The organism is Streptomyces sp. NPDC055254 (assembly GCF_053606025.1).
The window spans coordinates 56,934-112,756 of record NZ_JBSGQV010000008.1 but is presented as its reverse complement, the minus strand read 5'-3'; the positions used below and the strand labels follow the sequence as shown (position 1 = coordinate 112,756).

The window sequence follows — 55,823 nt, the reverse complement described above, 5'->3', positions numbered from 1 at the left end:
CTCCTGCGGGAGATCGATCCCAGCTCCTGAGTGACACGGGACCGTAACGCCGTCAAGAATGCGGGGAGACGCCCCCCGGGACCCCCGGGGCCGGTGTCCGTGTTGTGGGGTGGGCCGGTCATGCGCCAAGGGCGGTCGGCCCTGGGAAAGGGCCGAGGAGAACCAGGTGACCACGTATGACGACCGAGCGAGCCTCGCGGATCTGACCAGCACGGCGGAGCGGGTCCGGCACTCGGTCGAGAGCGTGATCGAGGGCAAGCCCGAGGTCGTCCGCCTCGCGCTGACCGTGCTGCTCGCCGAGGGGCACCTGCTGATCGAGGACGTCCCCGGCGTCGGCAAGACCATGCTCGCCAAAACGCTCGCCAAGTCCATCGACTGCTCGGTGCAGCGGATCCAGTTCACCCCGGACCTGCTCCCCTCCGACATCACCGGCGTCAGCATCTACGACCAGCAGCGCCGCGAGTTCGAGTTCAAGCCGGGCGCGATCTTCGCGCAGATCGTCATCGGCGACGAGATCAACCGCGCCTCGCCCAAGACCCAGTCCGCGCTGCTGGAGTCGATGGAGGAGCGCCAGGTCACCATCGACGGCACCACCTACACGCTGCCGAGCCCCTTCATGGTCGTCGCCACCCAGAACCCGGTGGAGATGGAGGGCACCTACCCGCTCCCCGAGGCCCAGCGCGACCGCTTCATGGCGCGCGTCTCCGTCGGGTACCCCAGCCCCGAGGCCGAGCTCCAGATGCTCGACGTGCACGGCGGGCTCTCCCCGCTGGACGACCTCACGGCCGTCGCGCACGCCAGCGACATCGTCAAGCTCATCGAGGCCGTCCGCGAGGTGTACGTGGCCGATCCCGTCCGGCGCTACGTCGTCGACCTGGTCTCCGCCACCCGCACCCACCCGGACCTGCGCCTGGGTGCCTCGCCCCGCGCCACCCTGCACCTGCTGCGCGCCGTGAAGGCCTCCGCCGCGCTCGCCGGCCGGGACTACGTCCTGCCCGACGACGTCCAGGCGCTGGCCGGACTGGTCCTCGCGCACCGGCTGCTGCCCACCGCGCAGGCGCAGCTGGCCCGGCGCACCGCCGAGCAGGTCGTCGGCGACATCCTCCAGCGCACCCCCGTACCGGCAGCGCACGCGCGCGGCGAGATGCCGCCCGGCGCGGGCATCCGGGGCTTCTGATGAGCGCCGGTGCCCCGCGCGGCGCCGGCGGCCCGGCGGACGGCGGCCACGAGGGGGGCGGGCTGCGCGCGTCGCTGTCCGGCCTGACCACCCGCGGCCGCTCCTTCCTCGCCGCCGGGATCGCCGCCGCGGCGTGCGCGTACGTACTGGGCCAGGGCGAACTGCTGCGGGTCGGCCTGCTGCTCGCCCTGCTGCCGCTGATCTGCGTCTGCGCCCTGCACCGCACCCGGCACCGGGTCGCCGGGAGCCGCCGGCTGACCCCCGACCGGGTACCCGCGGGCGGCGAGGCCCGGGTGCAGCTGCGGATGTCCAACACCTCCCGGCTGCCCACCGGCCTGCTGATGCTCCAGGACCGGGTGCCCTACGTGCTGGGCCCCCGGCCGCGCTTCGTACTGGACCGGGTCGAACCCGGCGGCCGCCGCGAGGTGTCCTACCGGGTCCGCTCCGACCTGCGCGGCCGCTACCCGCTGGGACCTCTCCAGCTGCGGCTGACCGACCCGTTCGGGCTGGTCGAGCTGACCCGTTCGTTCAGCACCTACGACACCCTCACGGTCGTCCCGCGCACCGAGCCCCTGCCGCCGGTGCGCCTGGCCGCCGAGGCCTCCGGGTACGGCGACGGCAGCCGCCGCTCGCTGGCCCTGGCCGGCGACGACGACGTGATCCCGCGCGGCTACCGGCGCGGCGACGACCTGCGCCGGGTGCACTGGCGCTCCACCGCGCGGTACGGCGAGCTGATGGTGCGCCGCGAGGAGCAGCCGCAGCGCAGCAAGGCCACCGTCCTGCTCGACACGCGGCGACTCGCCTTCGAGGGCGCGGGCCCCGACTCCGCCTTCGAGTGGGCCGTGTCCGGGGCCGCGTCCACCCTGCTGCACCTGCTGGAACAGGGCTTCTCGGTACGGCTGCTCACGGACACCGGCGACGCGGTCCCCGGCTCCGGCGGCGGTTTCGAGGGCCGTGGCTTCTCCGCCGGCGGGCAGGACTCCGCCGCCGCGGCCGGGCAGATGATGGACACCCTCGCGGTGATCGGGCACTCCGACGGCGCCGGGCTCTCACGGGCCTACGACGCGGTGCGCGGCGGTGGTTTCGCCGGGGCCGGCGGCGAGGGGCTCCTCATCGCCTTCTTCGGCGACCTGGACGACGTACAGACCGAGCTGGCGGCGCGGATGCGCCAGCGCACCGGGGGCGCGGTGGCCTTCGTACTGGACTCGGCGGCCTGGAGCGGGCAGCCCGCACAGGCACCGAACTCGCTGGAGGAGCGGCTGCGCCGGCTGCGCGACGCGGGCTGGACGGCCCTGGCCGCGCCGCCCGGGGCCGCCTTCGGCGAGGTGTGGCGCCAGGTCGGGACGGGTGCGCTCGGCGCGGGTACCTCCGGAGGGCGGGCATGAGCGGGCGGGCGAAACTGACGCTGTTCGCGGCACTGGCGACCCTGCTCACCGCGTGGTCGCTGACGCCGCTGGTGGAATCGGCGGCCTGGCTGCTCCAGGCGGCGCTGCTGCTGGCCGTGCAGAGCGCGGTCGGCGCCGGCGGGCGGCGGGTGCCGTTGGCGCGGCCGCTGACCGTGTCCGCGCAGGTGCTGGTGTCGCTGCTCGTTCTCGCGGTGCTCTTCGGCGGCAAGGCCGGCGTCGGCGGGACCGGGCTGCTCGACTACCTGATCACGGACTTCGGGGCGCTGTACCAGCAGGGCGTGCAGGACGTGAGCGAGTTCGCGACCCCGGCGCCGCTGACGGACGGCATCCGGCTGCTGCTGGTGTCCGGCGTGCTGCTGATCGGCCTGCTCGTGGACGTGCTGGCGGTGACGGCGAGGACGGCCGCCGCGGCCGGGCTGCCGCTGCTCGCGCTGTACTCGGTGGCCGCGGGCCTGTCGGGCGGCGGCGAAGCCTCCTGGTTCTCCTTCCTGCTGGCGGGCGCCGGCTACCTGTTGCTGCTGCTGTCCGAGGGCCGGGACCGGCTCGCGCAGTGGGGACGGGTCTTCGGCGCCGCCCCGCGCGAGGGCGTCTCGGCCGCCTCCGGCCTCGGCGGGGGCGCGGGCGTACGACCGACGGCCCCGGTGCGGACCGGGCGGCGGATCGGCGCGGTGGCCCTGGGACTGGCGCTGGCGGTGCCGGCCGTGCTGCCCTCCCTGAGCGGCGGGCTGCTGGGCGCCCAGGGCGACAGCGACGGGGGCGGCGACGGGCAGGGAGGGACGATCTCGGCGGTCAACCCGCTGGTCTCGCTGCAGAGCAGCCTGAACACGCAGGACAACCGGGTGGTGCTGAAGTACCGGACGAACAGCCCGCAGCAGAGCGAGCAGTACCTGCGCATCCTGGCCCTGGACGAGTTCAACGGCGTCAAGTGGGAGGCCTCCGGGCGGGCCCTGACCGATGTGCCGGAGCGGCTCCCGAACCCGCCCGGGCTCGGCAACCCCGTACGGCTGTCCTCGACCGAGGTGACGACGAGCGTCTCGGCCGCGGACGGCTACTCCCAGCGCTACCTGCCCATGCCGTACCCGGCCACCTCGGTGCAGATCGCGGGCAAGTGGCGCTACGAGCCGGCCGGCCGGACCCTGGTCGGGGACCAGTTGGGCCGGGACAGGTTCCAGAACGCCCAGGGCGCCATGTACACGGTGACCAGCCTGCTGCTCAGGCCGACGGCGCAGCAGCTCGCGAGCGCCCCGGAGCCGGACCAGGAGGTCCGCACGGAGTACACGAAGCTGCCCGACAACCTGCCGCCGGTGGTCGGCGAGACGGCCCGCCAGGTGACGCAGGGGTCGAAGGACGACTACACGCGGGCGGTGAAGCTCCAGGACTACTTCGCCGTGAACGGCGGCTTCCGCTACAACACGAAGACGGCCTCGGGCACGGGCCCGCAGGCGGTCGCCCGCTTCCTGGCCGACAAGGAGGGCTTCTGCGTCCACTTCGCGTTCTCGATGGCGTCGATGTCCCGCTCACTGGGCATCCCGGCGCGGGTGGCGGTGGGCTTCACCCCCGGTGAGAAGCAGTCGGACGGCAGTGTGAACGTCTCGATGCGGGACGCGCACGCCTGGCCGGAGCTGTACTTCGAGGGCGTGGGCTGGACCCGTTTCGAGCCGACGCCCCGGTCGGGTCTGAACGTGCCGGAGTACGCGCGTCCGCAGGCTCCCGCGGTCCGGCCGTCCGTGCCCGCGCCGCTCCCCTCGCAGAGCACGGCGCAGCCCTCGGCGGCTCCCACGCAGGCCGAGGACTGCCCGCCGGAGCTCAAGAAGCTGGGCGAGTGCGGCGGCCCGGTACTGAAGGAGGACGCCTCGGGCGCCGCCGGCGGGCCGTCGCTCCTGACGGTCCTCGGCTGGGCCGGGGCCGTGGTGGCGGTGCTGGGGATTCCCCTGCTGCCGGCGCTGTGGCGCGGCCGGCTCCGGGCCCGCCGCCTGGCGGGCGGGCGGGTCCCGGAGGCCTGGCGGGAGCTGGGCGACGCCGCGTGGGACGCCGGAGTGCTCCCGGACGACGCCTTGTCGCCGCGCCGGGCGGCCGGCCGTGTCGTGGTCCTGGGCCGGCTGGAGCCGGACGCGGCGGCCGCGGTGCACCGGGTCGCGAGCGCGGTGGAACGGGACCTGTACGCGCCGCCCGGCACCGGGAGCCCGTACCCGGAACTGGCCGACGACGTGCTGTTGGCCCGCGCGGGGCTGCTGGCGGGGCTGGGCCGCGTCGCGCGGCTGCGCGCCCTGCTGCTGCCGCGCTCGGCGGTGCGGGTCTCCTGGGCGGTGTCGGCCCGGTGGGCCGCCCTGTCGGCGGCGGTCTCGGCCCGGCTGGCCCCCGCCCGGGTCGCCGCCGCGCGCCTGCGGACGCGGCTGCCGCTGCGGGGCCGCGGCTGAGGCCGCGGCCGGTCCCCCGCGGGCCCGACGACGCGAAAACGCCGGTGCGGCGAGGCTCGATCCCCCCGAGCCCCGCCGCACCGGCGTCTTGCGTCACCGGATCCCCCGACCGGTGCCTCGGTCACCGGATCCCCCGACCGGTGCCTCGGTCACCGGGTCCCCCGTTCCCCCGCCCGGTCACGGCAGGAGACACCCGGTCCGCTCCGCGGCCCCGTGTCCGCGGTGCGGACCGGGTCTCCCGTCCGTTGCTCCCAGTCTGGCGTCCGCGCAGGTGGGAACCATCCGCGCACCTACTCATCTCCGCCTCTAGGTACGGATACTCAGCCGGCGCGGCTGCCCCACCAGTTGTACGGGCCGCCACCGCCGAACGGCACCGCCGACCGGGGCAATCAGCGGTTTCCGCTGACCCGGCCCCGCAGCAGCAGCGACAGCGCGGAGTGCACGTCGTCGAGGGACCGCTCGCTCTGGAAGGACTGCCAGTCCAGGGCGGCCACGAGCACCATGCCGACCATCGCGGCCGCGGTCAGCGGGACGTCGATCTCCGCGCTGAGCTCGCCGCGCTCGACGCCCTCCCGCAGCACCTTCTCCACGACGGCCACCGCCTCCTGCCGGACGACCATGAGCGTGGACTGCCACGCCCGGTTGGTCCGCCACAGCTCGGCGACGTACAGCTGGGTGAAGGCCGGGTACTTGTCGATGAAGACGAGCCCCGCCCGGATCATCGCGTCGAGCGCCTCGACCCGGCTGCCGCCACGGGCCTCCGTCGCCTCCGCCGAGGCCCGCAGGGAGACCGTCAGCAGCCCCACGCCGTGCCGCAGGAGCTCCTCGAAGAGCTCGTTCTTGCTCGCGAAGTTGTAGTAGACGGTGCCCTTGGCGACGCCGGCCCGCTCCGCGATCTCGTCGACCGTGGTCGCGGAGAAGCCCTTTTCGGCGATGAGGGTGACGGCCGCCTCGTAGAGCTTCTGGCGGGTCGCCTGCCGTCGGGCGCCGCCGGTACCGGTGCTGCTGCGTTCCATGGCGCTGATTCTCACAGTCTTTGAAGAGGCCCGGCTCTTACAGGCTCAGTTCCGGGTGCAGCCGGTCCAACGTCCACACCTGCTTGCCGCGGGCGGCGAGCGCGGTGAGGGCGAGGGCGCCCGCGGTGAAGGCCAGCAGGACCGCGCCGCCCTGCCAGACGGGGGTGAGGTCGCCGCCGGTGATGAGCCGGCGCAGGCTCTCCACCACGTAGGACATCGGCAGGTACGGGTGGACGGCGTTGAAGAAGTCGGGACTGGTCTGTACGGGGTACGTGCCGCCCGCGGAGGTCAGCTGGAGCATCAGCACGGCGAGCACCAGGATCCGGCCGGCGGCGCCGAACTTGGCGTTGAGCCACTGGACGATCGCCGCGAAGCAGCCGGTGACCAGAACCAGGAAACCGACGGTGAGGGCCGGGCGGGCCATCTCCAGGCCGAGGCCCCAGTGCAGTACGGCCATCAGCAGCCCCACCTGCGCGGCGCCGAGGCCCGCCACCGGCAGCCAGCCGGCGAGGGCGATCCGCCAGGGCGAGGCACCGGCGGCCAGGGCCCGCCGGTTCATCGGGGCGATCAGCATGTAGGCGACCATCGCGCCGACCCACAGGGAGAGCGGGATGAAGTACGGGGCGAAGCCGGTGCCGTAGTTGGGCGCCTTGTGCAGGGACTGGTTGGCGAGGCGCACCGGGTCGGCCATGACCTCGGTACGTGAGTCGCGCTGCTGCGCGTCGTAGTCCGGGATCTTGCCCGCGCCCTCGTGCAGGCCGCCGGCGAGCTCGCCGCTGCCGTCGACGAGCTTGTACATGCCGCCGTCGAGGCGGTGCGCGCCGTCGCCGAGCTTGCCGACACCCGCGTTGATCCCGGCGGAGCCGCTGGAGGCGGAGCCGAGCCCCTTGTGGAGCTGGGCCATCCCGGTGGCGACCTGGTGGGCGCCGGTGTTGAGGGCGTTGACCTTGGTGACGGCGGCGTCGAGGTCGGCGGTGAGGGCGGGGGCCCGGTCGACGACGTCGCGGGCCTGCTTCTCCAGGTCGCCGAGCTGCTTCTTGAGGGTGGTGAGGTCTCCGTTCGCGCCCTTGACCAGGGTGCTGACGTCGCCGGTGAGCTCGGCGGCCTCGGCCGCGTCGTCCTTGACCCGCTTCAGGTCGGGGCAGGAGGCCAGGTGCGGCTCGACGCCGGGGGTGACGCAGTGCCGGGTGTAGTACGCGTCCGCGCCGGTGGCGGCCCGCTTGGCGGCGGTGGCGGCGCCCGGGGCCTTCTGCGCGATCGTGTCGAAGTGGTTGTTGACGGTCTTGGCGGTGTCGGCGACCAGTTCGGCGGTGGCGGCGAGCTGCTTGGGGTCCTTGAGGAAGGGGCGGGCCTTGTCGGCGGCGCCGTTGACCTTGTCGGCGAGCTGCTGGGTGCCGTCGGCGATGTCGCGCGTGCCGGTCTTCAGCTTGCCGGCCGCCGTGTCGAGCTTCTGCAGCCCGCCGGTGAGCTCGCCGGTCTTCTCCTTGGCCGTGTCGAGGCCGTCGGCGAGGTCCTTGGCGCCCTGCTGGGCCTTGTCGGCGCCCTGCTTGAGGCGGTCGGCGCCGTCCGCGGCCTCGGCGGTCTTGTCGTGCAGGTCGGAGAAGTTGACGAAGATCTTGTCGAGGAAGCCCCGGGAGGCGTTGGTGGAGGCCGCGGAGCGGACCTCGGCGAAGACGGTCCGGGAGATCGAGCCGACGATGTAGTTGTTGGCGTCGTTGGTGCGGACCTGGAGGGCCCCGGTGGTCGGGTCCTCGCCGGAGCTGGAGGCGATCTTCTCGCTGAAGTCCGCGGGCATGGTGAGGGTCAGGTAGTACGCGCCCTCCTCCAGTCCCTTCGCCGCCTTCTCGGCGCTCACCTCGTGCCACTCGAAGGTCTTGCTGTCGTGCAGCTTCCGGGTGATCTCCCCGCCGGCGTCGATGCGCTCGCCGTCCACGGTGGTGCCGCGGTCGGCGTTGACGAGGGCGACGGGCACCCGGTCGAGCCTGCTGTACGGGTCCCAGAAGGACCAGAGGTACAGGGCTCCGTAGAGCAGCGGCAGGAGGAGCAGCGCGACGAGAGCGGCCCGGGGCAGTTTCCCCCGCCCGAACCGCTTCAGCTCAAGCGCGGCCAGCTTCGGCGAGCGCATCGTCCGCCCCCTTCGTGTCGTCGTCGGCGTCGTCGTTGTGGTCGGTGTCGTCGTTGTGGTCGGTGTCGTCGGTGGCGGCGGTCTCGCTGTCGCCGCTGTCGCCGCTGTCGCCGCTGTCGGCCTCGGCGTCGGTGGTCTCGGCGTCGGTGGTCTCGGCGTCGGAACTGGCGGTGTCGTCAGCCGTGTCGTCGTCGGCGTCATCGGCCGTGTCGTCGTCGGCCGGTTCGGCCGCGACCGTGCGCAGGACCGTCACGTCGTCCGGTGCCTCGCTGCACACCGCGAGGACGGTGATGCCCTTCGCGGCGATCGAGCGGAGCAGCGCCCAGGCCTCGGCGCGTTCGGCGTCGGAGAGCTTGAGGTCCAGGTCGTCGAGGGCGAGCAGCGAGGGCGAGCCCAGCAGCGCGATGGCCACGGACAGCCGTACGGCCTCCAGCCGTTCCAGGTCCCGCACGGAGGTGCGGCCACCCTTGGGCAGCGCGGCCAGGTCCAGCCCGGCGGCGGCCAGGGCGGCGTCGATCCGGGCCGAGGCGGCTGCGCGCCGCTCGGCGCGGGGGCGCAGCAGTGCCCGCAGCGGGGCCTCGTAGCGGCGCTGGAGCAGGGCTCCCTCGCGCAGCTGCTCGGCGACCGTGAGGGACTGGTCGAGCTCGTTGACCCCGGAGATCGGGCCGACGGCCGCGCTCCGGCGGACCGCCGCCATCTTGCGGGGCAGTCGGTGGGGCCCGATCTCGGCGTGCCCCTCGGTGGCCTTCATCCGACCGGTGAGGGCCAGGAGCAGGCAGGTGCGGCCGCTGCCGGAGGGGCCTTCGACCGCGATGAGCGAGCCGGGCGCCGCGTCGATGCCCACACCGCGGAACACCCAGCCGCGCGGTCCCTTGAGTCCGAAGTCCTCGGCTTTGACGGCCGCACCGTGCGGGCTGTCCACGCCGTCCCCCTTCTTTTGAACTGACCGGTCAGTTCAAAAACTAGCATCCGCACCGGCACCAGGTGCGCAGCGGGGGTGTCGGTTCTCGGCTGACCTGGCGAATGCGCACGTGACCTGTCGATGGTCGTGGCGAGTTCGCATCCGATCTGGCGAGGATCTGGCGGATCCGCCGTGCTCTGCCGACCGCGCCGTGTAGGGAGAGGTATGACGCAGATAGCTGATCCTCAGTCCTTCGACCGGTTCGCTCTCGACTACGACCGCTTCGTGAGCCTGCTGCCAGGCCAGAACACCGCTTGGCTGGCCGGTCTGGGCCTGAGGGGCGGGCGGGCTCTGGATGCCGGGTGTGGTCCTGGGCACGCCGCAGAGTTTCTGGCGGACGGCTTCACGGAGGTCGTTGGGCTGGATCTGAGCGGTCCGCTGATCGATATCGCGCAGGCCAAGCGGGCACGCCCCAACGTGCGGTACGTGGTGAAGGACTTGTTCGACCTGGACGACGAGGACGGGTTCGATCTGGTCTACAGCCACACGATGCTGCACCACCTTGAGGACTACCGCGCAGGCTTGGAGCGCTTGAGGAGTCTGGTGCGGCCCGGCGGCAGCGTGGCGCTGATCGACAACGTGTGTGACCTCTACCCCACGCCGCCGCGAAAGGCGTACACGTGGCCCGCTGTGTGGGGCTTTCCCGGGGAGGTTCGCCGTGTGGGGCTTCGCGACGCATGGTTCCAGCTGCGGTTCTGGCACAACCGACGGTGGCTCGCGCACTTGCTGAGTGACCGGTACTTGTCCCGTGAGCAGTTCCGGGACCTTTACGGGAGCGTCTTCCCGGGGGCCCGGTTCGATGATCTGGGTTTCGCGTTGGCGATGGCATGGACGGCCCCGCCGCGCGGAGGCGAACTGCGGTGACCAGGGTGTCGATCGTCTCCGGTGCAGCGCCGGCCCGGGTCGAGGGCTTCGAGGTGAGCTACATGGCAGCGGATGGGGTGGAACGCCGGGTGCCGTTGGCCAGGGCCGCGCGGGTGCGGTTCGAGGACGGGCGGCCGGTTCGTGAGTTCCCTTCGTATCGAGGGCAGCGGAACTATCCGGGTCTGTACTGGTCGGCGACCGCGGGTACGCACGTCGGCCATGAGTCGTGGTTGGAGCGCGACCACGCGATGCTGTTGGACTTCGATCCGCAGGTGTCCGCGCTGGTCTCTCAGCCGTTGTGGTTGTTCTGGGAGAACGCGCGGGGCAAGGCGGTCTCGCACGCGCCGGACTACTTCGTACGCCGGGCCGACGGGTCGGTGCTGCTGGTGGACTCCCGGCCGGAGGAGAGGCGGCCGGCGCGCGATCTGGAGAAGTTCGCGGCGACCGAGCGGCCTGCGCGGAGATCGGTTGGGGCTATGCCCTGTGGGGCGAGCTGGACCCGGTGGAGTCCGGGAACCTGCGCTGGTTGGCCGGCTACCGCCACCCGCGCTGCTTCAACGCCGAAGTCGCCGGGCGGCTGGGGGAGTTCTTCGCCGCCCCAGGGCTGCTGATGGAGGGCGCCGAGAGTGCAGGCGATCCGATCGCGGTGCTGCCGGTGCTCTTCCACCTGATGTGGCGCCAGGACTGGTCTGCGACCTGTCGGTGGTGCTGGGTGACCGCACGGTGGTGCGGCTGGCCGGGGAGGACGAGGCATGAGGGCCCGCCCGCTGCTGAATGTCGGGGACCGTGTGGTCTTCGGCGGTCTGGAACACACGGTGGTGGCCATCGCCGGAACCACGGTGCGGCTCCTGTCCGCCGCTGGTGAGCCGTCCACCGTGCTGGTGGCCTACCTGTTCGCGGCGGCCGATTTCGAGGTGATCGGCTCGGCACCCGTGCCGCCACTGACCTCTCAGGGCCTGTTGGAGGGGCTGCCGAAGGAGGCCGCCGAAGCGGCCTGCCGGTGGGAACGACACCTGATCGAGGTGGAGACCGGGCTGGTGCCGGACGCCCCGGCCGGGGCTGTTCCGCGCCCGGAGTACGACCCGGCGTCCCGCTCGCTGGCCGCACGGGAGAAGGCGAAGACCGCTGAGCTGAAGGCGGCGGGGGTGCGGGCGGGCCTGCGCACGGTCCAGCGGATGCGCCGCCGCTACCGGGAACAGGGTCTGTGGGGTCTGGTCGACGGCCGGTACGCGCCACGGCCGAAGCCGACCGGGAATGTTGACTCCCGCCTGGTGGACGCCACTATCGCGGCGATCGAGGCCCAGACCAACACATCTACGGGCACCAAGGCCCGGATGCTGCGGCAGGTCGAACGGTTCGTGCATCAGGAGTACGGGACGGACGCGGTGGTGATGCCGTGCCGGGCGACGTTCTACCGGCTGGTCGACGCATTGTCGGCGGGCCGGCACACCTTCGGCTCGGCCGTCACCCGCCGCCAGACCGCCAACCGTCCGGCTGGGGTGTTCTCCGCGACGGTCGCGGCACGGCCGGGCGAACAGGTGCAGATCGACACCACGCCGCTGGACGTGATGGCCGTCATGGACGATGGCGTGCTGGGCCGCGCCGAGCTGACGATCGCCGTCGACATCGCGACCCGGACGATCTGCGCGGCGGTACTGCACCCGGCCGGGGCGAAGGCGGTGGACGCCGCGGCCTCCCGGGGCGTCGACGCCACCAAGGAATCCTCCGTCGCCGTGGTCCTGGCGGGCATCCTCCAGCGCGCAGAGGAGGGTCCCGGCCCCGATCGGCGGGCCACCGCCAAGGCCCGAGCCGCGACCGCCATGCCCCGCCGTCTCCCGATTCCCCTGCAAGCCCTGCCTGCCATCGAGGAGACGGACGACGAGGAAGAGCCCGTCACCGTCGATGCGGCGGCCGACGGGGAGATCGTCCCCTTCGGCCTCTACGACCCCTTCGCGGACGGGGGCGACCAGTGAGCCGGGACATCGACGGAATGCCGCCGCTGGCCAGCCTGGACGGCTGGCGCGCGTTCACAATCGAGAACCAACAGGGGGGAAGTTGTCCCGGTCACGACCGAGAAGTCCCAGGTCAGGGCGATTGTCAGTGGGGCCCCTCACGATGGGGGGAACGCATCGACAGGAGGTTCGTCATGGCCACACCGTCCCCGTCCCCTGTCCACCCCGTCCTGCGCAAGTCGTCGGCCCCACCGGCCGCCGTGGACCTGCTCGCCAAGGCCCGGGCCGGTCTGGCCGAGGCCGCCCGGCTGACCCGGGCCCACGAGCGGTACGCCACCGCGCACCTCGCCGCGCTGCGCACCGCCGCGGCCGTGCTCGCCGCGCGCGGCCGGCCGGAGCCGGCCAACCCGCGGCGGCGGCCCCGGATCCGCAGCGCCTGGGAGGTACTCCCGGAGATAGCGCCGGAGCTGGCGGAGTGGAGCGCGCTGTTCGCCTCCGGCGCCGCGCGCCGGGCGCGGGCCGAGGCGGGGATAGCGGGCGCGGCGAGCCCCCGCGACGCGGACGACCTGGTGCGGGCCGCCTCGATGTTCCTGCGCCTGGTGGAGCGGATGCTCGACGTGCGACCGCTCCCGCAGCCCTTGCCGCAGCCCCGCCCCGAGCCCACGGAGCGTCCCGACGCGGGGTGAGCTGCCCGGCGACGGAAGGCAATAGGGTGGGACACGGTCCGCCACCAGCGGACCCCCCGCCCTTACCGCGCCGAGGAGCCACCAGCCGTGTCGGACACTTCCCGCCCCCGTGCCTCCCTCCGCACCGCCGTGGTGTGGGAGGTCCTTGAGGAGGCCCTCGACCGCCGGGTGAAGGCGACCGGGCGGGATGTCCTGGACGTGCTCGACACCGGCGGCGGCACCGGCAAGTTCGCGGTGCCGGTCGCCCGCCTGGGCCACCGCGTCACCGTGGTCGACCCCAGCCCGAACGCGCTGTTCGGACTGGAGCGCCGGGTCGCCGAGGCCGGCGTGTCCGATCTGGTGCGCGGTGTCCAGGGTGACGCCCAGGGCCTGCTGGACGTCGTCGAGCGGGAGGCGTACGACGTGGTGCTGTGCCACGGCGTGCTGGAGTACGTGGACGACCCGGCCGAGGGCGTGGCCAACGCGGTGGCGGCGCTTCGCCCCGGGGGCACGCTCAGCCTGCTCGGCGCGGGCCTCGGCGGAGCCGTGCTCGCCCGCGCGCTGGCCGGGCACTTCACCGAGGCCCGTACCGCCCTCACCGACCCGGCCGGACGATGGGGCTCGGGTGACCCGGTGCCCCGCCGCTTCACCGCCGAACAGCTCTCCGAACTGGTCGGCGGGGCCGGCCTGACGGTCGGCTCGGTGCACGGCGTACGGATCTTCGCCGACCTGGTCCCGGGCGTCCTGGTGGACACGGAGCCGGGCGCGGTGGAGGCACTGCTGCGGCTGGAGGAGGCCGCGGCGGAGCTGCCCGCCTTCCACGCGGTCGCCACGCAGTTGCACGTGCTGGGCGAGAAGCGGGCCTGATCTGCGATCTTGGCCTGATGCGGTCGGCCGCACACCCTACGATCCGGCCCCGCGCCCCGTATGATCGGGGGCAGTGACCGGCATGCGCGACGGACCACCGGGGAATAACCGCCTCAGTGACCGCTCCCGCGGCGGTACGGTTCGAGCAGTGGTCGTGCAGGCTGCGCGGTGCGCAGGCTGTGCTTTTTTCACAACGTGGCGTAGAGGGCGGGTATCACGGGGGCGATTCCCCGCCTATCCTGAAGGGGACCCCTGGTCGCTACCCCCCGCGACCGACGGATGAGGAGGACTCCCGTGCCGCTCTCGGAGCACGAGCAGCGCATGCTCGAGCAGATGGAGCGAGCGCTGTACGCCGAAGATCCCAAGTTCGCGACAGCGCTTGAGGGAAGCGGACTGCGCACGTACACCCGGCGACGGGTCTACCAGGCAGTCGCAGGCATTCTGGTGGGTATTGCGCTCCTCATGACCGGCGTGATCGTTCCGAACGTACTCTGGGTCAGCGTGGTGGGATTCCTCGTCATGCTGGGCTGTACGGTCCTCGTGGTCACCGGTTGGCGCAAAGCACCCAAGCCCGGTGAGCAGCCCGTCTCCGGCAGTACCGGTGGTTCGACCCGCGGCCACAACCGGCAGCGTCGGTCGATGATGAACCGCATCGAGGATCGGTGGCAGCGCCGCCGTGACGACCAGGGGCAGTAGGCCCCGAGCACGATGTGAACAGGGGGATGGCCGCCGGGCGGCCGTCCCCTCGCCGTTCCCGCCCGCTCCGCGCCGGCGGCACGGTCCGCCGTGTCGGCCGTCTGCCGGATCCGCCGGTTCTGCGGCATGATGATCAGGTGAGTGTGCTCCCCCTGGTCTTCACCAGCGGCTGGGCCAGTGGGATCAACGCCTACGCCGTGATCCTCCTGCTCGGCGTCTTCGGCGCGACCGGCCTGACCGACGAGGTCCCCGCCTCGCTGCAACGCCCGGACGTGATGATCGTCGCGGGTGTGCTCTTCCTGTGCGAGGTCGTCGCCGACAAGATCCCCTACGTGGACTCGGTATGGGATTCGGTGCACACCGTGATCCGCCCGGTCTCGGGTGCCGTGGTCGGCGCCCTGCTGGCCGGGCAGAGCGGCTCCCTCTCCGACATCGCCGCCGGCGCGGTCGGCGGAACCACGGCGCTGGCCAGTCATTTCGTCAAGGCCGGCACCCGGATGGCGATCAACACCTCGCCCGAGCCCTTCACCAACATCGGCATGAGCATCGCCGAGGACCTGGGCGTGGCCGGCCTCCTCACCTTCGCCATGTTCAACCCGGAGGCCGCCGCGGTCATCGCGGCGGTCCTGCTGGCCGCCGGACTGGCCCTGATCATTTTCCTCTGGACCCGGATCCGCCGCTACCTGCGGCGCCGGGCCCGGCGCCGCGAGGAGAAGCGGATCGCCGCGGAGGTCCGTGCGGCGACCGGGGCCCCACCCCGCTGAGCCGGGCCCGCGCCGCTCGATAGGCTCAGCCGCATGGCACGAATTGCGGTGATCGGCGCCGGGATGGGCGCGATGGCGACGGCGGCCCGACTGGCCGTGGCAGGCCACCGGGTGACGGTGTACGAACGCGGGTCCACCTACGGCGGGTCCGTCGGCCGGTACGAGCGCGAGGGCTTCGCCTTCGACACCGGCCCCGGCCTGCTGCACCTGCCCGCCGTCTACCGCGACCTGTTCGTGAAGACCGGCAAGCGCCCCCTTGAGGACTGCGTCGAGACGGTCCAGGTGGATCCGGCGGTCCGGCACGTCCTGCCCGCCCGCGGCGCCGACGTCTGCCTCCCGGGCGCCTCCCGCGGCGGTGTCGCCGCCGCCCTCGACGAGGCCTTCGGTCCCGGCTCCGGGGAGCGCTGGAACGATGTGCTCGGCCGCGCCCGGGACACCTGGGACGCCACCCGCCGCCCGCTGCTGGAGGAGCCGCTGCCCGCCGACGGCCGGCGGGCCCTGGCCGCGGACCCGTATCCCGCGCTGCGCCGGAGCGGTCTGCTGCGCCGCCGGCCGCCGACCCTGGCCGAGGTGGCCGCCCGGGAGCTGGGCGGCGGGCTCGGCGAGCTCCTGACGGGCCTGGTGGGCGCGTACGGGATCGACCCCGCCACCGCCCCCGCCTCGGCGGCCGTCCTGCCGTACATGGAGCAGACCTTCGGCAGTTGGTACGTGCGCGGCGGGATGCGGGCCCTGGCCACGGCCGTGTACGAGCGCTGCCGGGAGCGGAAGGTGGAGTTCGTCTTCGGGGCGGAGGTCCGGGAGGTCCTGACGCGCGCCGGGCGGGCGGCCGGACTGCTGCTGGCCGACGGCGCCGAGGTGGCCGCCGACTCCGTCGTCTGCGGGATCGATCCCAGGTTGCTGCCGGCCGGGGCCCTGCCGTGGCTCCCGGACGCGGCTCCGGCCCGCGGGGCGGGGGTGCCCAGCCGGCTCACGCTCCTGCTGGCGCTGCGCGGGTCCCGGCCGGCCGGGACCGTCCACCGCACCCTGGTCCACTCCCCCGGCCGGGTCGTCACCGTCCTGCGGCCCGACGACCCCGGCACGCGGCCCGATGCCGACCACGAGGCGGTCACCGTGAGCGCCGTGTGCGATCCGGCGGGCGGCGCCGGGACCCCCGCGCCCGAAGAGCTGCTGGACCTGGCGGAGCGGGCCGTGCCCGGCCTGCGCGCGCGGCTGCGGTGGCACGAGGTGCGCACCCCGGCCGACGTGGAGGCCGCGACCGGTGCGGTGGGCGGCTCGGTGCCCCCGCCGGCCCTCGCCGGGGCCGGCGGCCGGCTGCTGTACCCCGCCAACACCACGGCCCTGCCGGGGCTCTACCTGGCGGGCGGCTGGGCGCACCCCGGCGGCGGGCTGGCGCACGCCGGAATGACCGGCGCCCTGGTGACGGGACTGATCGTGGAGGGCGCGGGCTTCCGCGGCTCGCAGTGACGGCGGCCCGGCGCCCGTCGGGGGCTCAGTACCGGTACTGCCCGTACTCGCCCGACGGGTTCTCCCCCGGGTAGCCGGGAGCGCTGGGGTAGGGGTACGGGTAGGGCTGCTGCTGGCCGTCGGGCTGCTCTTCCGCCGGGTAGGGCTGGGCCACGTCGCGCTGCTGCGGGACCCAGACGCCGCCGGGCGGGGTGTCCGTGGAGTACTGCTGCCCGTAGTCGGTGTAGGGCGTGTAGTCGTACGACTGCTGCGGCGGGACCCCGCCGACGGTGCCGATGTACGGGTCCGAGTAGGCGGCGTAGACCTGCTGGTCGCCCGCCGGGTACCCGCCGGAGTAGTCGTAGCCGCCCTGGGGCTGCGGGTCGTAGTAGGCGGCGTACTGGTGCGCGTCCTGCTCGGCCGTGGTGTACGGCGAGGCGAAGGCGGCGGTCGCGTCGGCCCCGGGGGCGGGCGCGAAGCTCTGTATCCCGTAGGAACCGGTGTCCTCGGGCACCGGCTCCGGGCGGTAGACGTCCTGGGCCTCCGCGGCCCGCCGGCGCCGTCCGGCGTCGCGTCCCCCGGTCTCCGGCGGGGTCTCGCCGGTCTCCTCCGGGCCGTACTCCAGCGCGGTCACGCGCAGCGCGGCCTCGGGCCGGGCGGTGCCCGCGGAGCGGCGGCGTCCGGACTTCCGTACGGGCTCACCGCCCCGGCGCAGTGCCCAACCGGCCACGAAGCCCTTGCGGAAGGAGAGCGTCACCAGGATCTGGCCCACGGCGAACGCTGCCGCGCCGGCGCCGATGACCGGCACCGACGGCAGCAGCACCCCGGCGACCACGCCGAGGAAACCGGTGAACGCGAGCAGGCGCCAGCGGAGCCGGGCCTTGTACTGCATCAGGACCTCGGCAAGCAGCCACAGCGCGACGAAGCCGAACGCGATGTAGAGGACCGTCATTCCCACGCATGGCCCCTCTCGGTACGGCCGCCCGCACGGGAACGGGGGGTGGCCGTCAGGCCCGCTGGTGCAGGCCCAGGTTCTCGTAGATTTCGAGAGTCGCCGTGGAATTGTTCAGCGTGATGAAGTGCAGCCCCGGGACACCCTCGGACAGCAGCCGCGCGCAGAACTCCGTGGCGAACTCGATGCCAATGGAGCGTACAGCGGCGGGATCGTCCTTGACGGCGAGCATGCGCTCTTTCACGTCCGCGGGGAAGAGCGCGTTGCTGAGTTGGGGCAACCGGTCGAGCTGTCTGACGGCCACAACAGGCATGACCTCGGGGATGATCGGGGTCTCGCAGCCCGCCTTCTCGACGCTGTCGCGCAGACGCAGATAATTCTCCGGATCGAAGAACATCTGCGTGATCGCATAGTCGGCGCCCGCACGACACTTGTCCACGAAGTGCCGGATGTCCGTATCCCAGTCCGTGGAGCGGGGGTGCATCTCGGGGAAGGCGGCGACGCCGACGCAGAAGTCGCCGGACTCCTTGACCAACCGGACCAGGTCGGCGGCGTAGTGGACGCCCTCGGGGTGGGGCACCCACTCGCCCATGGGGTCGCCCGGCGGGTCTCCGCGCACGACGAGCATGTTGCGGATGCCGGCGTCGGCGAACTGCCCGATGACGTTGCGCAGCTGGGCGATCGAGTGGTCGACGGCGGTGAGGTGCGCGACGGGGGTCAGGGTGGTGTCCGCGGCGATCTGCTGGGTGGCGCGTACGGTGCCGCCGCGGGTGGAGCCGCCGGCTCCGTAGGTCACGGAGACGAAGCTGGGGGCCACCGCCTCGACCCGGCGCAGCGCGTTCCAGAGGTTGCGCTCACCCTTCTCCGTCTTCGGCGCCCAGAACTCGAAGGAGTAGGAGCGGCCGGACGCGAGGAGGTCTCGGACCGTGTGTGCACGGTCCGACCAGGTGGAAGCGGTACCAAAGGCCATACGGGCAGGTTAGACGCGGCTCGGCGGTCCCCGAAGCACTGTCCGCCTTTTGGACAGGTTTTTGGACACCTGGGTGGCGCGGAATCGTCTAGGCGAGCCGGGCCCGGACGCGCTTCGCCAGTTCGGCGGCGACGGCGCCGGGGTCGGTGGCCTCGGTGAGCGCCCGTACGACGACCACGCGGGTGGCGCCGGCGTCGAGCACCTCGTCCAGGTTCGTCCGGTCGATGCCGCCGATGGCGAACCAGGGCCGGTCCTGCTCCAGGGAGGCCGCGTACCGGACGAGTCCGAGGCCGGGGGCGAAGCGGCCGGGCTTGGTGGGGGTGGGCCAGCAGGGCCCGGTGCAGAAGTAGTCCACGCCGGGCTCGGCGGCGGCGGCGTCGACCTCGGCCTCCGCGTGGCAGGAGCGGCCGATGACCACCCGCTCGCCGAGGACGGCGCGGGCGGCGGGGACGGGGATGTCGCCCTGGCCCAGGTGCAGGACGTCGGAGCGGATGGCGTGGGCGACGTCGGCGCGGTCGTTCACGGCCAGCAGCTTGCCGTGCCGGCGCGCGGCCTCGGCGAACACCTGGAGGTGTTCGAGCTCTTCGCCGGCTTCCATGCCCTTGTCGCGGAGCTGGACGATGTCCACTCCGCCGGCCAGGACGGCGTCGAGGAATTCGGAGAGGTCGCCCTGCCGCTTGCGGGCGTCCGTACAGAGGTAGAGCCGGGCGTCGGACAGCTGCATGGGTGTACCCCCCGTGATGGCGCGGTGCACGGGCCCTCGGGGCCCGTGCACCGCGGTGGAGCGGATTGCGGATCAGGTCACAGGGCGAGCGCCTGAGCGCGGCGCTTCACCTCCGTGCCGCGATTCTCGCTCAGCGCCTCGGCGGGGGTGCCGGGCAGGGAGGGGTCCGCCGTGAAGAGCCACTCCAGGATCTCCTCGTCGGAGAAGCCGTCGTCGCGCAGCACGGTCAGCAGGCCGACGAGGCCCTTGACGACCTTGTCGCCGTCGATGAAGGGGGCCGGTACCTGCAGGGCGCGGTTCTCGCCCCGGCGTACGGCGATCAGCTGCCCTTCCTTGACCATCTGGCGGACCCGGGTCACCTCGATGTGGAGCATCTCCGCGATGTCGGGGAGGTACAGCCAGTCGGGGACGAGGGAATCGATCTTTGCGTCAATCTCGGTCACAGGCACAAGCCTGCCATCTCGGCTCGGCGGCCGGTACCTGAGCGGCCCCGTCCGGGTCGCGGGGCCCCGGCGGGGCCGGGTCCGCCGGCCCCGCCGGACCGTCAGGCGGTGGCCGATTTCAGCGGGATCGCGGGGTCCGCCGCCTTCGCCGGGTCGAGGGGGACCGCCGTCTCGATGAGCTTGCGGCCCTGCGCCAGATCCCGGGGGCGGCCCACGGCCAGCACCGCCACGAGGGCCCCGTCGCGCAGCCAGCACACCGACCAGGCGGGACCGGCGGGATCGCCGCGCCACAGCAGGGTGTCGGCGCCCGCGTGGTGCCCGGCGTACTGCACGAAGCGCCCGAACTGCTCCGACCAGAAGTACGGCACGGGGTCGTAGGCGGCGGACGGCTCCCCCGCCAGGATGTTCGCGGCGACCGTTCGGGGGCCCTGGAGGGCGTTGTCCCAGTGGTGCACGAGCAGCCGGGCGCCGTAGCGCGCGGACGGGAAGGAGGCGCAGTCGCCCACCGCGTACACCCCGGGCAGGGAGGTCCGCAGCCAGGCGTCGGCGGTGATCGAGCCGTCGGCGCCCAGCTCCACGCCGCTCCCGCGGAGCCAGTCGGTGGCGGGGCGGGCGCCGATGCCGACCACCACCGCGCCGGCCTCCAGCGCGCGTCCGTCCGCGAGCAGGACCCGGCCCTCGTCGATCCCGGCGACCTTCACCCCGGTGAGGAGTTCGGCGCCGGCCTGCGCGTACCAGCGCGCCATCGGCGCGGCGACCTCGGCGGGCAGCGCCCCCGCCAGCACCCGGTCGGCCGCCTCCACCACGGTCACCGCGCAGCCCGCCTCCCGGGCGGCGGTCGCGAACTCGGCGCCGATCCAGCCCGCCCCGACGACCACCGCACGGGACGCCGCCGCCAGGACCGGTCGCAGCCGCGCGGCGTCGTCCAGCGTGCGCAGCAGGTGCACGCCGGGGACGCCCTCGGTGCCGGGGAGGGTCAGCGGCCGCGCGCCGGTGGCCAGGACGAGGACCCCGTACGGGACCGGGCCCGCCTCGGTGTCCAGTTCGCGGTCGTCGGCCCGCAGCCCGGTGACCTCCGTCCCGAGCCGGAGCCCGATGCCGAGCCCCTCGAAGTCCACGTCGAAGGCGGAGTCCTCGGCCTTGCCGAGCAGCACCGCCTTGGACAGCGGGGGGCGGTCGTAGGGCTGGTGGGGTTCGGCGCCCAGGAGGGTCACGGGGCCGGTGAATCCCTGCTCCCGCAGGGCGACCGCGGTCTGCACCCCGGCCATTCCGGCGCCGACGATCACGACGCCGTGCTGAGTCTGTTCCGTCTGCTCGCTCACGCCCGCCAGCCTAATCACCTGACGATTCGTCAGGAACAGGAGCCGCTTACCGGCGGTCCGCGCCGGGGTTAGTCTGGCTCCCGTACCTATCGCGGGAGTCCGGGCGCACCGGGCTGAGAGGGAGGCTGGACGGCCTCCGACCGTACGAACCTGATCCGGGTCATGCCGGCGAAGGGAGGGGCTGGACGCCCATGCACTCATCTCGAAGGACAGGGTCCGACGTCCTCGTCATCGGGGGCGGGATCATCGGACTCGTCACCGCGTGGCGGGCGGCCCGGCACGGGCTGCGCACCGTACTGGCCGACCCGGCCCCCGGCGGCGGCGCCGCCCAGGTCGCGGCCGGCATGCTCGCCCCCGTCACCGAACTGCACTACGGCGAGGAGGCCCTGCTGGGGCTCGGCGTCGCCTCCGCCGCCCGCTACCCGGAATTCGCCGCCGAGCTCGCCGACGCGAGCGGCGGCGTGGACATCGGCTACCGGGCCTGCGGCACCCTCGCCGTGGCCCTGGACTCCGACGACCGGCTCCACCTGCGCGAACTGCACGCCCTCCAGCGCCGCTGCGGCCTGGAGTCCGAGTGGCTCACCGGCCGCGAGTGCCGCCGCCTGGAGCCGATGCTGGCCCCGGGCGTACGTGGCGGCCTGCGCGTCGACGGCGACCACCAGGTGGACCCGCGCCGGCTCGCGGCCGCCCTGCTCGCCGCCTGCGAGCGGTCCGGCGTGACCATCCACCGGGCCACGGCGGAACGGCTGCTCGTCACCGCCGACCGCGCGGGCGGCGCCCTGCTCAACGACGGTACGGAGCTGCGCGCGGGCCAGGTGGTCCTGGCGGCCGGCTCCCTCAGCGGCCGACTGGCGGGCGTACCGCCGGAGGTGGCCGCCCCCGTACGGCCGGTCAAGGGCCAGGTGCTGCGGCTCACCGTGCCCCCGGCGTACGCGCCGTTCCTGTCCCGGACCGTACGGGCGGTGGTGCGCGGCAGCCACGTCTACCTGGTGCCGCGCGAGAACGGCGAACTCGTCGTCGGCGCCACCAGCGAGGAACTCGGCTGGGACACCACGGTCACGGCGGGCGGGGTCTACGAACTCCTGCGCGACGCGCACGAACTGGTCCCCGGCATCACCGAACTGCCGCTCACCGAGACCCGGGCCGGGCTGCGGCCGGGCTCGCCCGACAACGCCCCGCTGCTCGGCCCCACCGACCTGCCGGGCCTGCACCTGGCCACCGGGCACTACCGCAACGGGGTCCTGCTGACCCCGCTCACCGGCGACGTACTGGGCGAGCTGCTGACCACCGGCGAACTGCCGGAGATCGCGCGCCCCTTCACCCCCCGCCGGTTCTCCGCCGCACGTCAGGAGTCGTACGCATGACCATCTCCGTCAACGGCGAGCCGCGCGAGGTCGTGGCCGGCACCACCCTCGACGCGGTGGTCGCCACCCTGACCGCGGCGCCGTCGGGCGTCGCGGCCGCGCTCAACGAGACCGTGGTCCCGCGCGGGCAGTGGCCGGCCACGCCGGTCGGCGACGGCGACCGGGTCGAGGTCCTCACCGCGGTCCAGGGGGGCTGAGGCGTGGCCGACGACCTCTTCACCCTGGGTGACCGGACCTTCTCCTCCCGCCTGATCATGGGCACGGGCGGCGCCCCGAGCCTGGACGTGCTGGAACGCGCACTGGCCGCGTCCGGCACCGAGTTGACGACGGTGGCGATGCGCCGGCTGGACCCGGCGGTCCAGGGCTCCGTGCTGTCGGTCCTCTCGAAGCTGGACATCGCGGTCCTGCCGAACACGGCGGGCTGCTTCACCGCGGGCGAGGCCGTCCTGACGGCCCGGCTGGCGCGGGAGGCGCTCGGCACCGACTGGATCAAGCTGGAGGTGGTCGCGGACGAGCGCACCCTCCTGCCGGACGGCGTCGAGCTGCTCGACGCGGCGGAGACCCTGGTGGACGAGGGCTTCACGGTCCTCCCGTACACCAACGACGACCCGGTGCTCGCGCGGAAGCTGGAGGACGTGGGCTGCGCGGCGATCATGCCGCTGGGCTCGCCGATCGGTTCCGGCATGGGCATCCGCAACCCGCACAACTTCGAGCTGATCACGGAGCGGGCCGGGGTGCCGGTGATCATGGACGCGGGGGCCGGCACCGCGTCCGACGCGGCGCTGGCGATGGAACTGGGGTGCGCGGCGGTGCTGCTGGCCTCGGCGGTGACGCGGGCGCAGGAGCCGGTGCTGATGGCGGCGGCGATGCGGGACGCCGTGTCGGCCGGGCGCCTGGCGCGGCGGGCGGGGCGGATTCCGCAGCGGCGGTTCGCCGAAGCCTCGTCTCCTGCGGAGGGCCGCGCCGCCCTGGACCCGGAGCGCCCGGCCTTCTGACCGCCGCTCCCCGGGGCTCCGCCCCGGACCCCCACGGCGCTCCGCGCCCGCGCCTCGAACGCCCGCGGGGCTGAAAGGCTCGCCTCAAACGCCGGCGGGGCTGGAGTCGCGTCCGCGGCCCCGCCCCCGGGGGCTTCGCCCCGGACCCCCTACGGCGCTCCGCGCCCGCGCCTCAAACGCCGGCGAGGCTGAGGTCGCCCTCCGGGCAACCCGGCCCGGCCGGCCCATCCAGCCCCGGCGGGCACATCCAGCCCCGGCCGGCACACCCAGCCCCGCCGGCGTTTGAGGCGCGGGGTCCGGGGCCGAGCCCCGACCATCCAGCCCCGCCGGCGTTTTGAGGCGCGGGGACCGGGGCTGAGCCCCGATCGGTCAGCCCCGCCGGCGTTTGAGGCGCGGGGTCCGGGGCCGAGCCCCGATCGGTCAGCCCCGTGGCGGGACGGTATGCGTGCGGGTCCGGCGGAGCCCAGGGGTGGGGCGGACGTCACAGCTGCGCTGCAAGGGGCCCCGGGCCGGCCGGCCCGGCCCGCGGCCCTCGTAGAATCGGCGGGTGGATACGACCCTGGAAGACCCCCTCGTCGGGCGCGTGCTCGACGGCCGCTACCGCGTCGACGCCCGCATCGCGGCCGGCGGCATGGCCACGGTCTACCGGGCCCTCGACACCCGCCTCGACCGCGTCCTCGCGCTGAAGGTGATGCACCCGGCCCTCGCCGCCGACGGCGCCTTCGTCGACCGGTTCATCCGCGAGGCCAAGTCCGTGGCCCGCCTCGCCCACCCCAACGTCGTCGCCGTCTTCGACCAGGGCACGGACGGGCCGTACACCTACCTCGCCATGGAGTACGTCTCCGGCTGCACCCTGCGCGACGTGCTCCGCGAGCGCGGCGCGCTCCGGCCCCGGGCCGCCCTGGACATTTTCGAACCGGTCCTCGCCGCCCTCGGCGCCGCGCACCGGGCCGGTTTCGTGCACCGCGACATGAAGCCCGAGAACGTCCTGATCGGCGACGACGGCCGCGTGAAGGTGGCCGACTTCGGGCTGGTCCGCTCCGTGGACTCGGTCACCCAGACCACCGGCTCGGTCCTCGGCACCGTCTCGTACCTGGCACCCGAGCAGATCGAGAACGGCGTCACCGACACCCGCGTGGACGTCTACGCCTGCGGCGTCGTCCTCTACGAGATGCTCACCGGCTCCAAGCCGCACACCGGCGGCAGCCCCGCCCAGGTCCTCTACCAGCACCTCCACGAGGACGTTCCGCCCCCGTCGGCCCTCGTTCCCGGCCTCCCGGCCGGTCTGGACGCGCTGGCCCGGGGCGCCACCGCCCGCGACCCGCAGCTGCGGCCCGCCGACGCCGCCGCCCTGCTCGGCCTGACCCGCGAGGCCCGGGCCCGGCTCAGCGACACCGAGCTGGACGCCGTACCGCCGCAGGCCAGCGCCGGGGACCGGACGGCCTCGGAGGACCGGACCGGCGTGATCCCGCGCCCGGTGGCCCCGCAGCAGCCCGTGCACCACACCTCCCGGCTGGAGCTGCCGCCGGCGCCCCCCGCGGACCGGCCCGTGGACCGAGGGCGGGCTCCCCGGCGCGGAACCCTGCTGGTCGTCGCCGGTGTGCTGCTCGCCCTGGGGCTCGGTACGGGCGTCTGGTACATCAACTCGGGCCAGTTCACCAAGGTCCCCAACCTGCTCGGCAAGACCGAGGAGCAGGCCAAGTCCCAGCTGTCGGCCGCCGGCCTCGGCGTCAAGCGCGTCGAGCGGAAGTTCAGCGACGCCTTCGACCGCGGGACGGTGATGAACACCGACCCCGCGGGCGGCAAGCGGATCCGCGGCAACGGGGCGGTGACGATCACCATCTCCCGGGGTCCCGAGGTCGTGGCCGTGCCCAACCTCAAGGGCCGCCCGCTGGAGGAGGCCAAGGCGGAGCTGACGAAGGCCGGACTGGCTCCCGGCGTGGTCACGCAGGCCTTCAGCCAGGACATCGCGCAGGGCTCGGTGATCGGCTCCGACCCGGTGGGCGGCGAGAAGCGGGCGCCCGACAGCGCCGTCGCGCTCGTCGTCAGCAAGGGCCGCCCGATCCCCGTCCCGAACGTGGCCGGGGTCGCCTTCGAGCAGGCCCGGTCGGCACTGGTGGGCCTGGGCCTGAAGGTGGCCACGGCCGCCGAGCAGGTCAACGCCCCCTCCCCGGCCGGTACGGTCGCCAACCAGTCGGTCGGCGCCGGCACCCAGGCCGCCGCCGGGGACACCGTCACGCTGACCCTCTCCAAGGGGCCCCGCCAGCTGCCCGTCCCCGACGTGAGGGGCCAGGACGTGGACGCGGCCCGCAAGGCGCTGGAGACCTCGGGCTTCAAGGTGAGGGTGGAGCGCCCGTTCCTCTCCTTCAGCAACACCGTGGAGGCCCAGTCGGTGGCCGGCGGCCAGAACGCACCCGAGGGCAGCACGATCACCCTCAGGACCAAGGGACTGTAGAAGCGCGTGGAGCACGAGCGGCACGAGGTGGACCGGGACGACGGGCGCGCCGAGCTGTCCGCGGCCGCCGTACGCAATCCCGTGGGCGGGCACGTCCCCGTCGCCGGCGGGCTCGCCTCGGTCGGGCTGTCCTACGCGCGGGAGATGGACGCCGAGGCCGTTCAGGTCTTCGTCGCCAATCCGCGCGGCTGGGCCACCCCGACCGGCAACCCGGCTCAGGACGAGCTGTTCCGCGCGCGGTGCGCGGACCGGTCCGTCCCCGCCTACGTGCACGCCCCGTACCTGATCAACTTCGGCTCGCACACCGAGGCGACCGTGGAGAAGTCGGTGGAGTCCCTGCGGCACTCCCTGCGCCGGGGCCGGGAGATCGGCGCGCTCGGGGTGGTCGTCCACACCGGGTCGGCCACCGGGGGCCGACCCCGCGAGGCGGCGTACGCGCAGATCAGGGAGCACGTGCTGCCGCTGCTGGACGAGCTCGTGCACGACGACGACCCGTTCCTGCTGCTGGAGTCCACGGCTGGTCAAGGCTCTTCGCTGTGCTCGCGGACCTGGGAATTCGCACCGTACTTCGAGGCGCTCGACCACCACCCGAAACTCGGCGTCTGCCTGGACACGTGCCACATCTTCGCGGCCGGACACGATCTGGCGGAGCCGGGCGGGGCGAAGGTGACGCTGGACCTGCTGGTGGACACGGTGGGCGAGGGGCGGTTGAAGCTGATCCATGCGAACGACTCCAAGGAGGGGGTAGGCGCGCACAAGGACCGCCACGCCAACATCGGGCAGGGCCACATCGGCCGGGAGGCCTTCGCCGAGTTGTTCACGCACCCCGCGACGGAGGGCGTACCGCTGATCATCGAGACGCCCGGCGGCAGGGAGGGGCACGCGGCGGACGTGGCGCTGCTCAAGGAGCTGCGCGGCGCGCCCTGATCCCGAGCCGCCTTGGGGAATACCTCTGGGGGGTATACGGTTGCGGTAGATCGGCAGAGCCGTAGGGTCGTACACCCGGGATTCCCGCTGGGGGTCGTCATGGAGCATCAGCAGACGCACGAGCACGAGCGCGCATCCGCCGGGGGCCGGGTCGGCTGGGGCGAGGCCGCCCGGGCCACCTTGCACTGCCTCACCGGGTGCGCCATCGGCGAAGTGCTCGGCATGGTCATCGGCACGGCACTCGGCTGGGGGAACGTCGAGACGATGGTCCTGGCGATCGTCCTCGCCTTCTTCTTCGGCTACGCCTTCACCCTGCGCGCGGTCCTCGCGGCGGGAGTGGGCCTGCGTACCGCCGTCCGGGTGGCCCTGGCGGCCGACACCCTCTCGATCACCGTCATGGAGATCATCGACAACGCGGTCATCGCCCTGTGGCCGGGCGCGATGGACGCGCACCTGTCGGCGCCACTGTTCTGGATCGTCCTGGCGATCGCCTTCGCGGCGGCCTTCGTGATCACGACCCCGGTCAACAAGTGGCTGATCGGCCGCGGCAGGGGTCACGCGGTGGTGCACCAGTACCGCCACTGAGCAGGACCGGGCGGGGCGCGGTCGCGATCGACCGGGCGCCCGGCACTAGATCTCGGGACCCTCGCCCGGCTCCTCCTGGTACGAGTAGCGCTGCTCGCGCCAGGGGTCGCCGATGTTGTGGTAGCCGCGCTCCTCCCAGAAGCCCCGGCGGTCGGCGGTCATGTACTCGACGCCGCGCACCCACTTGGGGCCCTTCCAGGCGTACAGGTGCGGGACCACCAGCCGCAGCGGGAACCCGTGCTCCGCGGTGAGCAGTTCACCGCCCTGGTGGGTGGCGAAGACGGTCCGCTCGGAGGCGAAGTCGGCCAGCCGCATGTTGGAGCTGAATCCGTACTCGGCCCACACCATCACGTGCGTGACCTGGGGAGCCGGCGGGGCCAGGGCAAGGACGGTACGGGCGAGCACGCCACCCCATTCGGCGCCCTGCATGCTGAACTTCGTCACGCAGTGCAGGTCCGCCACCACCGAGTCGAACGGCAGCGCCGCGAACTCCTCGTGGTTCCAGCAGTGCTTGTCCCCGTCGGCCGTCGCGCCGAAGACGCGGAACTCCCAGCGGTCGGGCTTGAACTTGGGTACGGGGCCGTAGTGGGTGACCGGCCAGCCCCGCTGCAACCGCTGTCCCGGTGGAAGCTCCGACTGCTCTGCTCCCGGAGATTCCCGGCTTTCCGGCTGACCCATGACTCCATGGTGACAGACCGCGCAGGGTGGTCATGACCAGGTCTGCGCCGATTTCGGGCAAGTCGCGGCAACTCACACTAAGGAGGCACTTACTGGACGGCCTCCGGTGGCAGTGCGAGGATGCGCGCAACTGCCCCGTCACATAGCTGACATTGCCTGGAAGGAGCCTCTGCGATGCAGGGCGACCCCGAGGTCCTTGAGTTTCTGAACGAGCAGCTGACCGGTGAGCTGACGGCCATCAACCAGTACTGGCTGCACTACCGCATCCAGGACAACAAGGGCTGGACCAAGCTCGCCAAGTACACGCGTGAAGAGTCCATCGACGAGATGAAGCACGCGGACAAGATCACCGAGCGCATCCTGATGCTCGACGGCCTGCCGAACTACCAGCGGCTCTTCCACGTGCGCGTCGGGCAGACGCTCACGGAGATGTTCCAGGCGGACCGCCAGGTCGAGGTCGAGGCGATCGACCGCCTCAAGCGCGGCATCGAGGTCATGCGCGGCAAGGGCGACATCACCTCCGCGCGCCTCTTCGAGGAGATCCTGGAGGACGAGGAGCACCACATCGACTACCTCGACACCCAGCTGGAGCTCATCGAGTCCCTGGGCGAGCCCCTCTACATCGCGCAGCTGATCGAGCAGCCGAGCTGACCCGGTCCCCGCGCTCGACCTGAGGCCCACCCGGCGACGACCCGCCGGCGGCGGGTCCTAGGCGGCTTCCGCGAGCCGCGGCGCGGGGGCGGACGCCAGCTCCGCGCCGGAGGCCGGTACGGCGGCGGCGCTGCCCTTCTCCAGCAGCTCGCGGCGCGGGCACGCGCCACGGCCGAGAATGCCCTGGATGGTCCGCACGCAGGAGCCGCAGTCGGTGCCGGCCTTCGTGGCCGAGGCGATCTGCCGCGGGGTGCAGGCCCCGGCGGCCGCGTGGTGCTTGACCTGCTCGTCGGTGATCCCGAAGCAAGAGCAGACGTACACGCGGTTCACCTCCCTGGGCGGAACGGTCTGGCGGGCCATCCCCTATTCGGTGAGGCTTACCTAACCCTACCCAAACTTAGGGTTCCCTAAAAGACCCGGATACGACGGTGGGGCGCGGATCACATCGATCCGCGCCCCACCGTCGTAGGAAGCTACACGCCGGAGATCACTCGCTCACTGGTCGCGGTACATCTCGGCGACCAGGAACGCCAGGTCCAGGGACTGGCTGCGGTTGAGCCGCGGGTCGCAAGCCGTCTCGTAGCGCTGGTGCAGGTCGTCGACGAAGATCTCGTCGCCGCCGCCCACGCACTCGGTGACGTCGTCACCGGTGAGCTCGACGTGGATGCCGCCCGGATGGGTGCCGAGGGCCTTGTGGACCTCGAAGAAGCCCTTGACCTCGTCGAGCACGTCGTCGAAGCGGCGCGTCTTGTGGCCGGAGGCCGCCTCGAAGGTGTTGCCGTGCATCGGGTCGGTGACCCAGGCGACGATCGCGCCGGACGCGGTGACCTTCTCGACCAGCTCGGGGAGCTTGTCGCGGACCTTGTCGGCGCCCATGCGGACGACGAAGGTCAGCCGGCCCGGGTCGCGGTCGGGGTCCAGCCGGTCGATGTACGTCAGCGCCTCGTCCACCGAGGTGGTGGGGCCGAGCTTGATGCCGATCGGGTTGGCGATCTGCGAGCAGAACTCGATGTGCGCGTGGTCCAGCTGGCGGGTGCGCTCACCGATCCAGACCATGTGGCCGGAGGTGTCGTACAGCTTGCCGGTGCGCGAGTCGGTGCGGGTCAGCGCGCCCTCGTAGTCGAGCAGCAGGGCCTCGTGCGAGGCGTAGAACTCGACGGCCTTGAACTCGGCCGGGTCGGTGCCGCACGCCTTCATGAAGTTCAGCGCGTTGTCGATCTCCCGCGCGAGCTGCTCGTAGCGCTGCCCGGACGGGGAGGACTTCACGAAGTCCTGGTTCCAGGCGTGCACCTGGCGCAGGTCCGCGTAGCCACCGGTGGTGAAGGCGCGCACCAGGTTCAGCGTCGAGGCCGACGCGTGGTACATGCGCTTGAGCCGCTCGGGGTCCGGAATCCGGGCCTCTTCGGTGAAGGCGAAGCCGTTGACGGAGTCGCCGCGGTAGGTCGGCAGGGTCACGCCGTCGCGGGTCTCGGTGTCCTTGGAGCGCGGCTTGGAGTACTGACCGGCGATGCGGCCGACCTTGACCACGGGCACGGAGGCGGCGTACGTCAGGACGGCGCTCATCTGGAGCAGCGTCTTCAGCTTGGCGCGGATGTGTTCGGCGGACACGGCGTCGAAGGCCTCGGCGCAGTCACCGCCCTGGAGCAGGAACGCCTCGCCCTTGGCGACGGCTCCCAGACGGGCGCGCAGCTGGTCGCACTCACCCGCGAAGACGAGCGGAGGATACGATTCGAGGTCCGCGACGGCAGCGCGCAGAGCCTCGGCATCGGGGTACGAAGGCTGCTGCGCCGCGGGAAGGTCTCGCCAGGTCGCCTTGGCGGCGGGGGCTTGGGTTTCAGCGTTCACGGTCACCCCATACACACTACGGCGTCACGCGTCCTGTCCAGCCCGATGCTCACGAAGTGAGACGGATGTCCGTCATCGCGTCCCGGAGCCCCCGCTGGGCTAAAGTGCCCCGCATGTACGCGCACGCGAACCAGAACTGGTGGTGGACCGCTCCCGGCGGCCCACTTCTCGCGCGTACCTGAGACTCGAACGACGCGAAGGCCGCCCCGAGGGGCGGCCTTCCGCGTTTCGCGGACGCGGGCCGCCCCTCCCACCGGAAGGACGTCCCGCCCATGCCCACGCCACAGCCCGCGCCCACTCCCGCACCCCCGGCGCCCGCGCCCTCGGTGCTCGCCCGGCTGCTCGACGACTCCTGCCCGCCCTTCGCCCTGCTGCGCCGGCGGACCCCCGGCCGCGACCACGACACCGTCGAGGTGCTGGTCGGCGAGGTGCACGAGGCCGAGCGCCTCGCCGAGCTGCCCGTCCGGGACCTGCCCACCCTCGCCCTCGTCCCCTTCCGGCAGATCCGCGAACGCGGCTTCGACGTGCGCGACGACGGCACCCCGCTGAGCGTGCTGGCCGCCGCCGAGGTGTACGAGATCCCGCTCGACCGGGCCCTGGCCGAGCTGCCGCGCCACGACGTGCACGTCTCGGAGGGCGGCTTCGACGTGCCCGACGCCGCCTACGCGGCGACCGTCGAGCAGGTGATCCGCGAGGAGATCGGCCGCGGCGAGGGCGCGAACTTCGTCGTCCGGCGCACCTACGAGGGGCGGATCGACGGCTTCGGGCGGGCAGACGCCCTCGCACTGTTCCGCCGGCTGCTGCTGGGCGAGCGCGGCGCCTACTGGACGTACGTCGTGCACACGGGCGGGCGCACGCTGGTCGGCGCCAGCCCCGAGGTGCACGTCCGGATGTCCGGCGGCACGGTCGTGATGAACCCGATCAGCGGGACCTACCGCTATCCGGCCACCGGCCCGACGGCCGAGTCCCTGCTCGCCTTCCTCGGCGACCGCAAGGAGACCGAGGAACTGTCGATGGTGGTCGACGAGGAACTCAAGATGATGTGCACGGTCGGCGACAGGGGCGGGGTGGTCGTCGGACCCCGGCTCAAGGAGATGGCCCACCTGGCGCACACCGAGTACGAGCTGCGCGGGCGCTCCTCGCTGGACGTGCGGGAGGTGCTGCGGGAGACGATGTTCGCGGCGACGGTGACCGGCTCGCCGGTGCAGAACGCCTGCCGGGTGATCCAGCGGTACGAGAGCGGCGGCCGCGGCTACTACGCGGGGGCACTGGCCCTGTTGGGCCGGGACGCGGCCGGCGCCCAGACGCTGGACTCCCCCATCCTGATCCGCACCGCCGACATCGCGGCCGACGGCACCCTGCGCGTCCCCGTCGGCGCGACGCTGGTGCGGCACTCCGACCCGGCGGGCGAGGTCGCGGAGACCCATGCGAAGGCGGCCGGGGTACTGGCCGCGCTCGGCGTGCGGGCGGCCGCCCCCCGCCCCGCCTTCGCGGGGGCCCGGCTGGCGGACGACCCCCGGGTGCGGGCGGCGCTGGAGTCCCGGCGCGCCGACCTGGCGCCGTTCTGGTTGCGGATGCAGGAGCGGCCGGCCGGGATCACCGGCCACGCGCTGGTGGTGGACGCCGAGGACACCTTCACCGCGATGCTGGCCCACGTCCTGCGGGTGGCCGGGTCGGAGGTGACCGTACGCCGCTACGACGAGCCGGGGCTGCGGGCGGCGGCCCTGGCCTGGGAGGGCCCGGTCGTCCTGGGCCCGGGCCCGGGGGACCCGGCGGACGCGGCCGACCCGAAGATGCGGATGCTGCGCGGCCTGGCGACGGACCTGCTGGCGGGCCACCGGTACGGCCTGCTCGGGGTCTGCCTGGGCCACGAGCTGCTGGCGGCCGAGCTGGGCCTGCCCCTGGTCCGCAAGGCGGAGCCCGCGCAGGGCGCGCAGACCCGGATCGACCTGTTCGGGGCCGAGGAGGTGGTCGGCTTCTACAACACGTACGCCTCGCACTGCGACGGGGCCGCCGCCGACCGGCTCGCCGCGGCCGGAGTGGAGGTCTCCCGGGACCCCGCCACGGGCGAGGTCCACGCCCTGCGCTCGGCCTCAGCGGGCTTCGCGGGGGTCCAGTTCCACCCGGAGTCGGTGCTGACCCTGCGGGGCGCGGAACTGCTGCGGGAGCTGCTGGCGGGGGTGGCGGTCCGGGCGTAGGGCCGGCCGGGAGGGGTCCCTGGCCGGGAGGGGCCCCCGCCGGGGCGGGTCCCCGGTCAGGGGGCGTCCGGGACCAGGGTGTTCTCCGAGCGGCGGCCCGCCAGGTAGTCCGCGACGTTGGCGACGGTGGTGTCGATGATCTGGCCCACCGCGTCGCCCGTGTAGTAGGCCTGGTGCGAGGTGACCACGACGTTCGGGAAGGTGACCAGCCGGGCCAGGGTGTCGTCCTCCACGGCCTCCAGAGACTTGTCCAGGAAGAAGAGCCCGGCCTCCGCCTCGTAGACGTCCAGGCCCACGCCCGCGAAGCGCCCCGCGCGCAGTTCCGTCACCAGGGCCTCCGTGTCGATCAGCCCGCCCCGGCTGGTGTTCACCAGGATCGCGTCGTCGCGCATCGCGCGCAGCGCCGCCGCGTCGATGATGTGGTGGGTGGACTCCAGCAGCGGCACGTGCAGGCTGATCAGGTCCGAGGAGGCGAGCAGCTCGTCCTTGTCCACGTACTTCATGCCGAGTTCGACACAGGCCGGGTTCTGCACCGCGTCCCAGCCCAGCAGGTTCATCCCGAAGCCGTGGGCGATCCGCGTGAAGGCCGCGCCGATCTTCCCGGTGCCGAGCACGCCGGCCGTGCGGCCGCGCATGTCCCGCCCCATCAGCCCGTTCAGCCGGAAGTCGAAGTCGCGGGTCCGGATGGAGGCGCGGACGATCCGCCGGTTCACGGCCAGCGCCAGCGTCCAGGCGAACTCGGCCACCGAGTAGGGCGAGTAGTACGAGACCCGGCATACGGTCATGCCGAGCCGCCGGGCCGCGTCGAGGTCGATGTTGTTGAAGCCGGTGGAGCGCTGGGCGATCATCCTCGTCCCGCCCGCCGCCAGGGTCCGCAGCACCCGGCCGTTGAGGTCGGCGTTCACGCTGGTGGAGATGATCTCGTACCCGGCCGCGATGGGCGCGGTGTCGCCGGAGAGGAAGACGTCGAGGCAGCGGACCTCCTGCCGGCCGGCGAAGGCGCGCTCCAGGAGCGGCTTCTCGTCGGCGGTCACGCCGAACGCAAGGATCTCCATGCTTGCTCCCGTACCTCGAACACGTCACACCATGGGCCGTTCGTCACGATACGACCCATGGTCCGCACGTGCCCGGCGGCTCAGCCGAAGAAGACGCCGACCTCCCGGTACAGCGCCGGGTCCACCGTCTTCAGCTTCGCCGTGGCCTCGGCGATCGGCACCCGGACGATGTCCGTCCCCTGGAGGGCGACCATCGTGCCGAAGTCCCCGTCGCGCACCGCGTCGATGGCGTGCAGTCCGAAGCGGGTCGCCAGCCAGCGGTCGAACGCGCTGGGCGTCCCGCCCCGCTGGATGTGCCCGAGCACGGTCGTGCGGGCCTCCTTGCCGGTGCGCGCCTCGATCTCCTTGGCCAGCCACTCGCCCACGCCCGAGAGCCGGACGTGGCCGAAGGAGTCCGTGGTGGCGTCCTTGAGGACCATCTCCCCGTCCTTGGGCATCGCGCCCTCGGCGACGACCACGATGGGCGCGTAGCTGGCCTTGAACCGGGAGGTGACCCAGGCGCACACCTGGTCCAGGTCGAAGCGCTGCTCCGGGATCAGGATGACGTTGGCGCCGCCCGCGAGGCCCGAGTGCAGGGCGATCCAGCCGGCGTGCCGGCCCATCACCTCGACGACCAGGACCCGCATGTGGGACTCGGCGGTGGTGTGCAGCCGGTCGATGGCCTCGGTCGCGATGCCGACGGCGGTGTCGAAACCGAAGGTGTAGTCGGTCGCCGACAGGTCGTTGTCGATGGTCTTCGGCACGCCGACGCAGGGGATGCCGTACTCCTCGTACAGCCGGGCGGCGACCCCGAGGGTGTCCTCGCCGCCGATCGCGACGAGCGCGTCCACCTCGTACTTGGCGAGGTTGTCCTTGATGCCCCGCACCCCGTCCTCCGTCTTGAACGGGTTGGTGCGCGAGGAGCCGAGGACGGTCCCGCCCCGGGGCAGGATGCCGCGCACGGCGGAGATGTCGAGGGGGACGGTGTCCCCCTCGACGGCTCCGCGCCAGCCGTCCTTGAATCCGATGAACCGGTAGCCGTACTCCTGCTCGCCCTTGCGGACCACGGCGCGGATCACCGCGTTGAGCCCGGGGCAGTCGCCGCCGCCGGTCAGCACTCCGACCTTCATGTCACTTCCCTTTGCCATGACGGTCACGCTAGTGGTGACCCAGGTCACAGGAAGAGGTTTGGAGGGTGCGATTCCGGTGGAATTGCGGGGCGTTGCGTACGCGCGTTCACTCGGACGGGGCGAAAGTACGATCGACGCGCGGCTACGCGTCGTCGAGCCCTCGCTCTATGGCGTAGCGGACGAGCTCGACCCGGTTGTGCAGCTGGAGTTTGCCGAGGGTGTTCTGGACATGGTTCTGCACCGTGCGGTGGGAGATGACCAGCCGCTCCGCGATCTGCTTGTACGAGAGCCCCTTGGCCACCAGCCGCAGCACCTCGGTCTCCCGGTCGGTCAGTTGAGGCGCCTTCGGCTCGTCGGAGGCGGTCGGCGCCGGGTCGCTCGCCAGCCGGCGGTACTCGCCGAGCACGAGCCCGGCCAGGCCCGGGGTGAAGACCGGGTCGCCGGCCGCCGTGCGGCGGACGGCGTCGATCAGCTCCTGCGCGCCCGCCGACTTCAGCAGGTAGCCGGTGGCGCCGGACTTGACCGCCTCCAGGACGTCCGCGTGCTCACCGCTGGCCGACAGCACCAGGACCCGCAGCGCCGGGTGGGCGCCGACCAGCTCCTTGCAGACCTGCACGCCGGGCATGCCGGGCAGGTTGAGGTCGAGGACCAGGACGTGGGGGGTGACGGCGCGGGCCCGGCGCACGGCCTCGGGGCCGTCGCCGGCGGTGGCCACCACGGCGAAGCCCGCGGCGGCCAGGTCGCGGGCGACCGCGTCCCGCCACATCGGATGGTCGTCGACGACCATCACCTTGATCTCGCTCAGTTCGTCCGTGCGGTTCAACTCGGTCCGTTCGCTCATCGGTTGTCCGTCCTCCCCCTGGGTACTTTCAGTTCCACTTCGGTGCCCTGCCCGGGGACGGACACCAGCTCCGCGGTGCCGCCCAGGTCGCGCAGGCGGCCGCGGATGGACAGGGCCACCCCCATCCGCCCCTCGCCCTCGGCCTGGTCGAGCCGGCCGGCCGGGATGCCCGGGCCGTCGTCCCGGACCGTCACGATCACCTCGTCGCCCCAGTCCTCCACCAGGATCCAGGCCCGGGCGTCCGTGCCGGCGTGCCGGCGCACGTTGTCGAGGGCCGCGCCGACCGCCGCGGCCAGCTCCCTCGCCGCGGGCACCGGCAGCGGCACCGGGGTCCCCGGCTCGGCGAAGGTCACCCTCGACCCGGCGTGCGGGGCGAGCAGCGTCCGCAGGTCCAGCTCGCCGTCGTCGGCGCCGGGTTCGTCCACCTCGTACGCGTCCACCAGCGCGCCCCGCGACTCGTCGCGGGAGATCCGGGAGGGGTGCACCAGCCCGGAGGAGACCAGGGTGCGCAGTGCCACCTCCTGCTCCCCCGCCATCCGGCCGAGCTCCTCGGCCTCGCCGCCCAGCTCGGCGCCGCGCCGCTGGACCATGGCCAGGACCTGGAGGACCCCGTCGTGGATGTCCCGGGCGAGGCGCTCCCGCTCGCGGGTCGCGGCCTCGATCTCCAGGGCGCGGGCGAGGGTGGCCTCACTGGCGCGGGCGACCTCTACCACGTAGCCGATGGCGACGGAGGCGACCCAGACGAGCAGGACGTTGTGCAGGGTGTCCCCGGTGGGCTCGCCGCCGTGGACGACGATGTTGGCCACGGCCACGAAGGTGGACGCGAAGCAGGCCCACCGCCAGCCGCCCTTGATGGCGAAGGCGAGGACCGAGCCCGCCGTCCAGATGGTCGGGAGGGTCGGCCCCCCTGCGGCGATCCGCTCGACGTGGTCGGCGAAGGGGGTGAGGAGGATGCCGACGATCGCGACGGTGAGGTCGGCGACGAGGAAGCGGCGGGTGCAGTTCGCCGCGTTCGCCACCTTGGGCCGGGTGGCCAGCGTCCAGACCGCGAGGACGGCCAGGTAGCCGGCCGCGAGCCACGGGCGCTGGAAGTCCTTGTACGCGGAGGCGAAGAGCAGCACCGCGTAGACCATGGTGAGCAGCCGGTAGGCCGTCAGGGCACGCCAGAGCGGCTGCTCCACCGACATGCGTACGACGCGCTCGCGCTTCGCCATCTCCCCCACCCCCGGCGGGCGGTTCCGCCCGCGCTACTCGGCGTTCTTCTCGCCCTTGTCGGCCTGGTCGGCCTTCTCGCCCCTGGCGGCCTTCTCGGCCTTCTCCGCGTCGGCGATCTGGCGCTTGGCCGCCGTCGCGTAGATGTCGACGTACTCCTGGCCGGAGAGCTTCATGATCTCGTACATGACCTCGTCGGTCACCGAGCGGAGGATGAAGCGGTCGCCGTCCATGCCGTGGTAGCGGCTGAAGTCGAGCGGCTTGCCGATCCGGATGCCCGGTCGCATCAGCTTGGGGACCACCTTGCCGGGCGGCTGGATCTTCTCCGTGTCGATCATCGCCACGGGGATCACCGGTGCGCCGGTGGCCAGGGCCACCCGCGCCAGGCCGCCGGGCTTGCCCCGGTAGAGCCGGCCGTCGGGTGAACGGGTCCCCTCGGGGTAGATGCCGAACAGCTCCCCGCGCTCGATGACCCCGATGCCGCTCTTGACGGCGGCCTCGCCGGCCCCGCGGGCACCGGAGCGGTCCACCGGGAGCTGGCCGACGCCCTTGAAGAAGGCGGCCGTCAGCTTGCCCTTGACCCCCGGGGAGGTGAAGTACTCCGCCTTCGCGATGAAGGTGACCTTCCGGTCCAGCACCGCCGGGAGGAAGAAGGAGTCCGAGAAGGACAGGTGGTTGCTCGCGAGGATCGCCGGCCCCTCCGCGGGAATGTTTTCGAGGCCCTCCACCCACGGCCTGAAGGCGAGCTTCAAGGAACCGCCGATGGAGAACTTCATTGCGCCGTAGATCAACTCGAAAGCCTTCCTGTGTCTGTCGAACAGACCTTAACCCGTGGCTCCCCCAGGAGCGGCCCGACGACCCTGGTCGGTACCACCCCGGTCGCGTACGGTGAAGTCACACAGAGCAACGCACCCACCCGGCGTACGTCATGATCAAGGAGACCCTGGTGCCCGTCCTCCCTGGAGCAGAGCCGTTCCGCCACGAGGGCGGAGAGGTCGGCGTCCTCCTCTGCCACGGCTTCACCGGTTCGCCGCAGTCCCTGCGCCCCTGGGCCGAGTATCTCGCCGGGCGCGGGTTGACCGTGTCGCTGCCGCTGCTGCCCGGCCACGGGACGCGCTGGCAGGACATGCAGCTCACGGGCTGGCAGGACTGGTACGCCGAGGTCGACCGCGCGCTGCGGGAGCTGCTGGACCGCTGCGAGCAGGTGTTCGTCTTCGGGCTGTCCATGGGCGGCGCGCTGACCCTGCGGCTGGCGGCCAAGCACGGCGACTCCGTCCGCGGCATCGTCCTGGTCAACCCGGCCAACAAACTGCACGACCCGATGGCCGTGGCCCTTCCGGTGGCCAAGCACTTCATCCGCTCGACGCCGGGCATCGCCAGCGACATCGCGAAGCCGGGCTCGGAGGAGGTCGGCTACGACCGGGTCCCGACCCGGGCCGCGCACTCGCTGCGCACGTTCCTGCGCATGGTGGACGCCGACCTGCCGCAGGTCACGCAGCCCCTCCTGCTGCTGCACAGCCCGCAGGACCACGTCGTACCGCCCGTCGACTCCGCGCGGATCCTGGCGCGGGTCTCGTCGACGGACGTCACCGAGACCCTGCTGGAACAGAGCTACCACGTCGCGACGTTGGACCATGACGCGGAGCGGATCTTCGCGGACAGCTATGCGTTCGTCGGCCGACTGGCGGAGAGCGTGGGCAGGGAGGGGGCGCAGGCGGGTGGCTGAGCACGAGGAGCAGTCGGGCGGGGTTCCGCCGCTGGACGAGGAAGCGGCGTGGGCGGCGATCGTCGCCGGGTACGGGCAGGAGCCGCCGGACCCGCCGGGGTCGCGGCCGTTCCGGCCGATCGAGAACCTGCTGCTGCCGGAGGAGGACGTGAAGCCGCTGCCCGCGGAGCCGGTGCCCGCGGAGCCGGTGGCGGAGGCCGGGCCGGTGGCGGAGAAGGGGCCGGAGGCCGGGCCGGGGGCGGGGAAGGGACCGGAGCCGGACCGGGGGCCGGCCGGCGAGCCGCCGAAGACGCTCGGCGGTTCGGTGGTGTTCGCCCCCGGGGTGGGCGTCGGCGCGGGCGCCATGGCGGGCCCGCGTGACCACTCGCTGGCCGAGCCGGGGGACGACGACCTGACTCCGGCGGAGGAGGGCCACTTCGTCCCGCCGGAGCCGGAGCTGCCGCCGGCGGACACGACGGCGAAGTTCGCGTGGCTCGCGGTGGTGGGCGGGCCGGTGCTGCTGTTGCTGGCGGTGCTGTTCCAGTGGGAGATGACCTGGTGGCTGACGACGCTGGGCATCGGCGGCTTCCTGGGCGGCTTCGCCACGCTGGTGGCGCGGATGTCGCACGACGAGGACGAGGACGACGATCCGGGGCGCGGCGCCGTCGTCTGACCGCGGCCCCGCGCCCCGGTCGCCGGCCGGGCGGGGGCTACGGCGTGGACGGGAGGCGGAGGGCGGCCAGGACCGGGAGGTGGTCCGTGGCCGCGGACAGGTCCTCGGGGGTCACGCCCGGCAGTCCCACGGGGACGCCGCAGGCCAGCACCTCCACCCCTGCCGTGGCGAACACCGCGTCGATGCGGCGGTCCGGCGCCGCCGCCGGAAACGTCGGCCCCCCGCCCCACGGCGCCACCGCCCCGCAGTCCTGGAGCGCGCCCACCAGCCGCCCGTAGGCCGGGCCGTCCGGGCCCTCGTTCATGTCGCCGGCCGCGATCCCGTACGGGGCGCCCAGCGCGGCCAGCCGCTCCAGCAGCAGGCCCGCCTGGGCCTCCCGCTCCTCCCGCTGGAGCGACAGGTGCGCGCAGACCAGCCCGATCCGCGCCGCCCCGATCCGGACCACCGCAGTGGCGAAGCCCCGCCGGTGCAGGCCGGGGGTGCGCGGCAGCAGCACGTCCTGCGTCCGTTCCACGAACGTGCGCAGCGAGCACAGCAGCAGCGGTCCGCAGGCCGTCGCGCCCCCGCCCAGCACCACCAGGTCGGTCTTGGCGGCCAGCCGCGCCGCGTGTTTGCGCCACCGGAAGAACCTCGGCGCCTCCTGGGCGAAGACCAGGTCCGGCGCACAGGCCCGGATGACCCGGGCCAGCGCCTCCTCGTCGTCGCGCATCGAGCGGATGTTGTAGCTGAGCACCCGGATCACGGCGGAACCGTCGGGCTCCGTACGAGACTTCGGCAGCGAGGGCAGCTGGTCCATGCCCGCAACATACGCAGCTGCCCGCCGCTCCCCCAAGGGGCGCGGCGGGCGGCCGGGCAGAAACGGGACGGCGGTCAGCCCTGGCGTGCCAGGTCCGCCGCGCCGACGAGACCGGCCTTGCCGCCGAGCTGGGCGGCGAGGACCTGCGCGTGCGGCCGCCAGGCGCCGCCGATCAGCCAGCGCTTGAAGGACTTGCGGATCGGGTCGAGGACCAGGTCGCCCTCGTCCGAGACGCCGCCGCCGACGATGAACGCGGACGGGTCGAAGAGCGAGGCCAGGTCGGCCAGGCCGGCGCCGGCCCAGCGGGCCAGTTCGCGGAAGGAGTCGACGGCCACGAGGTCGCCCTGCCGGGCGGCCTGGCTGATGTGCTTGCCCTCGATGCCCTCGGGGGTGCCGTCGCCGAGCGCCAGCAGGATCGCCGCGTTCTCGGGGGTGGCGTTCGCGCGCTGCTTCGCGTACCGGACGAGCGCGCGCCCGGAGGCGTACTGCTCCCAGCAGCCCTGGCTGCCGCAGCCGCACAGCAGGCCGTCGGGCACGACGCGGATGTGGCCGAACTCGGCGGCGACGCCGAAGCGCCCGCGGCGCAGCTTGTTCCCGATGATGATGCCGCCGCCCAGGCCCGTGCCGAGCGTGATGCAGATGACGTCCTCGTGGCCCTGGCCGGCGCCGAAGCGGTACTCGCCCCAGGCCGCGCAGTTCGCGTCGTTCTCGACGACGACCGGCAGCCCGATGCGCTGCTCGACCTTGTCCTTGAGCGGCTCGTGGCGCCAGTTGATGTTGGGCGCGAAGAGCACGGTCGCGCGCTTGTCGTCCACGTACCCGGCGGCGCCGATGCCGACGGCGTCGATGGTGTGGCTGCTGCTGACCTCGGACACGGCCGCGCAGATCGCGTCCGTCACCCCGTCCGCGGTCGGCGGGGTGGGCACCTTGTACGTCTCAAGGATGGTGCCCTCTTCGTCGACCACGCCGGCCGCGATCTTCGTGCCGCCGATGTCGACGCCGATGGTGAGTCCCATTAGTCCCTCGGTTTCCGGTCAAACCCCGCCACGGCCAACGGTACCCGAGGGCGGCGCGGGTTCAGTCGAGATCGATCCGCTCGCCGGGACCCTCTTCGGGGCCCTCGTCACGGGGGTCCCGGTCCTGGCGTTCCTTCGGTCGGGTCTGCTCCCGCCGGGGAGCCGGGGGCTCGTCGCGCGTCCAGCGGCGCTCGTGGCCCTCGACGGCCGAGCGGTACGCGGCGAGCAGCTCGGAGCCGGCGGCGGCGAGGTGGTCGAAGACCTCGGGGTTGCGCTCGACGACGGGCTTGGCGGCGGTCTTCGCCTGGTTGACGAACTGGCGTACGGCGCCCTGGGCCGCCGCGCCGAGGAGCGGGTTGCCGAGGCCCGAGACCTTGTCCGCGACGGTTTCGAACAGCCTGAACAGCTCCTCGGCGGCGGTGCCGGTGCTCCCGGCGCCGCCCGCCCCCTCCCCGCGCAGGCGTTCCTTCTCGGCGGCGAGGTCCTCGGCGCAGGCCCTGGCCCAGGCGTCGTCGTCGGTGGGACGGTCGGTGGCCTCGCTCATTGCGGACTCTCCTGCGGCGGCTGCTGGGCGGAGGTACTGGATACCTTCGACGGTACCCGAACGGTGGTACGGGGCCTCAGCCGGCGACGCGGGGCGTACGGGGCCACTGACCCGGGTCCGGGGTGAAGCGGATCCGGAGCTCACCCGCGGCCAGGGCGGCGCCGGAGACGGTGCAGCGGCGCAGCGCGGCGGGCAGCGGAACGATCCTGCGGCAGGGTCCGGCCGTGAGCAGCAGTTCGTCACCGCGGCGGACCAGGTCGAGGTCGCGCTTGCGGGCGCCGGGCAGGGGCACGACCCAGACGAGGACCCCGTCCGCGGCGAGGCGGTCCTCGACGGCCCAGACGGGGCGGGACACGGGAGCGGCGGGGAGCAGCCCGTCGGTGTCGGCGAGCCGGTCCAGGTCCTGGGAGCCTTGCGGCGAACGGCCCAGGTGCGCGAGCCGGCTCACCGGGAGCTCGCCGGCCCACTCGGCGGCGTACTTCTCCTGCTCGGCGGCGAGCCCGGCGAGCCAGGGGTCGGGGGTTCCCTGGGGGAAGAGCCGGTTGGCGACGAGGCCCGAGACGGGCAGCTGCTGGAGGGCGAAGCCGAGCCGAGCCGTCCGGACCGCGTCGGCGGCGGCCGGTCCCGGCTCGGCCACCAGTCGTACCTCGGTGGAGCCGGACTCGACGACGGCCTGGACGGCGGCGAGCTCCTCGTCCCAGCGGGCGGCGGCCTCGTACAGCCACTGCGCGGGCATGGGCACGCCGGCCAGCTGGGCCAGTACGGGGCGCAGGGCGCGGGCGGCCTGCCGCTCGGGCGGCAGCAGTCGGGACAGGTAGCGGCGCAGCTGCGCGGGCAGCGCGAGGGTGGCCAGGCTCTGCCGGAACGGGGGCATGTCGACGACGACGAGGTCGGTCGCGGGGGCGGCGGCGGCCCGCCGCAGGGCGCGCAGCAGCGCGAACTGCTCGGCGCCGGGCAGCTCGGTGAACTCCTCGGCGGCGAGGGGGCGGGCCCCGACCATGCCGAGGAGGGCGGATCCGCGCTCCTGGAGGGCGACGAGTTCCTCCCGGAACTCCTCGCCGGAGTCCACTCGGGCCACCCGATACCCGCCGGCCGCGGGCACGGCCCGCAGCCCGGGCGCGGCGTCGACGGCGGCCTCTTCCACCGGCTCGCCCCGGGCGGCCGACGGGCCGTCGGCGTCGGCGTCGGCGGACAGCAGCAGCACCCGCAGCCCGGTCCGCGCCGCGGCGCGCGCGGTGGCGGCGGCCACGACGGTGCGTCCGGCCCCGCCGGGGCCGGTGATCAGCAGGATGCGCATGGTTGCCAGTACTCCGCGTTCGATGTCGTCCGCCACCGGTCCCCCGACGGGGCGAGGCCGGTCCCGGTGGGCTCCCGCCCGCCGGGCCTCCGCGTCCCGGCCGGCCGGTGCCGGGCCCCGGTCACCGGGCCGCCCCGCGGGGCGCTCGGCACCCCTCGGGGGATCAGGTGGATTCGACGCGCTTCTTCAAGCCGGCCAGCGCGCGGTCGATGATGACCTTCTCCGCCTTGCGCTTGATCATGCCGAGCATCGGGATCTTGACGTCCACGGTCAGCTGGTAGGTGACCTCGGTGCGCGCCCCGCCGTCCACGGGGGCCAGCCGGTAGGAGCCGTCCAGCTGGCGGAGCATCTGCGACTTGTCCAGGGTCCAGCTGACCTCGTCCGCGCCCTTCCAGGTGTAGGCGAGGGTGTGGTCGTCCTTGATGGCGCCCGCGTCGAGCAGCAGCCGCACCTTCTCCGCGCGCCCGTCGGCGCCGGTGGACAGCACCTCGGCCTCCTTCACCTCGCCGGTCCACTCGGGGTAGCGGACGAAGTCGGCGATCACGGCCATCACGTCGGCCGGCGCGGCCTCGATCGTGATGCTTGAGCTGGTGTGTTCCGCCATCGCGGTCGCTCCTCCGGGGAGTGTTCGAGGAAGTGTGCGGCCTGGGGCCGCCGCGTGAAGGCTACCGCGCGTGCGGACGCGACCACTCCAACGGCTCCCGCCGCGGGCCGCGGGCGGCGGCCGGGGGCGCCCCGCTCACCACTCCAGCGCCCACGGCCGGCCCGTGGCGGCGAAGTGGCCGACGTTCACGCACTCCGTGCCCCCGATCCGCATCCGCCGCGCCAGCGGCTGGTGCACGTGCCCGAACAGGGCGTACCGGGGCCGGGTGCGGCGGATCGCCGCGAGCAGGGCCTCGCTGCCCCGCTCGAACCGGCGCGCGACCGTGTCGTAGCAGAGCTCCGGCACCTCGGGCGGGATGTGCGAGCAGAGCACGTCGACCTCGCCCAGCGCCTCCACCTTGGCCGCGTACTCCTCCACGTCCACCTCGTGGGGGGTCCGCATGGGCGAGGGGAGTCCGCCGCCCACGAAGCCGAAGACCCGGCCGCCGATCTCCACCCGCTCCCCGTCGAGGACGGTGAGGCCGGGACGGTCGGCGTACTCCGGCCACAGACGCGGGATGTCGACATTGCCGTACGTGGCGTACGTGGGCGCGGGGAAGGCGGCGAACATCTGCGCGTACTGCCGCCGGACCGCCTCTTCGATCATGCGTTCCCGGTCGAGGCCCGCCCACAGCTCGCGACCGAGGGTGCGGGCCTCCTCGAAGCGGCGCGCGGTGCGCAGCTCGACGATCCGGTGGGCGTTCTCCACGCCGAACAGGTCGGGGAAGATCCCGCGCGAGTGGTCGGCGTAGTCGAGGAAGAGCACCAGGTCGCCGAGGCAGATCAGCGCGTCGGCGCCGTCCCCCGCCCGGGCGAGGGCCTCCGCGTTGCCGTGCACGTCGCTCACCACGTGTACCCGTGTGCGGCTCGTTCCGCTCGCCCCGCCGAAACGCCCGCCCCGCATGATGCCACCCATGCGGCCAACCCTAGGGGTGCCCGGGGGCCGCGGACAGAGGGGTCGGCGGAGGTGGCCGGACCTGCGGTTACTTCCGAGTCTCCGAGGGGGTCGACTAGTGTCGGCACGGTATGGCCTGCCTGGCCGATGTAGCGCGGTGTACAGAATGTGACGCACGGAACATCTGGCCGGTTCCCTCTATCGGGAACCCACTACCGGTGGGTAACGTCCGGTCGGTCCACACGGTGGCGATGGCGCCCAGAGGAGCAGCAGTCTTGCGCGAGTTCAGCCTTCCGGCCCTGTACGAGGTCCCGTCGGACGGGAACCTGACGGATCTCATCCGCCGCAACGCCGCTCAGCATCCCGACACGGCCGTCATGAGCCGCAAGGTCGACGGCCGCTGGCAGGACGTGACCGCGACCGAGTTCCTCGCCGAGGTCCGGGCCGCGGCCAAGGGCCTGGTCGCGACCGGCGTCCGCCCCGGCGACCGGGTCGCCCTGATCTCCCGCACCCGCTACGAGTGGGTGCTGTTCGACTTCGCGATCTGGAGCGCGGGCGGCGTGACCGTCCCCGTGTACGAGACCAGCTCCCCCGAGCAGATCCAGTGGATCCTCGGCGACTCCGGCGCCGTCGCCGTGATCGTCGAGAGCCCCGGGCACGGCGCCGCCGTGGCCTCGCTGCGCGACCGGCTGCCGGAGCTGCGCGAGGTCTGGGAGATCGAGCAGGGCGCCCTGGAGGCGCTGAAGGCCGCCGGCGCCGCGATCACCGACGCCGAGGTCGACGCGCGCAGCGCCCTGGCCAACGCCGACGACCCGGCCACCATCGTCTACACCTCGGGCACCACCGGCCGCCCCAAGGGCTGCGTGCTGACCCACCGCAACTTCTTCGCCGAGTGCGGCAACGTCGTGGAGCGCCTGCGCCCGCTGTTCCGCACCGGCGAGTGCTCCGTGCTGCTCTTCCTCCCCGCCGCCCACGTCTTCGGGCGCCTGGTGGAGGTGGCGGCCGTGCTGGCGCCGATCCGCCTGGGCTGCGTACCGGACATCAAGAACCTCACCGACGAGCTGCAGTCCTTCCGCCCGACGCTGATCCTCGGCGTGCCGCGCGTCTTCGAGAAGGTCTACAACTCGGCGCGCGCCAAGGCGCAGGCCGACGGCAAGGGCAAGATCTTCGACGCGGCGGCCGAGACCGCCATCGCGTACAGCCGGGCGCTGGACACCCCGCGCGGGCCGTCCTTCGGGCTGAGGCTCAAGCACAAGCTCTTCACCAAGCTGGTCTACAGCAAGCTGCACGCCGTCCTCGGCGGGCGCGGCGAGTACGCGATCTCCGGCGGCGCGCCGCTGGGCGAGCGGCTCGGGCACTTCTTCCGCGGCATCGGCTTCACGGTGCTGGAGGGCTACGGCCTGACGGAGTCGTGCGCGGCGACGGCCTTCAACCCGTGGGACAAGCAGAAGATCGGTACGGTCGGCCAGCCGCTCCCGGGCTCCGTGGTGCGCATCGCCGACGACGGCGAGGTGCTGCTGCACGGCGAGCACGTCTTCGCCGGCTACTGGCAGAACGAGACGGCGACCGCCGATGCGCTGACCGACGGCTGGTTCCACACCGGTGACGTCGGCACCCTCGACGAGGACGGCTTCCTCGCGATCACCGGGCGCAAGAAGGAGATCATCGTCACGGCCGGCGGCAAGAACGTCGCCCCCGCCGTGATCGAGGACCGGATCCGGGCGCACGCGCTGGTCGCCGAGTGCATGGTCGTCGGCGACGGACGGCCCTTCGTGGCCGCGCTGGTCACCATCGACGAGGAGTTCCTCGGCCGGTGGGCCGCGGAGAACGGCAAGCCGGCCGGCGTGACGGCGGCCGGGCTGCGCGAGGACGCGGAGCTGCTCGCCGCCGTCCAGAAGGCCGTCGACGACGGCAACGCGGCGGTTTCCAAGGCGGAATCGGTGCGGAAATTCCGCATTCTTCCCTCCCAGTTCACGGAGGAGTCGGGCCACATCACGCCGTCGCTGAAGCTCAAGCGCACCGTGGTGGCGAAGGACTTCGCGGACGAGATCGAGGCGCTGTACCAGGGCTGAGCCGGAGGCCGGCGCGGATGCGGGTGCCCGCGGGCGTCCGCGCCGCGATCAGCGCGGGTCGGTGAGGATCCGGGCCGTGTTCCGCTCCGCGAGGGCGGTGATGGTGACGAACGGGTTCACTCCGAGGGAGCCGGGAATCAGCGAGCCGTCGACCACGTAGAGCCCCGGGTGGCCCTTGACCCGGCCGTACGCGTCGGTGGCCTCGCCGAGGACGCAGCCGCCGAGCGGGTGGTAGGTGAAGTCGTCGGCGAAGGCCCGGTTGCCGCCGAAGAGGTCGTACCGGTAGATCGTGAAGTTGCGCCGGTTGATCCGGTCGAAGAGGTTCCTGGCCGCGTCGACCGACGCCGCGTTCTGCTCGCGCCGCCAGTTCAGGCGGGCCGAGTCGGTCGCGGCGTCGTAGCTGAAGTGGCCGCGCTCCGGGTTCTTGGTGATGGCCAGGTACAGCGAGATCCAGTGCTCGATGCCCATGGGCAGCGGGGCGATCTCGGCGAACACCGGGTTCGTGGCGTTGTCCCAGTCGTCGATGCCCAGGGCCGGCATGGTGGCCTGGTGGGCGCCGACGGTGTCCCAGAGGTGGTTGGCGCGGGCCGTCATGACATTGCCGTTGGGCCCCCAGCCGAGGCCGATCTCGCCGCTGAGCGCGGGGAGGGTCCCGGTCTCGCGCGCCCGGAGCAGGATCTCGGTGGTCCCCAGGCTCCCGGCCCCCAGGAAGAGCTCCCGGCAGCCCAGTTCCCGGGTCCGCGTGACCCGTCCGGTCAGATCGCTGGTCCGCACGGTCAGGACGTAGCCGCCGGCCGGGTCCTGCCGTACGCCGACCACGCGCTGCATGGTCTCGATGGTGACGTTCCCGGTGCCGAGGGCGGCGGCGAGATAGGTCTTGTCGACGCTCTTCTTCCCGTGGTTGTTGCCGTAGATGACCTCCCCGGCGAGGGCCGATCTCGGGGCGGTGCCGGCCGCCTCGCGCTTCATGTGCGCGAAGTCGTAGACGTTGGGGACGAACACGGTCTTCAGGCCGGTGCGGTGGGCGTGCCGGCGGGAGATCCGGGCGAAGCGGTACCACGGCGTGGACTCGAACCAGGCCGGGTCGATGTCGTTGACCCCGAGCATGGCGCGGGCGCGCGGGTAGTAGGTGCCGTACATCTCGTCGGCGTCGACCTGGGGCAGCACCTCGGAGAAGTACGAGCGCCGGGGCGTGGGTGCCATGCCGCCGTTGACGAGGGACCCGCCGCCGACCCCGCGCCCCACGTAGACGGACATGTCCCCGTAGTTCACCCGGTCCAGGACGCCGGGGTACGGGCTGATGTCGCGGTTGACCACGTCGAGCCAGAGGAACTGGGCGAGCGGGGCCTCGGTGCGCTCGCGGAACCACATGGACCGGTGGTCGGGTGCGGAGGTGCTGGGGAAGACCTTGCCGTCGGGGCCGGCGGTGTCCCAGAGCCGTCCCATCTCCAGGACGACGGTACGTACGCCGGCCTGCCCGAGCCGCAGGGCGGCGACGGCGGCGCCGTAGCCGGAGCCGACGACGATGGCGGGGGCGTAGTGCGCGGCGGCGGGCTCCACGGCGGCGGCGGAGGATGCTCCGATCCGGGTGAAGCCGAGCGCGGCGGCGGTCTGCAGGGCGCCGAGGCCCAGAAGGTGACGGCGCGTCAGGTTTGGTGTCATGGTCGCATCATGGGCGGAACCCGCCGTTCCCCCCATACCCGGTACCGCCAGACATCCGAGTGACAGTCGGACATGGCGCGCCCGGCCGTCAGAGCAGCTCGCGCAGCCTGTCCGCCAGGAGGTCCCAGCGCCACTTCTCCTCGACCCAGGCCCGCCCGCGCTCGCCCATCCGGGCGCGCAGCGCGGGGTCCTGGAGCAGGGCCGTGATCCGGTCCGCCGCGTCCTCGGCGGACCCGCCGCGGACCACCCAACCCGTCTCGCCGTCCAGGACCGCGTCCGGCGCCCCGCCCGAGTCGCCGGCGACCACCGGCAGCCCCGTGGCCGAGGCCTCCAGGTACACGATGCCGAGCCCCTCGACGTCCAACCCGCCCCGCCTGGTCCGGCACGGCATCGCGAAGACGTCGCCCGCCCCGTAGTGGGCGGGGAGTTCGGCCCACGGGACCGCACCGGTGAAGACGACGGAGTCCGCGACGCCGGTCGTGACGGCCAGCGCGCGCAGGTCCGCCTCGTACGGCCCGCCCCCGACGATCAGCAGGACCGCGTCCGGCACCACCGCCAGGATCCGCGGCATCGCCTCGATCAGGGTGTCCTGGCCCTTGCGCGGCACCAGCCGGGACACACAGACGACCACCGGCCGGTCGGTCAGCCCGAGCCGGGCCCGGACCTGCGCCCCGCCCGATTCCGGGTGGAAGGTCTTCTCGTCCACGCCCGGCGGGAGGTGGGCCATCCGCGCCGCAGCGCGGTCCGTGACCGCCGAGGCGATCCGCGAGCGCGTGTACTCCCCCAGGTAGGTCAGGGTGTCCGTGCCCTCGCCGATCCGCCGCAGCAGCTGCCGCGCGGCGGGCAGTTGGGCCCAGCCCGCCTCGTGCCCGTGCGTGGTCGCGACCAGGCGCCGCGCGCCAGCGCGCCGCAGCGCCGGACCCATCAGGCCGAGCGGGGCCGCCGCCCCGAACCACACCGACTCGCAGCCGTGTTCGCGCAGCAGGCCCACCGCCCGGCGCGTCACCCGCGGCGTCGGAAGCAGCATCGTCGACCGGTCGCGGACGACCTGGAACGGCTGCTCGGCGTCGAAGGCGGCGGTGGCCTCGCGGCCCTCCGCCCCGTGCTTCCAGGTGGAGGCGTAGACGACGATCCGGTCGGGATCCAGCCGTAGCGCCATGTTGTGCAGGAAGGCCTGGATGCCGCCCGGTCGCGGCGGGAAGTCGTTGGTCACGATCAGCGTCTTGTGCATCGCCTGCCGACAGTACCGGACGACCCGCGCCCGCAGGTCGGTCGCGTCGCCCCGCGGGCGCCCGTCAGCGCGTCCCGCCCAGCTCCGCGGCCAGGTCCTGCCGCCAGGCCCGCGTCAGCTCCGCCTCGTCCACCCCGAGCGCGTCCGCGAGCGCCGCCGGCCACGGGCGGCGGCCCGCCCGCCCGTACAGGTCGACCAGCGCCGCCTCCCCCCACCGCTCGGCGATCAGCCGGCAGGCCAGCCATGCGCCTTCGTACGCGCGAGCCGTCGCCTCGGGGTCGCCGCCGAAGTCGAAGGCCTCGGTCCGGGGCAGCTCCCCCGGCACCTCGCCCCGGCGCACGGCCCGGGCCAGCGCCGGGGCCGCCCGCTCGGCCGGGGTGGAGGTGCCCCGGTACGCCGCCCAGTCCGCGAAGCCCTCGGAGAGCCACAGCGGGGTCGTGGCGGAGGTCGCCGCCCGGGTGGCCACGTGGGTGACCTCGTGGGTCAGGATGACGCGCCGGCCCGCCCCGCTCAGCTCCGCGTACCCCTCCGGATTGATCACGACCCGGTCGGCGGGGGCCGGGCCCGCCCCCACCCGGCCGGTGGTGACGGCTCCCAGCCCCCGGTACGCGTCGGCGGGCCGGCCCAGCAGCTCGGCCATCCGGTCCAGGGAGCCGGGTACGAGCACCACCACCCGGCCCGCCCACGGCCCGGGCCAGGCCGCGCCGGCCGCCGGCACCGCCCGGTCGGCCTCGGCGGCGATCCCGGACAGCGTCCCGGCGCTCTGCCCGGCGCCCCCCAGCACCAGCGCCCGCGCACCCCGGACCGCGGTCACCGGCCCCTGGTCCCACAGCTGCGGCCGCGCCCCCGGGGCGGGCCGGTCGGCCCGGACCCGCCAGCTCCCGCCGTCCCGGGCCAGTTCGAGCTCGCGCGCCGATCCGTCCGGCGCGGTGTCGTACCCGGCCAGCCGGTAGCGCAGCTCCGCCCGTACGACGGCCCGGGCGGCGCCGTCCCGCCGCACCGAGGAGACCCGGTAGGACCAGTCCTCGACGGGGACCTCGGCGAGCTTCTCCGGCGGCACCCGAGACCAGTCGGCCACGGCCCGGCGCACGTCCCGCTCCGCGTCCCCGTCCGGCGGCGCACCGCACCCGGCCAGCAGGACGCACAGCAGGAGCGGCAGCACACGTACGGGACGACGAACCGGGGGCATCCGCCGATCGTACGCAGCCCGCGCGGGCGGGGGGCCGGCCGGGAACGGTAGGGGAAGGGGTCAGGGGCGGGTCACCGACGACACCGGCATCATGCCGACGGGGTCGTAGCGGACCCGGGCGCCCGGGTACGGGGCGTGGACCACCTGGCCGTTGCCCACGTACATGCCGACGTGGCTGGCGTCCGACCGGTACGTCACCAGGTCGCCCGGCCGCGCCTGCGACAGCGGGACCCGGCGGCCCGCGTACCGCTGGGCCTGCGAGGTGCGGGGCAGGGCGACACCCGCCTGCCGGTAGGACCAGACCATCAGACCCGAGCAGTCGAAGCCGGACGGCCCGGTGGAACCCCATACGTACGGCCGGCCGACGGCCGCGCGGGCCGCCATCACGGCGGTCGCGGCCCGCCCGGACGAGGGACCGGCCGAGCCGTCGGCGGGCAGCTCGGGCAGGCCGTCGGCGCGGCCGCCGGAGCGCGAGGCGCGCTCGAACGCGGCCCGCTCCTCGGACGACATGGCGTTCAGCAGCCGCCGGGCCGCCGCCAGCTTCGCCGTGACGGCCCGCTTGTGGCGGGCCACGTCGGCGCGCAGGTCCTCCAGATCGGCGAGTTTGCGGTAGGCCTCCCGGCGCTCCTGGCCGAGCCGGCGCTGCTCCTCGCGCAGGGCGTCCAGCATGTCGGCCTGACGGCCGGTCAACCGGTCCAGGACGGCGGCCCGGTCGAGGTAGTCGTCGGGGTTGTCGGACAGCATCAGGCCGACGGCGGGGTCGATGCCCCCGCTGCGGTACTGGGCGCCGGCGAAGGTGCCGAGCAGGCCCCGCATGGTGTTGATGCGCTCCTGGCCGCGTGCCACCACGTCCTGGGCCCGGCTGATCTCGGTGCGCAGCCGGTCGGCCTTCTCGCCCGCCTCGTTGAAGCGCTCGGTGGCCTGCTCGGCCTCCTCGAAGAGCCGGTCGACCTGGGCCCGGGCCTGGGACGTGGTCCCGGCGCCGGGCTCGTACGGCAGTCCGGGGGCGGCGCTCGCGGGCGCCCCGACCATGGCGACGGCGGCGGAGGCCGCGGCGGCGGTGAGGACGGTGACCTTCGTGCTCCAGTCGGGGCCGCTGAGCCCGGACCGGCGATGGGACGCCACGTGAAACCGCTCCCTTCCGCTGGGCGGGGCCCGGGTCCGCCCCCCGTGGACGGCCGTGTGCCGGGTTCCGCGCTGGCAGACAGTAGCGGCGCCACCGGGCGCCGACCAACGACCGCCGACGGGCACGCACGACGACGCCCCGCAGGAGACGCAGGTCACCGGCGGGGCGTGCGGTCACAGGGCGGCCGCGGAATTCGCCCGGATGGGCGGTGCGCGGCGCGTCCCCGGCGACGGGGCGCGGGCGGGGCCTCGACGGCGGGAGGGACGGGAGGGGAAGGGAAGTGAGGCGACTAGATGCGGACGCCGAACTGGAACGGCATGTTGTCCATCGACTCGTACTTGACGCCACCGCGCGGGTTGGCGGCGTGCAGCGTCATGTTGTTGCCCGCGTACAGGCCGACGTGGTGCAGGTCCCCGTAGAAGAAGACGAGGTCACCGGGCTGGAGCTGGCTCCGGCTGATCCGGGTGCCCTCCTTGGCCTGGGTCCAGGTGGTACGGGTGATCCCGATGCCGGCCTGCTTGTAGGCCCACTGGGTCAGCCCGGAGCAGTCGAAGGAGTTGGGGCCCTCGTTGCCGGAGATGTACGCGCTGCCGACCTTGGTCTTGGCGGCCGCGAGGGCGGCGCCGGCGCGGCCGGAGGCCGTCTCGTTGCCGAGGTCGACGCGCTGGCCGTCGGCGCGGCTGGCGCGCGCCTCCTCGTCCTTGAGCTGCGCCCGCTCCGCCGCGGTCAGGGAGTTGAGCAGGGCCTGGGCCTGGGCGAGCTTCTCCTTCGAGAGCTTCTTCTTCTCGCCGAGCTCCTTGCGGGTGGCGTCCAGGTCCGCGAGCTTGCCTGCGGCCTCCTGGCGCTGCTGCGCGAGGCTGCGCTGCTTGGCCTGGATCTTCTGGACCGCCTCGACCTGCTTGCCGCTCAAGTGCTCCAGCGAGGAGGCCTTTTCGAGGTAGCTGTCGGGGTCCTCGGAGAGGAACAGCGCGAGGGACTGGTCGATGCCGCCGTTGCGGTACTGGGCACTGGCCATCGAACCGAGCGTGCTGCGCAGCTCGTTGAGGTCGCCCTGGCCGCGCGCCACCTGGTCCTGGAGCTGCCCGATCTCCTTTTCGAGCTTCTCCTGGCGCTCCTCGGCCCCGTTGTACTTCTCGGTGGCCTGCTCCGCCTCTTCGTAGAGCGCGTCGACCTGAGCCTTGACCTCGTCCTTGCCGGGCTTGGCCGGCGCGGCACTGGCTCCCTGGGCGGAGAGGGCGACGGCCGCCGCCGCGGTCGCGGTCAGGACGGTCAGGCGCGCACGGTTCGGCTGCTTGGGTCGACGGTGGGACGCCACGAAGGCGAGCTCCTTCTTCCTGGAGCCGCCGAGGAACGCAACTCGGCAGCACCTTCGCTGCCACCCCGAATGAGTGATCTACCGCACGAAGGTTTGAGCAGACCTTAGTGACCTCGCTGTGATCAGTTCAAATCCTGTCGAGCAAAAACTTTGTCCCCGACCAGCTTCTTTACCCGTGACACACGCTGCGTGCAGGACACTTGACCGTGCGTTGACTCCGAGCTCCGTCAATTCCGGCATTGCGGCCAGGAGTTACGAAACGCGCGAAAGCCGCTTAAGGAGCAAGGCGGACGCGACCGGTCGCGCCCCGGCCTTGGCCACGCCGTCGGCGACCTCCCGGTCCGTGGAGACCACGACCACCGGGCGGCCCTGCGGCTCGGCGCGCACCAGCTGGCGGATCAGCTCGTCCGCCGTCACCCCGGCCTTCGAGAACAGCACGCGCACCCCGCGCGGCGGCGCCAGCAGCACCGGGGCTGCCAGTTCCGCCCCGTCGAAGACGCAGGTCATCTCCGCGCCCGTCTGCGCGGCCAGCATCGACAGGCCGCCCAGCAGCCGCAGCCGCTGCTTCTCCAGCGGCATCGTCGGATAGCCGGTCTTCGTCACGTTGTAGCCGTCGACCACCAGATGCGCCTGAGGCAGCGCCAACAACTGGTCCAGCAGGGCCGGATCGGTGTCCGACAGGGCGCGCGCCGCGATGTCCTTCGGTGTCATCCGCCCCGGCTCCACGGCCTCCACGGTGTCCGCGGGACGGGTGGAGACCGGCGGCAGCGCCAGTTCGCGGCGCAGCCCGGCCGCCGCGTCCAGCACGGTGTCCAGCAGCAGCCGCAGCCGCATGTCCTCGATGCTGCGCCCCTCGCGGGTGGCCCGGCGCGAGGTCTCCAGTGCCGTCTCCACCTCCGCCAGCCGGGACTTGAGCCGCCGGTTCTCGCTCTCGGCGGCGGCCACGCGGGTGGCGGCCTCGCTGCGGATGCCGTCTACCTCGGCGTTCAGCTTGCGCAGGGCGGCCTCGCCGCGCTTGACGTCGCTCAGGGCGCTGCGCAGCTTGCGGTGCAGCGATTCCGCTTCCTTGCGGGCCGCGTCCAGTTCGTTCCGGACCTGCTCGCCGCCGGTCCGCTGGAGGTCGCGTACGTGCGCCAGCTCCTCGCGGAGCCGGTCCAGCTCGCGCCGGGTCTCCTCGCCGACCCGCTCGGCGTCGGCGCGCTGCGCCTCCTCGCCCGCGGCCGCCACCAGCTTGACCCAGCCGACCGGCCGCAGGACGTACGCGGCGGCCGCCACGTCCAGCGGATCGGCGGCGGCGGGCGGCGCGCCGGACTCCAGCGCCCCGGCCAGGTCCGCCTGCGCCTCGCGGAGCTTCTCGGCGACCCTCCCCCGGAAGACGGCGTCGGTCTCGACCGCGGCGGCCATGGCGTTCCCGGCGAACTTGGCGCGCCGGGTCGGGGTGAACCGGGCGTACTGGCGCAGCTGCGCCGGCAGGTCCGCGACCGTCAGTCCGCCGAAGGCGTCCGAGACCAGCGAGACGACCCGGCGCCGCACTCCCTCCGGCAGCGGGCGGTCGAGCACCTCGGCGGCGTCGCCGGCCGCGTCGGCCGGCTCAGCACCGCTTGCTGGCTCCACAATCCGTCACCCCTACCGTGATCTACCTGCGGGTACGGCTCCGTCAGGAGTCCGTGCCCGGCCTGTCCACCAGCTCGATCTGGTCCACCGCGTTGCACCAGCGGCAGCGGACCGACTCGATGGTCTCATTGACCACCTCGCGCTCCTCGACCTTGGGCTCCCCGGCGAGGTCCAGGTGGACGTACTCCACGACCTTCGACGAACGGGTGACGTCGAAGCGCGTGAGGTTGCCGCACAGGGTGCAACGCCACCGGGTGGTGTCGGTCGGCAGGGGAACCGTCATCAGGCCGCTCTCTCCTTCGTAGCTCTTTCAATTAAAGCCGTCCCTGCGGCCGCCCGCGTCACTCCGCGACCGCAGCTCGTAACCCTACGGCCTGCCACCGCTTCAGGTGGGTCCGCTTGCGTCATGCTCGGTCGCATGATCGTAAGGTGGCGGGCCGTGCGCGAGGCCGCCCGGGGGCCGGTGGTCACCCATGCGCTGATCGCGGGCTGCGGCGTGGTGTTCGTACTGGGTCCGGCCTCGGGGCTGAACCCGGGCTACGGGACGGGCGACGAGCTGCTGACCGCCGGGACCGCGTACTTCCGGCGCTGGGGCGTCGTCCCGGACGAGCTGTTCACGGGCGGCCCGCGAGCCTGGCTGACCCCGCTGACCGCGCTGTTCGTGCACGGCAGCTGGCTGCACCTGCTGGGGAACATCCTCTTTCTGTACGTCTTCGGCGCGATGGCCGAGCAGCGGATGGGCCGTCCGGCGTTCCTCGGCTTCTACGTCTGCGCCGGCTACGTGGCCATGACGGCGTACGCGGCGGCCAACGCCGGGTCCGCGCAGACGCTGGTCGGGGCGTCCGGGGCCATCTCGGCGGTGCTCGGCGCCTTCCTCTTCCTCCTGCCGAGCGCGAGGGTGACGAGTCTGTTCCCGTTCCTGTTCTTCCTGCCGCTGCGGTTCCCGGCCTGGATCGTGCTGCTGTTCTGGTTCGCCCTCCAGGGGGTGGCGGCGCACCGGGCGGGCAGCGGCCCGGGGGTCGCCTATCTGGCCCATCTCGTGGGCTTCTCGGTGGGCTTCCTCTACGCGTGGGTGCGGTATCGCGGTGCGACTAGAGTGAGGCCACCAGCGACGGCCACCGAGGGAGACAGCCAGCCGTGATCACCGCGATCGTGCTCATCAAGACCAGCGTGGACCGCATCCCCGAGATCGCCGAGGCCATCGCCGCGCTGGACAGTGTCAGCGAGGTGTACTCCGTCACCGGTACGTACGACCTGATCGCGCTGGTCCGGGTGGCCCGCCACGAGAACCTGGCGGACATCATCCCGGGCAGCATCAGCAAGATCCCGGGCGTCGAGGCGACGGACACCCACGTGGCCTTCCGCAC

54 protein-coding genes and 1 riboswitch (2 of these 55 cut by a window edge) are annotated in these 55,823 nt (G+C 73.3%); of the genes, 25 read left to right on the top strand and 29 right to left on the bottom strand.

Going from position 1 to position 55,823, the window contains the following annotated elements:
• From ACWFQ8_RS11400 to ACWFQ8_RS11385, 4 genes are all read left to right on the top strand, one after another.
• A protein-coding gene (locus ACWFQ8_RS11400; protein WP_453785952.1) for a beta-class carbonic anhydrase crosses the window boundary here: on the top strand, positions 1-30 show its 3' end. Its footprint begins 522 nt before the window's first position; the window shows 30 of its 552 coding nt (coding positions 523-552); its start codon lies off the left edge, out of view; the stop codon is at positions 28-30.
• A 136-nt stretch (positions 31-166) separates the two neighbouring features.
• The gene (locus tag ACWFQ8_RS11395; RefSeq protein WP_453785951.1) at positions 167-1,177 is read left to right on the top strand and encodes an AAA family ATPase; all 1,011 of its coding nucleotides are present in this window, start codon (positions 167-169) and stop codon (positions 1,175-1,177) included.
• Entirely contained in the window at positions 1,177-2,562 is a 1,386-nt protein-coding gene (locus tag ACWFQ8_RS11390) for a DUF58 domain-containing protein (protein ID WP_453785950.1), read from the top strand. The genes ACWFQ8_RS11395 and ACWFQ8_RS11390 overlap by 1 nt, the downstream gene beginning before the upstream one ends.
• Positions 2,559-5,000, top strand: a complete 2,442-nt coding sequence (locus tag ACWFQ8_RS11385; RefSeq protein ID WP_453785949.1) for a transglutaminaseTgpA domain-containing protein — start codon at positions 2,559-2,561, stop codon at positions 4,998-5,000. The genes ACWFQ8_RS11390 and ACWFQ8_RS11385 overlap by 4 nt, the downstream gene beginning before the upstream one ends.
• A 389-nt stretch (positions 5,001-5,389) precedes the next feature.
• Here the strand turns inward: ACWFQ8_RS11385 and ACWFQ8_RS11380 are convergent, their stop codons facing one another.
• From ACWFQ8_RS11380 to ACWFQ8_RS11370, 3 genes are read right to left on the bottom strand one after another with little or no spacing between them, the layout of a single operon-like run.
• Positions 5,390-6,016 carry a TetR/AcrR family transcriptional regulator gene (locus tag ACWFQ8_RS11380; protein ID WP_453785948.1) on the bottom strand — a complete coding sequence of 209 codons (627 nt, stop codon included), beginning with the start codon at positions 6,014-6,016 and terminating at the stop codon, positions 5,390-5,392.
• Positions 6,017-6,053: 37 nt separating this feature from the next.
• Complete coding sequence (locus ACWFQ8_RS11375) at positions 6,054-8,141, bottom strand: YhgE/Pip family protein (RefSeq protein WP_453785947.1); 2,088 nt, start codon at positions 8,139-8,141, stop codon at positions 6,054-6,056.
• On the bottom strand, positions 8,113-9,063 hold the full coding sequence (locus ACWFQ8_RS11370; RefSeq protein WP_453785946.1) for an ATP-binding cassette domain-containing protein: 951 nt from the start codon (positions 9,061-9,063) through the stop codon (positions 8,113-8,115). Before ACWFQ8_RS11370 ends, ACWFQ8_RS11375 begins: the two co-directional genes overlap by 29 nt.
• Before the next feature lie 204 nt (positions 9,064-9,267).
• On the opposite strand from ACWFQ8_RS11370, the gene ACWFQ8_RS11365 reads away from it, so the two are divergent.
• The 8 genes from ACWFQ8_RS11365 (at position 9,268) to ACWFQ8_RS11330 (ending at position 16,374) form a co-directional block, all read left to right on the top strand.
• Complete coding sequence (locus tag ACWFQ8_RS11365) at positions 9,268-9,966, top strand: class I SAM-dependent methyltransferase (protein WP_453785945.1); 699 nt, start codon at positions 9,268-9,270, stop codon at positions 9,964-9,966.
• 5 nt (positions 9,967-9,971) lie between these two features.
• Positions 9,972-10,577 (top strand): TnsA-like heteromeric transposase endonuclease subunit, encoded by a 606-nt coding sequence (locus ACWFQ8_RS11360; protein ID WP_453785944.1) that lies wholly within the window; start codon positions 9,972-9,974, stop codon positions 10,575-10,577.
• A gap of 141 nt (positions 10,578-10,718) precedes the next feature.
• Complete coding sequence (locus tag ACWFQ8_RS11355) at positions 10,719-11,939, top strand: hypothetical protein (protein ID WP_453785943.1); 1,221 nt, start codon at positions 10,719-10,721, stop codon at positions 11,937-11,939.
• 173 nt (positions 11,940-12,112) lie between these two features.
• Entirely contained in the window at positions 12,113-12,604 is a 492-nt protein-coding gene (locus ACWFQ8_RS11350) for an SAV_6107 family HEPN domain-containing protein (RefSeq protein ID WP_453785942.1), read from the top strand.
• 87 nt (positions 12,605-12,691) lie between these two features.
• Positions 12,692-13,450, top strand: a complete 759-nt coding sequence (locus ACWFQ8_RS11345) for a class I SAM-dependent methyltransferase (RefSeq protein WP_453785941.1) — start codon at positions 12,692-12,694, stop codon at positions 13,448-13,450.
• Between the two features lie 294 nt (positions 13,451-13,744).
• A complete protein-coding gene (locus ACWFQ8_RS11340) occupies positions 13,745-14,146 on the top strand; it encodes a DUF3040 domain-containing protein (protein WP_453785940.1) in 402 nt (133 codons plus the stop codon).
• A gap of 137 nt (positions 14,147-14,283) precedes the next feature.
• The gene (locus ACWFQ8_RS11335) at positions 14,284-14,910 is read left to right on the top strand and encodes a DUF4126 domain-containing protein (RefSeq protein WP_453785939.1); all 627 of its coding nucleotides are present in this window, start codon (positions 14,284-14,286) and stop codon (positions 14,908-14,910) included.
• Between the two features lie 33 nt (positions 14,911-14,943).
• Complete coding sequence (locus tag ACWFQ8_RS11330; RefSeq protein ID WP_453785938.1) at positions 14,944-16,374, top strand: phytoene desaturase family protein; 1,431 nt, start codon at positions 14,944-14,946, stop codon at positions 16,372-16,374.
• A 25-nt stretch (positions 16,375-16,399) separates the two neighbouring features.
• Here the strand turns inward: ACWFQ8_RS11330 and ACWFQ8_RS11325 are convergent, their stop codons facing one another.
• From ACWFQ8_RS11325 to ACWFQ8_RS11305, 5 genes are all read right to left on the bottom strand, one after another.
• Positions 16,400-17,311: a hypothetical protein gene (locus ACWFQ8_RS11325; RefSeq protein ID WP_453785937.1), complete on the bottom strand. Its 912-nt coding sequence runs from the start codon at positions 17,309-17,311 to the stop codon at positions 16,400-16,402.
• 49 nt (positions 17,312-17,360) lie between these two features.
• Positions 17,361-18,275 (bottom strand): methylenetetrahydrofolate reductase [NAD(P)H], encoded by a 915-nt coding sequence (gene metF, locus ACWFQ8_RS11320; protein WP_453785936.1) that lies wholly within the window; start codon positions 18,273-18,275, stop codon positions 17,361-17,363.
• Between the two features lie 88 nt (positions 18,276-18,363).
• The gene (thiE, locus tag ACWFQ8_RS11315) at positions 18,364-18,999 is read right to left on the bottom strand and encodes a thiamine phosphate synthase (RefSeq protein WP_453785935.1); all 636 of its coding nucleotides are present in this window, start codon (positions 18,997-18,999) and stop codon (positions 18,364-18,366) included.
• A gap of 77 nt (positions 19,000-19,076) precedes the next feature.
• On the bottom strand, positions 19,077-19,442 hold the full coding sequence (locus tag ACWFQ8_RS11310; RefSeq protein ID WP_453785934.1) for an Rv2175c family DNA-binding protein: 366 nt from the start codon (positions 19,440-19,442) through the stop codon (positions 19,077-19,079).
• Positions 19,443-19,543: 101 nt separating this feature from the next.
• Complete coding sequence (locus tag ACWFQ8_RS11305) at positions 19,544-20,764, bottom strand: NAD(P)/FAD-dependent oxidoreductase (protein ID WP_453785933.1); 1,221 nt, start codon at positions 20,762-20,764, stop codon at positions 19,544-19,546.
• Positions 20,765-20,845: 81 nt separating this feature from the next.
• A riboswitch (TPP riboswitch) is annotated at positions 20,846-20,958 on the top strand.
• Between ACWFQ8_RS11305 and thiO the strand changes: the two genes are divergently transcribed.
• From thiO to ACWFQ8_RS11275, 6 genes are all read left to right on the top strand, one after another.
• A complete protein-coding gene (gene thiO, locus ACWFQ8_RS11300) occupies positions 20,956-22,128 on the top strand; it encodes a glycine oxidase ThiO (RefSeq protein ID WP_453785932.1) in 1,173 nt (390 codons plus the stop codon). It overlaps the preceding riboswitch by 3 nt.
• Positions 22,125-22,325 carry a sulfur carrier protein ThiS gene (gene thiS, locus ACWFQ8_RS11295; protein ID WP_453785931.1) on the top strand — a complete coding sequence of 67 codons (201 nt, stop codon included), beginning with the start codon at positions 22,125-22,127 and terminating at the stop codon, positions 22,323-22,325. Before thiO ends, thiS begins: the two co-directional genes overlap by 4 nt.
• A gap of 3 nt (positions 22,326-22,328) precedes the next feature.
• Positions 22,329-23,123, top strand: coding sequence for a thiazole synthase (locus tag ACWFQ8_RS11290; RefSeq protein WP_453785930.1), 795 nt, complete (start codon positions 22,329-22,331; stop codon positions 23,121-23,123).
• Positions 23,124-23,670: 547 nt separating this feature from the next.
• Complete coding sequence (gene pknB / locus ACWFQ8_RS11285; RefSeq protein WP_453785929.1) at positions 23,671-25,578, top strand: Stk1 family PASTA domain-containing Ser/Thr kinase; 1,908 nt, start codon at positions 23,671-23,673, stop codon at positions 25,576-25,578.
• A 54-nt stretch (positions 25,579-25,632) separates the two neighbouring features.
• Positions 25,633-26,505 carry a deoxyribonuclease IV gene (locus ACWFQ8_RS11280; protein WP_453786049.1) on the top strand — a complete coding sequence of 291 codons (873 nt, stop codon included), beginning with the start codon at positions 25,633-25,635 and terminating at the stop codon, positions 26,503-26,505.
• A 99-nt stretch (positions 26,506-26,604) separates the two neighbouring features.
• Positions 26,605-27,090: a DUF4396 domain-containing protein gene (locus ACWFQ8_RS11275; protein WP_453785928.1), complete on the top strand. Its 486-nt coding sequence runs from the start codon at positions 26,605-26,607 to the stop codon at positions 27,088-27,090.
• A gap of 45 nt (positions 27,091-27,135) precedes the next feature.
• Here the strand turns inward: ACWFQ8_RS11275 and ACWFQ8_RS11270 are convergent, their stop codons facing one another.
• Complete coding sequence (locus ACWFQ8_RS11270) at positions 27,136-27,768, bottom strand: sulfite oxidase-like oxidoreductase (RefSeq protein ID WP_453785927.1); 633 nt, start codon at positions 27,766-27,768, stop codon at positions 27,136-27,138.
• 174 nt (positions 27,769-27,942) lie between these two features.
• Here ACWFQ8_RS11270 and bfr point away from each other — a divergent pair, with 174 nt between their 5' ends.
• The gene (bfr, locus tag ACWFQ8_RS11265) at positions 27,943-28,419 is read left to right on the top strand and encodes a bacterioferritin (protein ID WP_030010525.1); all 477 of its coding nucleotides are present in this window, start codon (positions 27,943-27,945) and stop codon (positions 28,417-28,419) included.
• Positions 28,420-28,476: 57 nt separating this feature from the next.
• Here bfr and ACWFQ8_RS11260 read toward each other — a convergent pair whose 3' ends face one another.
• Both ACWFQ8_RS11260 and ACWFQ8_RS11255 read right to left on the bottom strand, forming a co-directional pair.
• Positions 28,477-28,749, bottom strand: coding sequence for a (2Fe-2S)-binding protein (locus ACWFQ8_RS11260; RefSeq protein WP_453786048.1), 273 nt, complete (start codon positions 28,747-28,749; stop codon positions 28,477-28,479).
• Positions 28,750-28,914: 165 nt separating this feature from the next.
• Complete coding sequence (locus tag ACWFQ8_RS11255) at positions 28,915-30,279, bottom strand: class II 3-deoxy-7-phosphoheptulonate synthase (RefSeq protein ID WP_453785926.1); 1,365 nt, start codon at positions 30,277-30,279, stop codon at positions 28,915-28,917.
• Positions 30,280-30,536: 257 nt separating this feature from the next.
• Here ACWFQ8_RS11255 and ACWFQ8_RS11250 point away from each other — a divergent pair, with 257 nt between their 5' ends.
• Positions 30,537-32,462, top strand: coding sequence for an anthranilate synthase family protein (locus ACWFQ8_RS11250; RefSeq protein WP_453785925.1), 1,926 nt, complete (start codon positions 30,537-30,539; stop codon positions 32,460-32,462).
• Positions 32,463-32,518: 56 nt separating this feature from the next.
• Here the strand turns inward: ACWFQ8_RS11250 and ACWFQ8_RS11245 are convergent, their stop codons facing one another.
• The 5 genes from ACWFQ8_RS11245 to ACWFQ8_RS11225 all read right to left on the bottom strand — a co-directional run bounded on the left by ACWFQ8_RS11245 (position 32,519) and on the right by ACWFQ8_RS11225 (position 37,455).
• A complete protein-coding gene (locus tag ACWFQ8_RS11245; protein WP_453785924.1) occupies positions 32,519-33,517 on the bottom strand; it encodes a 2-hydroxyacid dehydrogenase in 999 nt (332 codons plus the stop codon).
• Between the two features lie 80 nt (positions 33,518-33,597).
• Positions 33,598-34,626, bottom strand: a complete 1,029-nt coding sequence (locus tag ACWFQ8_RS11240; RefSeq protein WP_453786047.1) for a 6-phosphofructokinase — start codon at positions 34,624-34,626, stop codon at positions 33,598-33,600.
• Between the two features lie 142 nt (positions 34,627-34,768).
• Complete coding sequence (locus ACWFQ8_RS11235; RefSeq protein ID WP_453785923.1) at positions 34,769-35,467, bottom strand: response regulator; 699 nt, start codon at positions 35,465-35,467, stop codon at positions 34,769-34,771.
• Positions 35,464-36,681, bottom strand: coding sequence for a MacS family sensor histidine kinase (gene macS, locus ACWFQ8_RS11230; protein ID WP_453785922.1), 1,218 nt, complete (start codon positions 36,679-36,681; stop codon positions 35,464-35,466). The genes ACWFQ8_RS11235 and macS overlap by 4 nt, the downstream gene beginning before the upstream one ends.
• A 33-nt stretch (positions 36,682-36,714) precedes the next feature.
• Positions 36,715-37,455 (bottom strand): lysophospholipid acyltransferase family protein, encoded by a 741-nt coding sequence (locus ACWFQ8_RS11225; RefSeq protein ID WP_453786046.1) that lies wholly within the window; start codon positions 37,453-37,455, stop codon positions 36,715-36,717.
• Positions 37,456-37,625: 170 nt separating this feature from the next.
• On the opposite strand from ACWFQ8_RS11225, the gene ACWFQ8_RS11220 reads away from it, so the two are divergent.
• Both ACWFQ8_RS11220 and ACWFQ8_RS11215 read left to right on the top strand, forming a co-directional pair.
• Entirely contained in the window at positions 37,626-38,405 is a 780-nt protein-coding gene (locus ACWFQ8_RS11220; protein WP_453786045.1) for an alpha/beta hydrolase, read from the top strand.
• Complete coding sequence (locus ACWFQ8_RS11215) at positions 38,398-39,057, top strand: hypothetical protein (protein ID WP_453785921.1); 660 nt, start codon at positions 38,398-38,400, stop codon at positions 39,055-39,057. Before ACWFQ8_RS11220 ends, ACWFQ8_RS11215 begins: the two co-directional genes overlap by 8 nt.
• Positions 39,058-39,094: 37 nt before the next feature.
• Here ACWFQ8_RS11215 and ACWFQ8_RS11210 read toward each other — a convergent pair whose 3' ends face one another.
• The 6 genes from ACWFQ8_RS11210 to ACWFQ8_RS11185 all read right to left on the bottom strand — a co-directional run bounded on the left by ACWFQ8_RS11210 (position 39,095) and on the right by ACWFQ8_RS11185 (position 44,256).
• The gene (locus ACWFQ8_RS11210; RefSeq protein ID WP_453785920.1) at positions 39,095-39,853 is read right to left on the bottom strand and encodes an endonuclease/exonuclease/phosphatase family protein; all 759 of its coding nucleotides are present in this window, start codon (positions 39,851-39,853) and stop codon (positions 39,095-39,097) included.
• A 74-nt stretch (positions 39,854-39,927) separates the two neighbouring features.
• Positions 39,928-40,869: an ROK family glucokinase gene (locus tag ACWFQ8_RS11205; protein WP_453785919.1), complete on the bottom strand. Its 942-nt coding sequence runs from the start codon at positions 40,867-40,869 to the stop codon at positions 39,928-39,930.
• Positions 40,870-40,930: 61 nt separating this feature from the next.
• The gene (locus tag ACWFQ8_RS11200; protein WP_453785918.1) at positions 40,931-41,413 is read right to left on the bottom strand and encodes a DUF5304 domain-containing protein; all 483 of its coding nucleotides are present in this window, start codon (positions 41,411-41,413) and stop codon (positions 40,931-40,933) included.
• A gap of 76 nt (positions 41,414-41,489) precedes the next feature.
• Positions 41,490-42,710, bottom strand: a complete 1,221-nt coding sequence (locus ACWFQ8_RS11195; protein ID WP_453785917.1) for an ArsA family ATPase — start codon at positions 42,708-42,710, stop codon at positions 41,490-41,492.
• Between the two features lie 163 nt (positions 42,711-42,873).
• A complete protein-coding gene (locus ACWFQ8_RS11190) occupies positions 42,874-43,314 on the bottom strand; it encodes an SRPBCC family protein (protein WP_453785916.1) in 441 nt (146 codons plus the stop codon).
• Positions 43,315-43,449: 135 nt separating this feature from the next.
• A complete protein-coding gene (locus ACWFQ8_RS11185) occupies positions 43,450-44,256 on the bottom strand; it encodes a metallophosphoesterase family protein (protein WP_453786044.1) in 807 nt (268 codons plus the stop codon).
• A 266-nt stretch (positions 44,257-44,522) separates the two neighbouring features.
• On the opposite strand from ACWFQ8_RS11185, the gene ACWFQ8_RS11180 reads away from it, so the two are divergent.
• Positions 44,523-46,319, top strand: coding sequence for an AMP-dependent synthetase/ligase (locus ACWFQ8_RS11180; protein WP_453785915.1), 1,797 nt, complete (start codon positions 44,523-44,525; stop codon positions 46,317-46,319).
• 48 nt (positions 46,320-46,367) lie between these two features.
• Here the strand turns inward: ACWFQ8_RS11180 and ACWFQ8_RS11175 are convergent, their stop codons facing one another.
• The 7 genes from ACWFQ8_RS11175 to ACWFQ8_RS11145 all read right to left on the bottom strand — a co-directional run bounded on the left by ACWFQ8_RS11175 (position 46,368) and on the right by ACWFQ8_RS11145 (position 54,739).
• The gene (locus ACWFQ8_RS11175) at positions 46,368-47,981 is read right to left on the bottom strand and encodes a GMC oxidoreductase (protein WP_453785914.1); all 1,614 of its coding nucleotides are present in this window, start codon (positions 47,979-47,981) and stop codon (positions 46,368-46,370) included.
• Positions 47,982-48,069: 88 nt separating this feature from the next.
• Entirely contained in the window at positions 48,070-49,212 is a 1,143-nt protein-coding gene (locus ACWFQ8_RS11170; protein ID WP_453785913.1) for a glycosyltransferase family 4 protein, read from the bottom strand.
• 64 nt (positions 49,213-49,276) lie between these two features.
• The gene (locus tag ACWFQ8_RS11165; protein WP_453785912.1) at positions 49,277-50,401 is read right to left on the bottom strand and encodes a hypothetical protein; all 1,125 of its coding nucleotides are present in this window, start codon (positions 50,399-50,401) and stop codon (positions 49,277-49,279) included.
• 60 nt (positions 50,402-50,461) lie between these two features.
• Entirely contained in the window at positions 50,462-51,526 is a 1,065-nt protein-coding gene (locus tag ACWFQ8_RS11160) for an NlpC/P60 family protein (protein ID WP_453785911.1), read from the bottom strand.
• 290 nt (positions 51,527-51,816) lie between these two features.
• Positions 51,817-52,842, bottom strand: coding sequence for an NlpC/P60 family protein (locus tag ACWFQ8_RS11155; RefSeq protein WP_453785910.1), 1,026 nt, complete (start codon positions 52,840-52,842; stop codon positions 51,817-51,819).
• Between the two features lie 252 nt (positions 52,843-53,094).
• Positions 53,095-54,459 (bottom strand): NYN domain-containing protein, encoded by a 1,365-nt coding sequence (locus tag ACWFQ8_RS11150; protein WP_453786043.1) that lies wholly within the window; start codon positions 54,457-54,459, stop codon positions 53,095-53,097.
• A 40-nt stretch (positions 54,460-54,499) separates the two neighbouring features.
• Positions 54,500-54,739, bottom strand: a complete 240-nt coding sequence (locus tag ACWFQ8_RS11145; protein WP_030291802.1) for a hypothetical protein — start codon at positions 54,737-54,739, stop codon at positions 54,500-54,502.
• Positions 54,740-54,862: 123 nt separating this feature from the next.
• On the opposite strand from ACWFQ8_RS11145, the gene ACWFQ8_RS11140 reads away from it, so the two are divergent.
• Together ACWFQ8_RS11140 and ACWFQ8_RS11135 are read left to right on the top strand one after the other, a co-directional pair.
• Positions 54,863-55,597 (top strand): rhomboid family intramembrane serine protease, encoded by a 735-nt coding sequence (locus ACWFQ8_RS11140; protein WP_453785909.1) that lies wholly within the window; start codon positions 54,863-54,865, stop codon positions 55,595-55,597.
• A protein-coding gene (locus ACWFQ8_RS11135) for an Lrp/AsnC ligand binding domain-containing protein (RefSeq protein ID WP_053676059.1) crosses the window boundary here: on the top strand, positions 55,594-55,823 show its 5' portion. Its footprint extends 52 nt past the window's final position; the window shows 230 of its 282 coding nt (coding positions 1-230); the start codon lies at positions 55,594-55,596; its stop codon lies off the right edge, out of view. Before ACWFQ8_RS11140 ends, ACWFQ8_RS11135 begins: the two co-directional genes overlap by 4 nt.

Bases quoted from the DNA above. Each gene is read 5' to 3' on its own strand.
- ACWFQ8_RS11165 (WP_453785912.1), bottom strand. From the start codon at position 50,401: ATGCCCCCGGTTCGTCGTCCCGTACGTGTGCTGCCGCTCCTGCTGTGC.
- ACWFQ8_RS11205 (WP_453785919.1), bottom strand. From the start codon at position 40,869: ATGGGACTCACCATCGGCGTCGACATCGGCGGCACGAAGATCGCGGCC.
- ACWFQ8_RS11355 (WP_453785943.1), top strand. From the start codon at position 10,719: ATGAGGGCCCGCCCGCTGCTGAATGTCGGGGACCGTGTGGTCTTCGGC.
- ACWFQ8_RS11375 (WP_453785947.1), bottom strand. From the start codon at position 8,141: ATGCGCTCGCCGAAGCTGGCCGCGCTTGAGCTGAAGCGGTTCGGGCGG.
- ACWFQ8_RS11225 (WP_453786046.1), bottom strand. From the start codon at position 37,455: ATGAAGTTCTCCATCGGCGGTTCCTTGAAGCTCGCCTTCAGGCCGTGG.
- ACWFQ8_RS11365 (WP_453785945.1), top strand. From the start codon at position 9,268: ATGACGCAGATAGCTGATCCTCAGTCCTTCGACCGGTTCGCTCTCGAC.
- ACWFQ8_RS11175 (WP_453785914.1), bottom strand. From the start codon at position 47,981: ATGACACCAAACCTGACGCGCCGTCACCTTCTGGGCCTCGGCGCCCTG.
- ACWFQ8_RS11330 (WP_453785938.1), top strand. From the start codon at position 14,944: ATGGCACGAATTGCGGTGATCGGCGCCGGGATGGGCGCGATGGCGACG.
- thiS (WP_453785931.1), top strand. From the start codon at position 22,125: ATGACCATCTCCGTCAACGGCGAGCCGCGCGAGGTCGTGGCCGGCACC.
- ACWFQ8_RS11235 (WP_453785923.1), bottom strand. From the start codon at position 35,467: ATGAGCGAACGGACCGAGTTGAACCGCACGGACGAACTGAGCGAGATC.
- ACWFQ8_RS11240 (WP_453786047.1), bottom strand. From the start codon at position 34,626: ATGAAGGTCGGAGTGCTGACCGGCGGCGGCGACTGCCCCGGGCTCAAC.
- ACWFQ8_RS11380 (WP_453785948.1), bottom strand. From the start codon at position 6,016: ATGGAACGCAGCAGCACCGGTACCGGCGGCGCCCGACGGCAGGCGACC.
- ACWFQ8_RS11170 (WP_453785913.1), bottom strand. From the start codon at position 49,212: ATGCACAAGACGCTGATCGTGACCAACGACTTCCCGCCGCGACCGGGC.
- ACWFQ8_RS11195 (WP_453785917.1), bottom strand. From the start codon at position 42,710: ATGCGCATCCTGCTGATCACCGGCCCCGGCGGGGCCGGACGCACCGTC.
- ACWFQ8_RS11275 (WP_453785928.1), top strand. From the start codon at position 26,605: ATGGAGCATCAGCAGACGCACGAGCACGAGCGCGCATCCGCCGGGGGC.
- bfr (WP_030010525.1), top strand. From the start codon at position 27,943: ATGCAGGGCGACCCCGAGGTCCTTGAGTTTCTGAACGAGCAGCTGACC.
- thiO (WP_453785932.1), top strand. From the start codon at position 20,956: ATGCACTCATCTCGAAGGACAGGGTCCGACGTCCTCGTCATCGGGGGC.
- ACWFQ8_RS11140 (WP_453785909.1), top strand. From the start codon at position 54,863: ATGCTCGGTCGCATGATCGTAAGGTGGCGGGCCGTGCGCGAGGCCGCC.
- ACWFQ8_RS11390 (WP_453785950.1), top strand. From the start codon at position 1,177: ATGAGCGCCGGTGCCCCGCGCGGCGCCGGCGGCCCGGCGGACGGCGGC.
- ACWFQ8_RS11185 (WP_453786044.1), bottom strand. From the start codon at position 44,256: ATGCGGGGCGGGCGTTTCGGCGGGGCGAGCGGAACGAGCCGCACACGG.
- ACWFQ8_RS11200 (WP_453785918.1), bottom strand. From the start codon at position 41,413: ATGAGCGAGGCCACCGACCGTCCCACCGACGACGACGCCTGGGCCAGG.
- thiE (WP_453785935.1), bottom strand. From the start codon at position 18,999: ATGCAGCTGTCCGACGCCCGGCTCTACCTCTGTACGGACGCCCGCAAG.
- ACWFQ8_RS11210 (WP_453785920.1), bottom strand. From the start codon at position 39,853: ATGGACCAGCTGCCCTCGCTGCCGAAGTCTCGTACGGAGCCCGACGGT.
- metF (WP_453785936.1), bottom strand. From the start codon at position 18,275: ATGGCCTTTGGTACCGCTTCCACCTGGTCGGACCGTGCACACACGGTC.
- ACWFQ8_RS11350 (WP_453785942.1), top strand. From the start codon at position 12,113: ATGGCCACACCGTCCCCGTCCCCTGTCCACCCCGTCCTGCGCAAGTCG.
- macS (WP_453785922.1), bottom strand. From the start codon at position 36,681: ATGGCGAAGCGCGAGCGCGTCGTACGCATGTCGGTGGAGCAGCCGCTC.
- ACWFQ8_RS11385 (WP_453785949.1), top strand. From the start codon at position 2,559: ATGAGCGGGCGGGCGAAACTGACGCTGTTCGCGGCACTGGCGACCCTG.
- ACWFQ8_RS11270 (WP_453785927.1), bottom strand. From the start codon at position 27,768: ATGGGTCAGCCGGAAAGCCGGGAATCTCCGGGAGCAGAGCAGTCGGAG.
- ACWFQ8_RS11145 (WP_030291802.1), bottom strand. From the start codon at position 54,739: ATGACGGTTCCCCTGCCGACCGACACCACCCGGTGGCGTTGCACCCTG.
- ACWFQ8_RS11245 (WP_453785924.1), bottom strand. From the start codon at position 33,517: ATGGAGATCCTTGCGTTCGGCGTGACCGCCGACGAGAAGCCGCTCCTG.
- ACWFQ8_RS11250 (WP_453785925.1), top strand. From the start codon at position 30,537: ATGCCCACGCCACAGCCCGCGCCCACTCCCGCACCCCCGGCGCCCGCG.
- ACWFQ8_RS11190 (WP_453785916.1), bottom strand. From the start codon at position 43,314: ATGGCGGAACACACCAGCTCAAGCATCACGATCGAGGCCGCGCCGGCC.